Origin of the sequence: Massilia sp. BHUDP2, from assembly GCF_046236355.1 — a bacterium.
Lineage (GTDB): Bacteria > Pseudomonadota > Gammaproteobacteria > Burkholderiales > Burkholderiaceae_D > Telluria > Telluria varians.
The window spans coordinates 224,643-282,313 of the sequence record NZ_JBJUVW010000003.1; the positions used below are offsets into that span (position 1 = coordinate 224,643).

General features: G+C 58.5%; 43 protein-coding genes and 2 pseudogenes (2 of these 45 cut by a window edge). 19 read left to right on the forward strand and 26 right to left on the reverse strand.

Annotated elements, in window-relative coordinates; all coding sequences use genetic code 11:
- From ACK6C6_RS17775 to ACK6C6_RS17790, 4 genes are all read right to left on the reverse strand, one after another.
- A protein-coding gene (locus tag ACK6C6_RS17775) for a DUF3683 domain-containing protein (protein ID WP_409269192.1) crosses the window boundary here: on the reverse strand, nt 1-1,511 show its start. 2,497 nt of this gene lie to the left of the window's left edge; only the first 1,511 of its 4,008 coding nucleotides appear in the window; the start codon lies at nt 1,509-1,511; its stop codon lies beyond the left edge, outside the window.
- A gap of 211 nt (nt 1,512-1,722) precedes the next feature.
- Nucleotides 1,723-2,043, reverse strand: a complete 321-nt coding sequence (locus ACK6C6_RS17780) for a hypothetical protein (RefSeq protein WP_409268528.1) — start codon at nt 2,041-2,043, stop codon at nt 1,723-1,725.
- Nucleotides 2,044-2,068: 25 nt separating this feature from the next.
- The gene (locus ACK6C6_RS17785) at nt 2,069-2,665 is read right to left on the reverse strand and encodes a transglutaminase-like domain-containing protein (protein ID WP_409268530.1); all 597 of its coding nucleotides are present in this window, start codon (nt 2,663-2,665) and stop codon (nt 2,069-2,071) included.
- A gap of 6 nt (nt 2,666-2,671) precedes the next feature.
- On the reverse strand, nt 2,672-3,175 hold the full coding sequence (locus ACK6C6_RS17790; RefSeq protein ID WP_209589333.1) for a YqaA family protein: 504 nt from the start codon (nt 3,173-3,175) through the stop codon (nt 2,672-2,674).
- A 199-nt stretch (nt 3,176-3,374) separates the two neighbouring features.
- On the opposite strand from ACK6C6_RS17790, the gene ilvA reads away from it, so the two are divergent.
- From ilvA to rapZ, 5 genes are all read left to right on the forward strand, one after another.
- Entirely contained in the window at nt 3,375-4,913 is a 1,539-nt protein-coding gene (gene ilvA / locus ACK6C6_RS17795; RefSeq protein WP_409268532.1) for a threonine ammonia-lyase, biosynthetic, read from the forward strand.
- Between the two features lie 185 nt (nt 4,914-5,098).
- Entirely contained in the window at nt 5,099-5,932 is an 834-nt protein-coding gene (gene queF / locus ACK6C6_RS17800; protein ID WP_409268534.1) for an NADPH-dependent 7-cyano-7-deazaguanine reductase QueF, read from the forward strand.
- Between the two features lie 354 nt (nt 5,933-6,286).
- On the forward strand, nt 6,287-6,769 hold the full coding sequence (locus ACK6C6_RS17805; RefSeq protein ID WP_409268536.1) for a PTS sugar transporter subunit IIA: 483 nt from the start codon (nt 6,287-6,289) through the stop codon (nt 6,767-6,769).
- Nucleotides 6,770-6,821: 52 nt separating this feature from the next.
- Nucleotides 6,822-7,757, forward strand: a complete 936-nt coding sequence (gene hprK / locus ACK6C6_RS17810) for an HPr(Ser) kinase/phosphatase (RefSeq protein WP_409268537.1) — start codon at nt 6,822-6,824, stop codon at nt 7,755-7,757.
- Between the two features lie 38 nt (nt 7,758-7,795).
- Complete coding sequence (rapZ, locus tag ACK6C6_RS17815; RefSeq protein ID WP_409268538.1) at nt 7,796-8,674, forward strand: RNase adapter RapZ; 879 nt, start codon at nt 7,796-7,798, stop codon at nt 8,672-8,674.
- A 120-nt stretch (nt 8,675-8,794) separates the two neighbouring features.
- Here the strand turns inward: rapZ and ACK6C6_RS17820 are convergent, their stop codons facing one another.
- The 8 genes from ACK6C6_RS17820 to ACK6C6_RS17855 all read right to left on the reverse strand — a co-directional run bounded on the left by ACK6C6_RS17820 (nt 8,795) and on the right by ACK6C6_RS17855 (nt 15,490).
- A complete protein-coding gene (locus ACK6C6_RS17820; RefSeq protein ID WP_409268540.1) occupies nt 8,795-9,880 on the reverse strand; it encodes an enoyl-CoA hydratase/isomerase family protein in 1,086 nt (361 codons plus the stop codon).
- A 142-nt stretch (nt 9,881-10,022) separates the two neighbouring features.
- The gene (gene hpf, locus ACK6C6_RS17825) at nt 10,023-10,376 is read right to left on the reverse strand and encodes a ribosome hibernation-promoting factor, HPF/YfiA family (RefSeq protein WP_027865734.1); all 354 of its coding nucleotides are present in this window, start codon (nt 10,374-10,376) and stop codon (nt 10,023-10,025) included.
- 58 nt (nt 10,377-10,434) lie between these two features.
- Complete coding sequence (locus ACK6C6_RS17830) at nt 10,435-11,910, reverse strand: RNA polymerase factor sigma-54 (RefSeq protein ID WP_409268541.1); 1,476 nt, start codon at nt 11,908-11,910, stop codon at nt 10,435-10,437.
- Nucleotides 11,911-11,925: 15 nt separating this feature from the next.
- Nucleotides 11,926-12,705, reverse strand: coding sequence for an LPS export ABC transporter ATP-binding protein (gene lptB / locus ACK6C6_RS17835; protein WP_409268543.1), 780 nt, complete (start codon nt 12,703-12,705; stop codon nt 11,926-11,928).
- Between the two features lie 8 nt (nt 12,706-12,713).
- Entirely contained in the window at nt 12,714-13,271 is a 558-nt protein-coding gene (gene lptA, locus ACK6C6_RS17840; protein ID WP_036208787.1) for a lipopolysaccharide transport periplasmic protein LptA, read from the reverse strand.
- Nucleotides 13,272-13,306: 35 nt separating this feature from the next.
- Nucleotides 13,307-13,909 carry an LPS export ABC transporter periplasmic protein LptC gene (gene lptC, locus ACK6C6_RS17845; protein WP_409268545.1) on the reverse strand — a complete coding sequence of 201 codons (603 nt, stop codon included), beginning with the start codon at nt 13,907-13,909 and terminating at the stop codon, nt 13,307-13,309.
- Between the two features lie 28 nt (nt 13,910-13,937).
- Nucleotides 13,938-14,468 carry a KdsC family phosphatase gene (locus tag ACK6C6_RS17850; RefSeq protein ID WP_409268546.1) on the reverse strand — a complete coding sequence of 177 codons (531 nt, stop codon included), beginning with the start codon at nt 14,466-14,468 and terminating at the stop codon, nt 13,938-13,940.
- The gene (locus ACK6C6_RS17855) at nt 14,468-15,490 is read right to left on the reverse strand and encodes an SIS domain-containing protein (protein WP_409268548.1); all 1,023 of its coding nucleotides are present in this window, start codon (nt 15,488-15,490) and stop codon (nt 14,468-14,470) included. The genes ACK6C6_RS17850 and ACK6C6_RS17855 overlap by 1 nt, the downstream gene beginning before the upstream one ends.
- Nucleotides 15,491-15,577: 87 nt before the next feature.
- On the opposite strand from ACK6C6_RS17855, the gene ACK6C6_RS17860 reads away from it, so the two are divergent.
- A complete protein-coding gene (locus tag ACK6C6_RS17860; protein ID WP_409268549.1) occupies nt 15,578-17,557 on the forward strand; it encodes a cation:proton antiporter in 1,980 nt (659 codons plus the stop codon).
- 148 nt (nt 17,558-17,705) lie between these two features.
- Here the strand turns inward: ACK6C6_RS17860 and ACK6C6_RS17865 are convergent, their stop codons facing one another.
- The 3 genes from ACK6C6_RS17865 to bla form a co-directional block, all read right to left on the reverse strand.
- Nucleotides 17,706-18,824 (reverse strand): DUF484 family protein, encoded by a 1,119-nt coding sequence (locus ACK6C6_RS17865; RefSeq protein WP_409268551.1) that lies wholly within the window; start codon nt 18,822-18,824, stop codon nt 17,706-17,708.
- A gap of 131 nt (nt 18,825-18,955) precedes the next feature.
- Complete coding sequence (locus ACK6C6_RS17870; protein WP_409268553.1) at nt 18,956-19,801, reverse strand: MOSC domain-containing protein; 846 nt, start codon at nt 19,799-19,801, stop codon at nt 18,956-18,958.
- A 59-nt stretch (nt 19,802-19,860) separates the two neighbouring features.
- The gene (bla, locus tag ACK6C6_RS17875; RefSeq protein WP_409268554.1) at nt 19,861-20,763 is read right to left on the reverse strand and encodes a subclass B3 metallo-beta-lactamase; all 903 of its coding nucleotides are present in this window, start codon (nt 20,761-20,763) and stop codon (nt 19,861-19,863) included.
- A gap of 318 nt (nt 20,764-21,081) precedes the next feature.
- Here bla and ACK6C6_RS17880 point away from each other — a divergent pair, with 318 nt between their 5' ends.
- Nucleotides 21,082-22,509: a hypothetical protein gene (locus ACK6C6_RS17880; RefSeq protein ID WP_409268556.1), complete on the forward strand. Its 1,428-nt coding sequence runs from the start codon at nt 21,082-21,084 to the stop codon at nt 22,507-22,509.
- On the opposite strand, the gene ACK6C6_RS17885 is transcribed toward ACK6C6_RS17880, so the two are convergent.
- On the reverse strand, nt 22,506-22,667 hold the full coding sequence (locus ACK6C6_RS17885) for a type VI secretion system tube protein Hcp (protein WP_409268557.1): 162 nt from the start codon (nt 22,665-22,667) through the stop codon (nt 22,506-22,508). The two genes, ACK6C6_RS17880 and ACK6C6_RS17885, sit on opposite strands and share 4 nt — an antisense overlap.
- A 358-nt stretch (nt 22,668-23,025) precedes the next feature.
- On the reverse strand, nt 23,026-23,253 hold the full coding sequence (locus ACK6C6_RS17890; RefSeq protein WP_409268558.1) for a helix-turn-helix domain-containing protein: 228 nt from the start codon (nt 23,251-23,253) through the stop codon (nt 23,026-23,028).
- A 113-nt stretch (nt 23,254-23,366) separates the two neighbouring features.
- Between ACK6C6_RS17890 and ACK6C6_RS17895 the strand changes: the two genes are divergently transcribed.
- Nucleotides 23,367-23,684 (forward strand): hypothetical protein, encoded by a 318-nt coding sequence (locus ACK6C6_RS17895; protein WP_409268560.1) that lies wholly within the window; start codon nt 23,367-23,369, stop codon nt 23,682-23,684.
- A 145-nt stretch (nt 23,685-23,829) separates the two neighbouring features.
- A complete protein-coding gene (locus ACK6C6_RS17900) occupies nt 23,830-24,318 on the forward strand; it encodes a hypothetical protein (RefSeq protein ID WP_409268561.1) in 489 nt (162 codons plus the stop codon).
- Nucleotides 24,319-24,343: 25 nt separating this feature from the next.
- On the opposite strand, the gene ACK6C6_RS17905 is transcribed toward ACK6C6_RS17900, so the two are convergent.
- The 4 genes from ACK6C6_RS17905 to ACK6C6_RS17920 all read right to left on the reverse strand — a co-directional run bounded on the left by ACK6C6_RS17905 (nt 24,344) and on the right by ACK6C6_RS17920 (nt 32,324).
- Entirely contained in the window at nt 24,344-26,986 is a 2,643-nt protein-coding gene (locus ACK6C6_RS17905; protein WP_409268563.1) for a DNA phosphorothioation-associated putative methyltransferase, read from the reverse strand.
- Between the two features lie 287 nt (nt 26,987-27,273).
- Nucleotides 27,274-28,113, reverse strand: coding sequence for a phosphoadenosine phosphosulfate reductase family protein (locus ACK6C6_RS17910; protein ID WP_409268564.1), 840 nt, complete (start codon nt 28,111-28,113; stop codon nt 27,274-27,276).
- On the reverse strand, nt 28,106-31,411 hold the full coding sequence (locus tag ACK6C6_RS17915) for an ATP-binding protein (protein WP_409268566.1): 3,306 nt from the start codon (nt 31,409-31,411) through the stop codon (nt 28,106-28,108). Before ACK6C6_RS17915 ends, ACK6C6_RS17910 begins: the two co-directional genes overlap by 8 nt.
- Nucleotides 31,404-32,324, reverse strand: a complete 921-nt coding sequence (locus ACK6C6_RS17920; RefSeq protein ID WP_409268568.1) for a DUF4007 family protein — start codon at nt 32,322-32,324, stop codon at nt 31,404-31,406. Before ACK6C6_RS17920 ends, ACK6C6_RS17915 begins: the two co-directional genes overlap by 8 nt.
- 1,518 nt (nt 32,325-33,842) lie before the next feature.
- On the opposite strand from ACK6C6_RS17920, the gene ACK6C6_RS17925 reads away from it, so the two are divergent.
- The 6 genes from ACK6C6_RS17925 to ACK6C6_RS17950 all read left to right on the forward strand — a co-directional run bounded on the left by ACK6C6_RS17925 (nt 33,843) and on the right by ACK6C6_RS17950 (nt 52,050).
- Nucleotides 33,843-37,928: a protein kinase domain-containing protein gene (locus tag ACK6C6_RS17925; RefSeq protein WP_409268569.1), complete on the forward strand. Its 4,086-nt coding sequence runs from the start codon at nt 33,843-33,845 to the stop codon at nt 37,926-37,928.
- A 2-nt stretch (nt 37,929-37,930) separates the two neighbouring features.
- The gene (locus ACK6C6_RS17930) at nt 37,931-39,559 is read left to right on the forward strand and encodes a hypothetical protein (protein WP_409268570.1); all 1,629 of its coding nucleotides are present in this window, start codon (nt 37,931-37,933) and stop codon (nt 39,557-39,559) included.
- On the forward strand, nt 39,556-44,862 hold the full coding sequence (locus ACK6C6_RS17935) for a type IV secretion system DNA-binding domain-containing protein (RefSeq protein ID WP_409268571.1): 5,307 nt from the start codon (nt 39,556-39,558) through the stop codon (nt 44,860-44,862). The genes ACK6C6_RS17930 and ACK6C6_RS17935 overlap by 4 nt, the downstream gene beginning before the upstream one ends.
- 5 nt (nt 44,863-44,867) lie before the next feature.
- Entirely contained in the window at nt 44,868-45,707 is an 840-nt protein-coding gene (locus tag ACK6C6_RS17940) for a hypothetical protein (RefSeq protein ID WP_409268572.1), read from the forward strand.
- Between the two features lie 43 nt (nt 45,708-45,750).
- Entirely contained in the window at nt 45,751-50,256 is a 4,506-nt protein-coding gene (locus ACK6C6_RS17945) for a hypothetical protein (RefSeq protein ID WP_409268573.1), read from the forward strand.
- Between the two features lie 222 nt (nt 50,257-50,478).
- Nucleotides 50,479-52,050, forward strand: coding sequence for a hypothetical protein (locus ACK6C6_RS17950; RefSeq protein ID WP_409268575.1), 1,572 nt, complete (start codon nt 50,479-50,481; stop codon nt 52,048-52,050).
- Here the strand turns inward: ACK6C6_RS17950 and ACK6C6_RS17955 are convergent.
- A pseudogene (locus ACK6C6_RS17955) lies at nt 51,977-52,282 on the reverse strand (integrase core domain-containing protein); the annotation flags it as partial. The gene ACK6C6_RS17950 and the pseudogene ACK6C6_RS17955 sit on opposite strands and share 74 nt — an antisense overlap.
- Here ACK6C6_RS17955 and ACK6C6_RS17960 point away from each other — a divergent pair.
- Nucleotides 52,275-52,559 (forward strand): annotated as a pseudogene (locus tag ACK6C6_RS17960) (IS3 family transposase); the annotation flags it as partial. The pseudogenes ACK6C6_RS17955 and ACK6C6_RS17960 overlap by 8 nt on opposite strands.
- Nucleotides 52,560-52,589: 30 nt before the next feature.
- Here the strand turns inward: ACK6C6_RS17960 and ACK6C6_RS17965 are convergent.
- From ACK6C6_RS17965 to ACK6C6_RS17980, 4 genes are all read right to left on the reverse strand, one after another.
- Nucleotides 52,590-52,748 (reverse strand): transposase, encoded by a 159-nt coding sequence (locus ACK6C6_RS17965; protein ID WP_409268576.1) that lies wholly within the window; start codon nt 52,746-52,748, stop codon nt 52,590-52,592.
- Between the two features lie 208 nt (nt 52,749-52,956).
- The gene (locus tag ACK6C6_RS17970) at nt 52,957-53,529 is read right to left on the reverse strand and encodes a hypothetical protein (RefSeq protein WP_409268577.1); all 573 of its coding nucleotides are present in this window, start codon (nt 53,527-53,529) and stop codon (nt 52,957-52,959) included.
- A 7-nt stretch (nt 53,530-53,536) separates the two neighbouring features.
- Nucleotides 53,537-54,076 (reverse strand): hypothetical protein, encoded by a 540-nt coding sequence (locus ACK6C6_RS17975; RefSeq protein ID WP_409268578.1) that lies wholly within the window; start codon nt 54,074-54,076, stop codon nt 53,537-53,539.
- A gap of 96 nt (nt 54,077-54,172) precedes the next feature.
- Nucleotides 54,173-54,550 carry a hypothetical protein gene (locus tag ACK6C6_RS17980; RefSeq protein WP_409268579.1) on the reverse strand — a complete coding sequence of 126 codons (378 nt, stop codon included), beginning with the start codon at nt 54,548-54,550 and terminating at the stop codon, nt 54,173-54,175.
- 1,090 nt (nt 54,551-55,640) lie between these two features.
- Between ACK6C6_RS17980 and ACK6C6_RS17985 the strand changes: the two genes are divergently transcribed.
- The 3 genes in view from ACK6C6_RS17985 to ACK6C6_RS17995 are tightly spaced (at most 41 nt apart) and all read left to right on the forward strand, a layout consistent with a single transcriptional unit that may run on beyond the window.
- Nucleotides 55,641-55,850, forward strand: coding sequence for a helix-turn-helix transcriptional regulator (locus ACK6C6_RS17985; protein ID WP_409268580.1), 210 nt, complete (start codon nt 55,641-55,643; stop codon nt 55,848-55,850).
- Between the two features lie 6 nt (nt 55,851-55,856).
- On the forward strand, nt 55,857-56,894 hold the full coding sequence (locus ACK6C6_RS17990) for a hypothetical protein (protein ID WP_409268581.1): 1,038 nt from the start codon (nt 55,857-55,859) through the stop codon (nt 56,892-56,894).
- 41 nt (nt 56,895-56,935) lie between these two features.
- Nucleotides 56,936-57,671 carry the 5' portion of an integrase gene (locus ACK6C6_RS17995; RefSeq protein WP_409268582.1) on the forward strand. 263 nt of this gene lie beyond the right edge of the window, so the window shows 736 of its 999 coding nt (coding positions 1-736); it begins with the start codon at nt 56,936-56,938; its stop codon lies beyond the right edge, outside the window.

The following is a 57,671-nucleotide window of genomic DNA, read 5'->3' on the forward strand; positions in this document are numbered from 1 at the left end:
ATGTCGCCGAACAGCGCCATCTTGGGCAGCACGCCGCGCTTGGATTTGGTGGCATAGCCGACCGCGCGCAGGTAGCGCTCGTCCAGGTGCTCCAGGCCCGCCAGGCGAATGGTCGCGAAGGCCGGGTCGCCGTTCTTCGGCAGGCCGTCGAGGTAGTCCTTGATCTCGACGATCGACGGGATTGCGTCGCGCGCCTGGCCGAAGAATTCCAGCGCCACGGTGCGGGTGAACTTCGGCATCTTGTGCAGGATCCAGCGCGCCGAGGTGATCAAGCCATCGGTGCCCTCTTTCTGGATGCCCGGCAGGCCGGCCAGGAATTTGTCGGTGACGTCCTTGCCCAGGCCTTCCTTGCGGAAGCGGCGACCTTCGATGGTGAGCGTCTCCGTGCGGAACGGCGCGCCCTTGGCAGCGCCACGCGGCGTCGGATGGGTCCATTCGAGTTTGAAAGTGGCGACCGGGGCGTCGTGGATCTTGGACAGGTTGTGGTCCATGCGCGTGACTTCCAGCCAGTCGCCGTTCGGGTCGACCATGCGCCAGGAAGCCAGGTTGTCGAGCGCGGTGCCCCACAGGACGGCCTTCTTGCCGCCGGCGTTCATCGCGATGTTCCCGCCGATGCAGGACGCGTGGGCCGAGGTCGGGTCGACCGCGAACACGAAGCCCGCCTTTTCCGCCGCCTGCGACACGCGCTGGGTGACCACGCCGGCGTAGGTGTGGATGGTCGCGTATTCGCGGTCCACGCCCGGCAGGCGGCTCAATTCGACTTCACCGATACCGATCAGCTTTTCGGTGTTGATCACGGCCGACATCGGCGTGAGCGGAATGGCGCCGCCGGTGTAGCCGGTGCCGCCGCCGCGCGGGATGATGGTCAGGCCCAGTTCGATGCAGCCCTTGACCAGGCCGGCCATCTCCTCCTCGCTGTCGGGCAGCAGGACCAGGAAGGGGTATTCGACGCGCCAGTCGGTGGCGTCGGTGACGTGCGAGGTCCGGTGCATGCCGTCGAAGCGGATGTTGCGCTTGTCGGTGTAGGCGCCGAGCACCTGCTTGGCGCGCTTGCGCAGGTCGTAGGTCTCGCGGAACTCGCGCGCGAAATCGTCGACGGCCTTGCGGGCGGCGGCCAGGAGCTGTTCGACCGCGGCGCTGCGCGACGCGGAGGCTTCGGCATCGCCTTCGGCGGCGTCCACGCTCAGGCGGCGCTTGTCGACTTCGCCCAGGCGGTGGTGCAAGGCGTCGATCAGCTTCTGGCGGCGCTTCGGGTTGTCCAGCAGGTCGTCCTGCAGGTAGGGGTTGCGGCGCACCACCCAGATATCGCCCAGCACCTCGTACAGCATGCGCGCCGAGCGGCCGGTCTGGCGCGCCCCGCGCAGTTCGTCGAGCAGGCGCCACGAGGACTCGCCCAGCAGGCGGATCACGATCTCGCGATCGGAGAACGAGGTGTAGTTGTAGGGGATCTCGCGCAGTCGTGCAGGAGCATTGTCGGCGAGCAGGGTATGGATATGTGCGGGCGCGTTCATGAGATGCAGGGCGTCGGTCGGACGGGTCCGAAGGACGTTCATTCTAGCTTATTGCGCTGCACCACGCTGGACGCTGGCTAGAATCAAAAGAAAGGGCACGCAAGAAAATTTCAACAGCGGGCAAAAGATGCAAATTACGTTTGCAAAAAGCTGCCTAGATGCATCATTCGTTTGCATCCCGCCCACGAATGGCATATTGCATAAGGATGCTTCAGCGCTGCTGCGCCGGCGCCTGGCCGATCAGGCGCTCCAGCCGGGCCTTTGCTTGCTCGTTCATCTGGACCGAGCGCAGGCAGTCGACGACCTCGGCACGTACCGGCTCGCGCATGGTCAGGTTACAGGTATGGGCGAGTTCGACGAGAAAGTTGCGGTCCCCTTCCGGCATGGCGGCGATGCCCGGCCAGACCAGGCCGAGTTGCTCGTTGGTGGACTCCTTGTGCGAGCTCAGCATGTATTTGGCGCCGATGACACCGAACACTGCCAGGGCGACCAGGACGAGGAGCAGGGAAAGAAGGCTTGGGGGCTTGTTCATGGCCCGCATGATACCCGACTCGGCGTCAGGGCGGATCGTCGGCCAGGTCGGGCAGGCCGGCCAGCACCTGCTCGACCGTGTCGCAGCGCTCCAGCACCTCGACCACGACCGGCAGCGGTTCGGCCAGCACGCCGGGCAGGTCGCGTTCCTGCGGGTCGCTCAGGCTGAAGGCGAGCAGCTCGCGCGGCGGGTCGAAGCGGGCGTCGATGCCGGGCTTGTTGCCGCGCGGGTCGAGCCGGTACCAGCCAAGGTCCGCCAGCCAGACCGCGTTCAGCCCATGCAGGCAATACGGCGCGGCCCTATCGCCGGTCGCCAGGCGCTGGTAGCACAGGCCCGCCGGGATGCCGTTGGCCCTGAGCAGGGCCGCCAGCAGGTGGCTCTTGGCGTAGCAGAAGCCGGTACCGTGTTGCAGCACGCTTGAGGCGCGGCAGGTGACCGGATTGCGCCGGAAATCGGCGCTATGCGCGATCTCGTCGCGGACGAATTCGAAGCAGGCGCGCACGATGTCGGCTTCCGAGCTTGTCCCTGCCGCCAGGCGGCGGGCAGTGGCCGCTACGTCCGGATGATCGGCATCGATCCAGGTACTGGCGCCGAGGTAGGCTTGTAGTGCGCTGCGGTCCATGTCCTGTCAGCCGATCAGGCGCTCGAAGAAGTCGCCCACGGTCTTCCAGAACCCGTCCGGGATGTACAGCAGGATCGCGGTCATGGTGACGTAGCGTGCGAACTTGCCGATCGCCATGTACATCACGCTCGGCCAGAACGGCAGGTGCAGCCAGCCGGCCAGGGTGCACAGCGGGTCGCCCACGCCCGGCACCCAGGACAGCAGCATGGTCTTGGCGCCGTACTTCTTGAGCCAGCCGAACCAGCGGCTCTGGCGCTCCTTGGCGAAGGCGATCTTGGCGCGGTAGCCGATGAAGTAATCCACTGCCCCGCCCAGCGTGTTGCCCACCGTGCCCACCAGGATGGCCGGCCAGAACATGGCCGGATTGGCCTTCACCACGGCGAAGACGGCCGGCTCGGAGCCGAGCGGTAGCAGCGTGGCCGAGACGAAGCTGATGATGAAGATGGAAGTAAGCCCGACGGTCGGAGCGGCAAGGAGGTCCAGCAGCCAGAGGACGGCGTTTTCGATCATCGGGACGGGGGGCAGTGAGCAATTGCGATAGGTGTCCATTATAATGAGGATCACCTATCGTAACGACACGATACGCCGAGCCTGCTATCCAGCGCGCCGTATCGCCACTCCGCCCCGGTCACCCTCCGCGAGGAAAAGTGTGTGTCGTCCGGACCGCCGGCCCCTATCCACCGCCGGCATTGCAGCCAGATTGCCGACCATGACTACCGACTACCTCAAGAGAATCCTGACCGCCCGCGTCTACGACGTCGCCGAAGAAACCCCGCTCGAATACGCACCCACCCTGTCGAACCGCTTCGGCAACCGCATCTACTTCAAGCGCGAAGACATGCAGAGCGTGTTCAGCTTCAAGCTGCGCGGCGCCTACAACAAGATGGCCAACCTCACGCCCGAGCAACTGAAGCGCGGCGTGATTTGCGCCTCGGCCGGCAACCACGCCCAGGGTGTGGCCCTGGCAGCAAGCCGCCTCGGCTGCCGCGCCCTGGTCGTGATGCCGACCACCACCCCGCAGGTGAAGGTCGACGCGGTGAAGGCGCGTGGTGGCGCCAGCGTGGAAGTGGTGCTGCATGGCGAGTCGTACACCGACGCCTACAACCACGCGCTGCTGCTGGAAAAGGAACAGCGCCTGACCTTCGTCCATCCTTTCGACGACCCCGACGTCATCGCCGGCCAGGGCACCATCGGCATGGAGATCCTGCGCCAGCATTCCGGCCCGATCCACGCGATCTTCGTCGCCATCGGCGGCGGCGGGCTGGTGGCGGGCGTGGGCGCCTACGTGAAGGCGGTGCGCCCGGACATCAAGGTGATCGGCGTGCAGACCATCGATTCGGATGCGATGGCAAGGAGCCTGAAGGCCGGCCAGCGCGTGACCCTGAACGACGTCGGCCTGTTCTCGGACGGCACCGCGGTGCGCCTGGTGGGCGAGGAAACCTTCCGCGTGGCGCAACAGGTGGTGGACGAGATCATCATCGTCGACACCGACGCGATCTGCGCCGCGATCCAGGACGTGTTCCAGGACACCCGCAGCATCCTCGAGCCGGCCGGCGCCCTCGCCGTGGCCGGCGCCAAGGCCTATGTGGAACGCTCGCAGATGGCGAAGAATCCGGTCAAGGGCGAGACCCTGGTGGCGGTGGCCTGCGGCGCCAACATGAACTTCGACCGCCTGCGCTTCGTGGCCGAGCGCGCGGAACTGGGCGAATCGCGCGAGGCCGTGTTCGCGGTGACCATCCCCGAGCAGCGCGGCAGCTTTCGCCGCTTCTGCGCCCTGGTCGGCCCGCGCAACGTCACCGAATTCAACTACCGCATGGCCGATTCGCGCGAGGCGCACATTTTCGTCGGCGTGCAGGTGGGCAGCCGCAGCGAGTCGGGCCTCCTGGCGCGCACCTTCGAGGAACACGACTTCCGCACCCTCGACCTGACCCACGACGAACTGGCCAAGCTGCACATCCGCCACCTGGTGGGCGGGAAAAGCGCGCAGGCCCAGGACGAATTGCTGTATCGTTTCGAGTTCCCCGAACGGCCGGGGGCCTTGATGCGCTTCCTCGACAGCATGGCGCCGAACTGGAACATCTCGCTGTTCCACTACCGGAACCAGGGCGGCGACGTGGGACGCATCCTGGTCGGCCTGCAGGTGCCGGCGGCGGAGATGGAGGAGTTCCGGCAGTTCCTGGCGACGCTGGGGTACCGGTATTGGGACGAGAGCAGCAATCCCGTTTATAAGCTGTTCCTCGGCGCCTAGAATTCGGCTGATTTCACCCCAAGCTTATGCACGTCGCACCGGCGAAGGCCGGTGCCCAATTTCGTACCGCAGTGTTATCCACGCCGCGAGTACGCAAACTTTAATGACCGCGTGGGGTGAATTGGTCCAGTGGACCAATTCACGAGCCGCCCACCCTACGAACGTCAAAAGCGTTCATGTTTCCTATGAATACTCCTGATCAATCGCCACTTGGCAAAACCTCCGCGTACCAGAGCCAGTACGCCCCCGAACTCCTGTTCCCGATCCCGCGCCTGCAGAAGCGCGAAGAGATCGGCCTGGGAGCGGGCAAGACCCTGCCCTTCTTCGGCGTCGACATCTGGAATGCCTACGAACTGTCGTGGCTGAACATGCGCGGCAAGCCGCAGGTGGCGATCGCCACCATCACGGCGCCCGCCGATTCGCCCAACATCGTCGAATCGAAGTCGTTCAAGCTCTACCTGAATTCCTTCAACCAGACCCGCCTGGCTGGTACCGATGCGCTGGCCGAACTGCTGCGCCAGGACCTGTCCGCAGCTTTCGGCGCGCCGGTGCACGTGACGATCACCACGCCCGACGCCTTCGGCAGCCTGGCAATGGGCGAACTGGAAGGCAGCCTGCTCGACCGCCTCGACGTGGAGATCGACCAGTACGTCCCCTCGCCCGAACTCCTGAGCGCCAACCAGACGGAAGCGCCGGTCGAGGAAACCCTGGTGTCGCACCTGCTGAAATCGAATTGCCTCGTCACCGGCCAGCCGGACTGGGGCACCGTGCAGATCCGCTATGTCGGTCCGCAGATCGACCAGGAAGGCTTGCTCAAGTACCTGATCGGCTTCCGCGAGCACAACGAATTCCACGAGCAATGCGTCGAGCGCATCTTCATGGACGTGCTGCGCCAGTGCAAGCCGACCAAGCTGGCGGTGTATGCACGCTATACCCGCCGCGGCGGACTCGACATCAATCCCTGGCGCGCCAATTTCAGCACCGGCAAGCCGTCCAACCTGCGCACCGCGCGTCAATAACCTGAAACCGTGTACGCTTGCAAGCCGGCTGTGCGTTTTCAGCCACACCCGGCGCAAGTTTTTGATACAAAAACGGCATCCGAACGTCGTGCTCAAAAAACGGGCACAATGCATGGAAAAGATGGTGCGAAGGCTATCGCACCTCCATTTGCGCCACTTTCCCTGCGATTTCGCTTAGGAAATTGCGTTTAATTGCTAAGCCGATTTCATGGCAAAACACTACGCTTTCGCCATACCGTCCCCATGTAGGTGACTGTATGCCTGTACAGATGCGAAATCGAATGTCACCGTCCTGAAACAGGCCTATAATTCCGCCTCGCAAGCACACCCCACCCTGTGCATGGCATACAAGTTATGACGAACCTTTGCAAAATCCTCTCGCTCGAGAACGTGCAGTTGGATCTGGAAGTTTCCAGCAAAAAGCGTGCATTCGAGCAGGCTGGCCTGATTTTCGAGAACAACTGCGGCATCGCCCGTTCTACCGTGTCGGACAACCTGTTCGCACGCGAGCGCCTCGGCTCCACCGGTCTCGGCCATGGCGTCGCCGTGCCGCACGGGCGGATCAAGGGCTCGAAGAGCCTGAAGTCGCCGCTGGCGGCCTTCGTGCGCCTGAAGGAACCGATTCCCTTCGAATCGCCTGACGGCCAGCCGGTCAGCCTGCTGTTCTTCCTCCTGATCCCGGACCACGTGACCCAGCAGCACCTCGAAATCCTGTCGGAAATCGCCGAGCTGTTCTCGGACGAAGCCGTGCGCAACGCGCTGGCCACCGATCCGGATCCGAAGTCGGTCCACGAACGCATCATCAACTGGCAACCGAGCTTGCAGGCCTTGGGCTGATTTGTATTAGACTGTCCGTGCGGCAATTGGCCGCGCATCCGACGATATGCCCATGCTGCAGACTCCGCTGACCATCCAGCGTTTGTACGATGACAACCGCGACAGCCTCCAGTTGGGCTGGTTCGCGGGTTTCCCCGGCGGCGAGCGGCAGATCGCGGGCGACGCGGCCTCGGCCGCCGACCAGGTCGGCCACCTGAATTTGATTCACCCGGGCCGGATCCAGGTGTTCGGACACCAGGAACTGAACTATTACCACCGCCTGAAATCCAGCTCGCGCACCCACGTGATCGGTGAGCTGATCGGTGGTGGCCCGCCGGCCCTGATCATCGCCCAGGGTCTGGAAACCCCGCCCGACATCCTGGCCATTTGCGACGAGCAGAACATTCCCCTGTTCTCGACCCCGCTACCGGCGGCGCAGGTGATCGACTTCCTGCGCGTGTATTTATCCAAGAAGCTGGCGCAGCGCGTCATCATGCACGGCGTGTTCATGGACGTGCTGGGCGTGGGCGTCTTGATCACCGGCGACTCGGGCCTGGGCAAGAGCGAGCTGGGCCTGGAACTGATCTCGCGTTCGCACGGCCTGGTAGCCGACGACGCGGTGGAATTCTCGCGCATCGCGCCGAACATGATCGAAGGCCGCTGCCCACCGCTGCTGCAGAACCTGCTGGAAGTGCGCGGCCTGGGCCTGCTGGACATCAAGGCGATTTTTGGTGAGACCGCGGTGCGCCGCAAGATGCGCCTCAAGCTCATCGTCCACCTGGTCAAGCGCGGCGCGCTCGACGAAGAGGTCGAGCGCCTGCCTTTCCACCACCCGACCGAGGACGTGCTGGGCCTGCCGATCCGCAAGGTGGTCATTCCGGTGGCGGCCGGCCGCAACATCGCGGTGCTGCTCGAGGCCGCCGTGCGCAACACCATCCTGCAGCTGCGCGGCATCGATACGCTGCAGGAGTTCATGGAGCGCCAGCGCCAGGCCATGAGCGCCGACTGAGGTACGATCACTTCGCCATTTGGGGTATCATCCCAAGCATGCACATCGTCCTCATTACCGGTATTTCCGGCTCGGGCAAGTCGGTTGCCCTGAATGTCATGGAAGACGCAGGCTACTACTGCGTCGACAACCTGCCGCCGGCCCTGCTGCCGGCCCTGGTGTATGCGGTCAGTGAAAAAGGCACGGAGAAAATCGCCGTCGCTGTCGATGCGCGCAGTGCCGAATCGCTGGTCGAACTGCCGGTGAGCGTGCGCCACCTGAAAGAGGAAGGCCACAACGTCAAGGTGATGTTCCTGACCTCGAGCACGCACTCGCTGGTGGCGCGTTTCTCCGAGACGCGGCGCAGCCACCCGCTGTCGCACGAGCTGCGCCCGGGCGAGAATCCGGCCTCGCGCCGCACCCTGATCGAATGCATCGCCGAGGAGCGCGAGCGCCTGTCGGCGATCGAGAACCTGGGCCACGTGATCGACACCTCGGAACTGTCCGCCAACAAGCTGCGCGCCTGGGTCAAGGAACTGGCCGACCTCGAGCATGCCCCGCTGACCCTGTTCTTCGAATCCTTCGCTTTCAAAGTGGGGGTGCCGCTGGATGCCGACTTCGTGTTCGACGTGCGCGCGGTTCCCAATCCCTACTACGACCTGGCGCTGCGCCCGCTCACGGGCAAGGACGCGCCGGTGATCGCCTTCCTCGACGCCCAGCCGAGCGCGGTGGAGATGCTGGAAGATATCCGCGCTTTTGTTGCAAAGTGGCTGCCCTCGTTCAAAACGGACAACCGGTCCTACCTCACCGTGGCGGTGGGCTGTACCGGCGGGCAGCACCGTTCGGTCTACATGGCGGAAAGGCTGGGGGCCTACTTTGGGCAGACGGAGCGGGTGATCATTCGTCACCGCGAGCAGCCGAAGCACGCGTCCCATTAAACCGTAGGGTGGTCGGCTCTGCCGACCGCGCGTTCAACTCCGGGATAAATTGATGCGACGTCGCAGCGCAAGGGCTGTTTGAACGCGCGGACGGCGAAGCCGTCCACCCTACGAGAAACGTCAGGACAGGTGGCGCAGCGGGTGTGCGTAATCAGGCCACACCGGCTCGAAGAAGCGCGCCACCATCTCGGGCTTCACCTCCTCCAGCGTCGGCGGATTCCACTTCGGCTGGTTGTCCTTGTCGATCACCAGCGCCCGCACGCCTTCCAGCACTTCGCCGTGCTCGAAATTGCGGCGCACCAGGTTGCGCTCCATGCGCAGGCAGTCCGCCACGTCCAGCGAGGCGCCGCGCAGCAGCAGTTCGTGGGTCACGCACATCATCAGGGGCGAGCGCTGGCGCATCGCCTTCAGCGCCTTCTGCGCGAACGGGTTCTCGTCACGACCCAGCGAAGCCATGATCATCGCCACATTGGCGGCGCCGAAGTGCGCATCGATCACGCCGCGCTGCGCCTGCAGTTCGCTCGGCCCCAGTTGGCCCGCGAATTGCGCCGCATAGCTGCGGATCGCCGCCGGCAGCTGCGCGCCCGGGGTCGTCTCGACCAGCGCCATCAGGCCGGCCAGTTCCGCGCCCGGCACGTACACGTCCGCCAACCCCACATACAGCGCATCGGCCGCGCCGATGGTCAGGCCGGTCAGGCCCAGGTACTGGCCCAGCTGGCCCGGCGCATGCGACAGGAAGTGGCTGCCGCCCACGTCCGGGAACAGGCCGATGTTCACCTCGGGCATCGCCATCTTGGTGCGGTCGGTCACGATGCGCAGGCCGCAGCTAGGTCCGCCCTGGGCGATGCCCATGCCGCCGCCCATCACCACGCCATCCATCACGGCGATGTAGGGCTTCGGGTAGAAATGAATGAGGTGGTTCAGCGCGTATTCTTCGGTGAAGAAGTCTTCCAGCAGCGCGCTGCCGCCCATGGGGCCGACGTGGCCCATCTCGTGGAAGAAGCGGATGTCGCCGCCGGCGCACAAGGCCTTCTCGCTGCTGCTGGTGATGACCACCGCGTCGATGCCTGCGTCATCCTTCCATTGCAGCAGGATGGCGCTCAGGGCGCGCACCATGTCGAGCGAGAGGGAGTTCAGCGCCTTCGGCCGGTCGAGCGTGATGACGCCGGTGCGGTTGGCAACGCGGGTCAGGACGGTATCGGTCATGATGGTATTCTGTGATCGAAAAGACATGCATTCTACAGAACATTTGTACAAACGGAAGCGTGGAAAAGTAACAGGTATTGTACAAAAGCAAAAAGGGCGTCCCCTCAGACGCCCTTGCTGTGTTTGCGGCTACCCGTATCAGTTACGCGGCAGCGGCTTCTCCGTTGTCCGGAAGGCGCTTGTGCGCCACGTGGTTATGATTTTGCAGCATGGATTTGTGTTTCAGAACCTGCCTGTCCAACCTGTCCATCAAGGTGTCGATGGCCGCATACAGATCTTGCGCAGCACTCGCCACATGCAGAATTTTGCCCGATACCTGTAGGTTGATCTCGGCCTTTTGCCGTTTTTCTTTTTCAGTGAGGTTATCGATGGCGAGGAACACGTGGGTGTCGATCACGTGGTCGAAATGGCGGGTGATGCGCTCGAGCTTATTCTGAACGTATTCACGGATGGCGGGGGTGACTTCGAGATGGTGGCCGCTGATTGTGAGGTTCATACACACTCCTTTGGGAAGGTGCCCTGCCCGCGCCACAAGGTGAGAGTGGGCAGGTGCTTTACAGGGATTTGCGGAGGCTGACGGGCGGAATCTTGAGCGCTTCGCGGTATTTGGCAACCGTCCTGCGCGCAATGACCATACCTTGTTCCCCGAGCATCTCCGCGATCTTGCTGTCGGATAGAGGATTCCTAGGGTCTTCTGCTCCTGTCAATTGCGCAATAAGCGCGCGGATCGCCGTCGAGGAGGCTTCTCCCCCCGCTTCGGTGGCGACGTGGCTTCCGAAGAAGTACTTCAGCTCGAACATGCCGTGCGGGGTCAGCATGTATTTCTGCGTGGTTACACGCGAGATCGTGCTCTCGTGTAGGCCTAGTGTATCAGCTATCTCACGCAAAACAAGAGGGCGCATGGCAACCGCGCCGTGGCTGAAAAAGTTGCGCTGGCGCTCGACGATTGCCTCGGCAACACGCAGGATCGTGTCGAAGCGCTGGCGCATGTTCTTGATGAGCCACTTGGCTTCCTGCAATTGCGCGCCCATCTGGCTTTCGCTTCTACCCTGCTTGAGCAGGTTCGCGTACAGGCTGTTCACGCGCAGCTTCGGCATCACTTCCGGGTTCAGCGAGACGGCCCAGCCGTCCTTGGCGCGGCGCACGATCACGTCCGGCACCACGTAGTCGGACGTGCCCGAGCCGAAGGCGGCGCCCGGGTGCGGATTGCATTGGCGGACCACGGCCTGCACCTCGCGCAGGTCTTCGTCGTCGCAGTCGAGCGCCTTTTTCAGCTTGGTGTATTCGCGCTGCGCGAACCAGGTCAGGTAGCCTTCGACGATCTTCAAGGCAAGGCGCCGCGTCACCAGGGGCACGCCCGGCATGCGGCGGATCTGCAGGGCCAGGCATTCGGCCGCGCTGCGCGCGCCCACGCCCACCGGGTCCAGGCTCTGCACCAGCGCCAGCGCGCAGCGCAGCTCGTCCATCTCGATCTCGAGTTCTGCCGGCAGGCGCGCATGGATGTCGTCGAGCGGCTCTTCCAGGTAGCCGTTGTCGTCGAGCGCATCGATCACCAGCTCGGCCAGCGCGCGATCGCGCAGGCTGCAGCCGGTCAGGCGGATCTGTTCCGTCAGGTGTTCGCGCAGCGTGATGCCGTCGGCTTCCAGCTGCGGACGGCCGTCCTCGTCGTCGCTGCTGCGCGCGCCGCCGCCTTCACCGCCCCAATCCGCATCCGCCTCGCCACGCTCCCCATGGTCTTCGCCATCCGTGCCCTCGGGCTCGGCCTTCGCGCCCTCCTGCCCTTCCTGCCCCGGCTGGGGCGCCGGCGCTTCGCCATTCGCCGGCGCGGTATTGATCGCGCCGTCCGCCAGAAGCCGCACCGAGCGGTCGAGCGGATCGTCGAGCCGTTCGAGCAGCGGGTTGTCGTGCAGGATCTGCTCGATCTCCTGGTGCAGTTCGAGCGTGGAGAGCTGCAGCAGGCGGATCGACTGCTGCAGCTGCGGCGTGAGCGCCAGGTGCTGCGAAGTGCGTAGCTGGAGAGACTGTTTCATGCCTGGTGCTCTTGATTACATCCTGAAGTGCTCGCCGAGGTACACGCGCCGTACGGATTCGTTGGCGATGATGTCGTCAGGGCGGCCCGAGGCCAGCACCGCCCCCTGGTTGATGATGTAGGCGCGGTCGCAAATGCCGAGCGTCTCGCGCACGTTGTGATCGGTGATCAGGACGCCGATGTTGCGCTCCTTCAGGAAGCGCACGATGCGCTGGATCTCGATCACCGCGATCGGATCGACGCCGGCGAAGGGTTCGTCGAGCAGCACGAAGCGCGGGTTGGTCGCGAGCGCGCGCGCGATCTCGACGCGGCGCCGTTCGCCGCCCGACAGCGACAGCGCCGGGTTCTCGCGCAGCTTCTCGATCTGCAGTTCGGCCAGCAGGGTGTCGAGGCGCTCGTTGATCTGGTCGCGGGTGAGCGGCTTGCCGTCCACGCGCTGCAGTTCCAGCACGGCGCGGATGTTCTCCTCCACCGTCAGCTTGCGGAACACCGAGGCTTCCTGCGGCAGGTAGGACAGGCCCAGCACCGCACGGCGGTGGATCGGCAGGCTCGAGATGTCGGTGCCGTTGATGTCGATGGTGCCGGCGTCCGAGGGCACCAGGCCGACGATCATGTAGAAGGAGGTGGTCTTGCCGGCGCCGTTGGGGCCGAGCAGGCCCACCACTTCGCCGCACTCGACCTGCAGCGACACGTCGCGCACCACCAAGCGCTTGCCGTAGCTCTTCTGCAGGCCCTTGACGATCAGGGTGCTGCAGCCTTCGACCGCGGTGGCCGCTGCGTCCGTACTTGCGCTCATGGCTGCCGTCATTGCTTTGCACCTTCGGCTGGCGCCGTGGTACGGCGCGGCGCGATGATCAGGGTACCGCGGCCGCCGCCCACCTTGCTCTGGCCGGTGGGATCGTTGCGCACCTGCGCGACCTCGCGGCGGTTGTCGTAGGAGATGAAGGGGCCCTTGATCTCGTTGGTCATGCGGCCGCCCTCCAGCTCGCGCACCTCGGCGCTGGTGAACAGCTTGACCAGTTCGGCGCGCTCGTCGTATTCGATGCGCTGGGCCTGGCCCTCGACCCACAGGTCGGGACCGCCGTCGCGCTTCTGGCGGAAGGTCGCCAGCTTGCCGTTGTTGGCGGTCAGGGTCACGCTCATGTAGCCCTCCGGCGTTTCCTTCACCAGGGCGCGGTCGGACTTCAGCACCAGGGTGCCGCGCGTGAGCACGACGTTGCCGGTCAGGATGCGGGTCTGCGTGACCTCGTCGACGTCGAGGGAATCGAAGTTGATCACGGCCTGCTTGAGCGAATCGGCACGCTCCGCCGAGGCGCCGAAGGCGGCCAGGCTGAGGAATACGGCAGCGATGATTTTTTTCATGTTCTTGCTTTGTCCTGGGTTGACGCGGCGCGGCCCTACTGCCGCTGCGCGCGTGGCGGATAGACGATCTGGCCGCGGCTGGCCAGGTGCAGCTTCTGGGTCGCGTTGTTGGCCACCATGCCGGTGCCGGTCACGGTGGCGGCCCCCAGCTGCATCTCGATCGCTTGGTCTGTCTTGAGGATTTCTTCGTCGGGCAGCACGGTCAGCGCCTGCGTCTGCACGCGCAGCGCTTCGCTGGTCGGCGTGGCCGGGCGCTGGATGTCGACGTTGCCGAGCAGTTCGACGCGGTGCTCTTCATGGTAGAGCTGGGCGCGGTTGGCGACGATGGTCATGCGCGGCCGGCCGGGCGTCATGCCCTGCATCACCGGCGCCTCGACCTGGGACACGTCGTTCAGCGGCGTATGCGCCAGGCGCTTGCCCGACACCACGTAGCTCGGCTTGCCCTCTTCCGTCATGCGCACGAAGGAGAAGTTCTCGACGATGTAGTCCGGCTCGTCCCCCGGTCCGCCGAGGCGGGCGCCGGCGTCCTCCTGCTCCATCACCTGCACCAGCCAGAAGCTGCCGAAGGCGCAGAAGGTCGCGATCATCATGATCGTCAGGAGCTTCCAGCGGTGGGCGGTGCGCTTGTAGGTGACCATGTCGTGTCCCGTGTCCGATATCGCCGTGTTACGCGAAATACGGCGCCAGCGCCTGTTCGTAGGTGCCCTGCGCGCGCATGACGAGATCGCAGACCTCGCGCACCGCGCCGCGCCCGCCAGCATTCTTCGTGACGTAGTGGGCGCGGTGCTGCACTTCCGGGTGGCCCGAGGGCACGGTGACGGCGAAGCCGACGCGGGTGAACAGCGGCAGGTCGATCACGTCATCGCCGATGTAGCCGCATTCTTCCGGCGTGACGCCGGTGGCGGCGAGCAGCTCGGCGAAGCCGACGCGCTTGTCGTGGATGCCCTGGTAGACGTGCGCGATGCCCAGATCACTGGCGCGCTTGACCACGATCGGCGACTTGCGTGCGCTGATGATGGCGGTTTTCACGCCGGTCTTGTTCAGCAGCTGGATGCCGAGGCCGTCGAGCACGTTGAAGGTCTTGGTGACTTCGCCGTCCGGGCCGTAGGTGAGGCTGCCGTCGGTGAGCACGCCGTCGACGTCGAAGATCATCACCTTGACGCGCGCCGCGCGCTGCATGAATTCGGTTGGCGTCATCAGATCACCTTGGCGCGGGTCAGGTCGTGGATGTGCAGTGCGCCGACCAGGCGGCCTTCACCATCGACGACCAGCATCTGGTTGATGCGGAATTCTTCCATGACGGCGACGGCATCCACCGCCAGCTGTTCCGGATGGACGCGGCGCGGGTTGGCGTGCATCACGTCGCGGATGCTGATGTTCGAAAAATCGGTCACGCGCTCGATCAGGCGGCGCAGGTCGCCGTCGGTGAACACGCCGACCGGGCGGCGCTCTTCGTCGACGACGGCGGTCATGCCCATGCCCTTCTGGCTGATTTCCAGCAGCGCGCGCGTCAGCGGGGTGTCCGGGGACACCGCCGGGATGGCGTCGCCGCTGCGCATCACGTCGCGCACGTGGGTCAGCAGGCGGCGACCCAGGGCGCCGCCCGGGTGCGACATGGCGAAGTCTTCCTCGCGAAAACCCCGCGCGTCGAGCAGCGCCACGGCCAGCGCGTCGCCCATGGCCAGGGTGACGGTGGTGCTGGTGGTCGGCGCCAGGTTGAGGGTGCAGGCTTCCTTGGCCACCGAGATGTCCAGGTGGATCTCGGACAGCTTGGCCAGGCGCGAGTGCGGCTTGCCGGTCATCGAGATGACGGGGGTGCCCATGCGCTTGATGGCCGGCAGGATCTCGAGCAGCTCGGACGATTCGCCGGAATTCGAAATGGCGATGAACACGTCGTGCGTGGTGACCATGCCCAGGTCGCCGTGGGCGGCTTCGCCCGGGTGCACGAACATGGCCGGGGTGCCGGTCGAGGCCAGGGTGGCGGCAATCTTGCGGCCGATGTGGCCGGACTTGCCCATGCCGGAGACGACCACGCGCCCGGTGCAGCCGTACAGCAGCTGCACGGCGCGCACGAAACTGTCGTCGTCGCCGAGGCGCGCATGCAGGGCGCGGATCGCGTCGGCTTCGATGGCGAGGGTCTCGCGGCCCAGCTCCAGTACACGGCGGGCCTGGTCCGCGTCAAAACTTTTCAGCATTATTTTTTCATCGGTTAAACTCATAGTGGCAGTATATCCGAATTGGATAAGCAAAAAACTTGCCAGTCGTAACAAACCACTACAACGATAACGAAAAAACAACCGTGGCAGATGCATTCCGGACTTGAACTGACCCTGCTCCTGCTGGGCTGCGCCGTGCTGGGCGTGGTCGCCTTCCGGATGCTGCACCTGCCGCCGATGCTCGGCTATCTGGCCGTCGGCGTATTGATCGGCCCCCATGCGCTGGCCCTTGCCGAAGACAGTCCCGCCACCCATGCGCTGGCCGAATTCGGCGTCGTCTTCCTGATGTTTTCCATCGGGCTCGAATTTTCGCTTGCCCAGCTCAAGTCGATGCGCCGTATCGTGTTCGGCTTGGGTCTGGCTCAAGTCGTATTGACAATCGTGGCCGCCATGGCTTTCGGTTTGTTCATTTCCTGGTGGGTACCCGCTCTGCAGGTCAGCTGGCAGGCCGCGTTCGCGCTGGGCGGAGCGCTCGCCATGTCTTCGACCGCGATCGTGGTCAAGATGCTCACCGAACGGCTCGAACTGGAAAGCGAGCACGGGCGCCGCATCATCGGCATCCTGCTGTTCCAGGACCTGGCGGTGGTGCCGCTCCTGATCATGATTCCCTCGCTGGCACGCCCGGCCGAGGAACTGGCCATCACGCTCGGCTGGGCGGCGCTCAAGGCGGCTTTCGTGCTGGCCCTGCTGTTGATCTTCGGCCAGAAGCTGATGCGCAACTGGTTCACCATCGTCGCCAAGCGCCGTTCGCAGGAGCTGTTCATGCTGAACCTGCTCCTGGTGACGCTGGGCCTGGCCTGGGTCACCGAGCAGGCCGGCCTGTCGCTGGCGCTGGGCGCTTTTGTGGCCGGCATGCTGATCTCCGAGACCCAGTACAAGCACCAGGTGGAAGAAGACATCAAGCCCTTCCGCGACGTGCTGCTCGGGCTGTTCTTCATCACGGTGGGCATGCTGCTCAACCTGCAGCTGGTGCTGCAGCACTGGTGGGTAGTGCTGGCGCTGGTGATCTTTCCGGTGCTGCTCAAGTTCGCCATCATCGCGGCGCTGGCCAAGGCCTTCGGTTCGAGCGACGGCGTGGCGATGCGCACCGGCCTGGCGCTGGCCCAGGCGGGCGAGTTCGGCTTCGTGCTGCTCAACCTGGCGATGGGCTCGAAGCTGGTCGACCCCTTCCTGATCCAGCTGGTGCTGGCCTCGATGGTGCTGTCGATGCTGCTCGCGCCCTTCATCATCGACAACATGGACCGCATCGTCATGAAGCTGGCGGCCAACGAATGGATGATGCAGTCGCTGCAGCTGACCCAGATCGCCAGCCGCACCATGAAGACCCAGAAGCACGTGATCATCGCCGGCTTCGGGCGCAGCGGCCAGAGCCTGGCGACCTTGCTGAGCGAAGAAAAGCTGCCCTGGTACGCCCTCGACCTGGACCCGGAGCGGGTGCAGGAAGCCCAACGCGCCGGCGCGAATGTCTCCTACGGCGACGCGGCGCGCCGCGAAAGCCTGATCGCGGCCGGCATCAACCGCGCCAGCGCGCTGGTGATCACCTTTGCCGACACCAGACTGGCGCTGAAGGTGCTGCACCTGGTGCACGAGCTGGCCCCGAACCTGGCGGTGATCGTGCGCAGCCACGACGACAGCGACCTCGACGTGCTCAAGCGCGCCGGCGCCACCGAGGTGGTGCCGGAAGCGCTCGAGAGCTCACTGATGCTGGCCTCGCACGCGCTGGTGACCATGGGCGTGCCGCTGCGCCGGGTGGTGCACCGGGTGCAGGTGGCGCGCGACGAACGCTACGCCTCGCTGCGCGGCTACTTCCACGGCGCGAGCGACGTCTCGGACGACCTGGAGCACAGCTACGTGCGCCTGCATTCGGTGACCCTGCACAGCGGCGCCGCGGCGATCGGGCTGCATCTGCGCGAGCTGGCGCTGGAGGAAGTGGGGGCGGAGGTGACGACACTCCGGCGCAATGGCCAGAGTCTGCACTTCGATCCGGAGACGACGCTGCTGGCGGGGGATGTGCTGGTGCTGCGGGGTGAAGGAGAAGCCGTCAGCCGTGCCGAAAGCCGCTTACTGTAGGGTGGGCGGGTCTCCCGCCCACGCGGTGATTGTTACCGACTCCGTTGTCGTGCTCGATGATCTCGCATTTAACTATCGCCGCGTGGGCGTTTGTAATTCCGGGCATTGCCCGAAATTACCCCGCCCACCCTACGAAAAACGTAATCGGTTACGACAACGACACCACGCGATTGCGCCCGTTGGCCTTCGCCTGATACAAGGCCGTATCCGCCTGCGCCACCAGATCCTGCGCCACGCCCTCGATCGCATGATCGCGCTCGAAATCATCCAGCGAAGCCACGCCGATCGACACCGTCACCGGCACCTCCTCGCCCGTGCTCAGGTGCACCGGGTTCAGGGCCACGCTGGCGCGAATGCGCTGCGCCACCATGCTGGCGCTTTCCAGGTCGGCGTCGATCAGCAGCACCACGAATTCCTCGCCGCCGAAGCGCGCCAGCGCGTCCGAGATGCGCAGTTCGGCCTTGATGCGGTTGGCCACTTCGCGCAGCACCTCGTCGCCGGCCTGGTGTCCCACACTGTCATTGACCTGCTTGAAGTAATCGATGTCGATGTACATGCAGGAGATGCGGTAGCCCTGGCGGCGCGCCCGCGCGATCTCTTCCACCAGGCGGCGGTCGATGTAGCGGCGGTTGTAGACGCCGGTGAGCGAATCGGTCAGCCCGATGAACTTCAGCATCTCGTTGCTGATGACGTTCTCGAGGCAGATCGCGACGATCGAGCCCATGTGCTCGATGAAATCGGTGCCGAGGGAGGCCGTGAAGCGGTTCGGGTCCGCGCTGCCCAGGTTCAGGCTGCCGATCAGGCGGGTATTGCGCAGCAGCGGCACCAGAGCCACGCTCTGCAGGTTCTTGGGTGGCTGCGGGAACATGGCGCCGTGGCGCGAAGGCGCATACGGCCCCAGCACGGGACGCGGGCGGCGCCCTTCCGCCACCCTGAATCCGAGTTCATCGGCATGCTCGCAGAACAGAAGGTTGGGCAGCTGTTCGTAGTCCACGCCCAGCTTGTGCATGACGGTGTAGATGTCGGCGTCCGGATCGACCAGCGACAGGGTCACGGTATCGAGTTCGGAGATGATCGGCAGCGTGCCGAAGATGGTCGACACCAGTTCCTGGAACGAGCTCGCCCCCACGATCTGCAGGTCGAAGGCCTGGTGACGGGTCATGATCGAGTGGTTGCGCTCGGCCTGCTCGAGCAGGTACGCCATGCGGGAACGCAGGGTCTCGTTCTCCAGCATCAGTTCTCGCGTCTGCGCATCCGGCTCGTGCATTGAAAATTCCTTTCAGCAATAACCGTAACATTACGCCATCTTTCTTGCCTTGGAAACGAAAAATCGCCCGGGTGGGCGATTTAACGACACTGCAACACCTATGCGGCCCGCATGCGGGCGGCCGCGCGGGTTCAGAACGCGATGGCGGTGTCGAGCTGCTGGCCGACGCGTAAGGACGCGCCCTCGCCTCTCGTGACGATGCAGTTCATGCCCATGCAGACCGCGCCTTCCATGCGCGGGTTGGCGCGGTAGCTTTGCAGGATGTCGAGTGGGTCGGGGCCGGGAATGCCGGTGGCCTGGTCGATCGCCGGGATCGGGCAGCGCGCGCAGGGTTTCACCGGGCGGATCGCGAGAGCGTCGGCCGTGAAGGATTCCACGTAGTCTTCCTCGAAGGCCTCGATGCCGTCGACCACCAGGTTCGGGCGGAAGCGGTTCATCAAGAGCGGCGCGCGGCCGTCGGCTTGCAACCTGGCGTTGAGGTCGTCGAGCGAGGCCTGGCCGATGACCAGGATCGGGTAGCCGTCGGCGAAGCGGGTTTCGGCGGGCACGCCGCCGGTCCACTTGGTGCTGGTGGGACGCTGCACGTCAGGGCGGAAGCGCACCAGGCGGCAAGGCCCCTGGATGGCATCGGCGAACCAGCCGGCAGCGGCATCGCCGCAGTCGGCGGCTTCCACGCTGTGGTCCCAGATCTGGACGGTCATCTTCGCTGCCGCGGGGTCATGCGCGAGCGGCAGGCGCAACGGCGGCATGCCGGGGGCAGTCACCTCGACGGCATCGCCATCGATACGCGGGGTGAGGAGCGCCATGCGCGGGTATTCGCGCTGGGTCAGGAACTGGCCCTCGCGGGTGACGAGCATCCACTCGCGGTCGTGCACGCCTTGCGCCACCAGGCCCGAGACGAGGAACTGCGCCTCCTCTACCGGGATGCCGGCGCAGGACTTGATCGGGTAGATGAGGAGTTCGGTAACGGTGGCCATGCTGTTCAAGAGCGTGCGGATGAAGGCCGACAGTATGGCAGCAATCCACGTCTCTGTCCTCAGCCCCCGGCAGCCTTGGCCTTTTCAGTGCGCTCCCGCTGCAGGCGCGCCTCCAAGCTCTTGGCGGCGCCGGCGGCCAGTTTGCGGCAGCCTTCTGGATCGATGAAGGGGTTCGTGTCCGCGGTCTTGCGCTTGGCCTTGTCGAACGCATCGCTGAAACCTGGATGGGCGGCGATCACGATGTCGCACTTCAGCTTGGCGACCTTGTCAATCGTCTGGCGAAAAGCTGCCGAGCGGTCTGGGTAGCCGGCGCCGCCGGTGTAGTAGAAGCCGTCGGTGGACACTGCGGTCAAACTGTCGGCATAAACCATGTCCAGGCACTTGCCCTGCTCGCAGGACTGCCAGCTCCAGGTAGTGCCGCCGGGCGTGTGGCCGGGGGTGTAGTGGACGGTGAAGCGCAGCGGGCCGACCGACAGGGTTTCGCCGTCCGCGACTTCCTTTACCTGCGCGACCTTGGGGATATGGAAGCGTTCCTTCGGATCGTACTGCGGGTCGTCGGTGCCGGGTGTGCCGTCGCGCAGCACCTGGGCGCCGTGCGGGCTGTGGGCGACCGTGGCGCCGCTGGCCTTCTGCAGCGCCGCGATGCCGCCGGCGTGGTCGAAGTGGGCGTGCGAGTTCAGGATCAGTTTGACGTCCTTCATCTTGAAGCCGAGGGACTCGATGTTCTGCTGGATTAGCGGGGCTGACTGGGGCAGTGCGCCGTCGAGCAGGACGTGGCCTTGCGGGCTGGTGACCAGGAGGGCGGACAGGCCGGCAGTGCCGACGTAGTACGTGTTGCCGTGGATGTTGAAGGGGGCAACCGCCTGGTTCCACTCGGCGCAGGAACTGCAGTTGATGGCGTCTTGCGCCAGTGCGGCGTTTGCGGCAAACAGAAGGGCGGTCGTGACCAGGCTGGTTTTCATGATTCTCTCGCTTATCGATGATGTTCGGGAGTGCCTTACTGATCCCCAGTTGAACATGAAAGTGGCAATCAGCGAACAATTTTGGGACGAAGCGCCGTCGATGTGGGATGAATCGGACCACGAAATAAAGAGTCGCGCTTGATGGAGAGGCACTTGAGTCGAATACTCGGTGACTCAAACCTTATCAGAACATCTGAATCGCCAAGATAAATCCCACGGCAAATCAGCTTGTGGTCCTCTTTGTTATTTGAGACCATGTTGCCGCTACGCATTCGAGTAATGCGAGAAAATCGCTTAACCAAGCCTGCCAGAGCAAATATGTCAACTGAAACCGAAGAGGAAGTCAACGCGCAAGCGCTGGCTCTGGAAAATGCAAAACTTCGCACAGAATTGGCGAGCTTGAGGCAACAGCTTGAGCAAACTAACAATTCGAACCGTCGATACAAAACATCCGCTGGAATGTTGTTCAAAGTTGTTCGCTTGTTCGGTTTTGGCATGTCGGTCAACTCCGCGCTCGAAGACATCGAAAAAAGCTACCGGGAGTCCGACGCACCGCGACTGCGGCGGGTTCCGTTTGAACAATGGACGAGGTTAATCGGTTCATTCATGAACCGGCAATTCTGGACCACTATCATCATTGGAATTAGCGCCGGGGTGCCGGCGGTGCTGACATATGGCCTGATGCATGCACAAAATGCGAAGATCGATAAGCAAATTTATTTGAGCCAGCAGAGTATGGCGTCACAATTTAGCGGCCAAGTGTCCAGCCTCCTCACAGCGATTTCGCAGCAAAGCGAAGAGACGTGTATCGACATGAAGGCGTTGGCAGCGAAAGCGAAAACGGTTGGCGACTTCGCGTTCGCTCATTGCTGGAGCCAGCTTACTATTTTTCCGAGTTCTGAAGAGACACGTTTTCAGTGGTTGGCGAAGAAAGCGGAACTGGCCGGTGATGAAGCATTACGGAAAACATACGCTGAGCGGGAGGAGTACGCGCGCAAGGCAGAGGAAAACAGGGGCCACAAGTTTCCCGAAACATTTTTCAGTTCTGGAGCAAACATTACCCCGTCTGCCGATGTGACAGGCCAGGCACACGCGATTACCAATGCCCTGACACCCTATCGACTGATTGTCGAACCTCTAATGGAAGACGACAACGACAGCTCGCCAATGCTCACCGCGCGGGCATACAGCCCTGAACGCGGCCTGATCTTGAAACAGTTCCTTCAAAATGCGATTGACGTTCGCGGCAATTTCCGCCATTCGCTGATTGATGGACTCGACATTGCGGAGGCGTATGCTGGTGGCCTGGACATAAGCGATTCACTGATCAGCTGCAGTTCTGTCCGGAAGACCAACCTGCAAATAGCCAAATTTAACCGGGCTGACGTGCGCGCTTCTCTATTTGCCGACTCCGATCTGCGCTTTACAGACTGGACCATGGCAACGCTGGAAGCGGTTGTATTCAAGAATACGGCAATGCCCTCTTCCGAACAATTCGCCGTACGACGCTTGAGTAATGTTACTTTCAGCAACGTCACAGTCGAGTCTGGGGAATGGGCAGTAGAAGTTGCGCGACTGACACCAACTTTCCGGGCTGATTCAGTCCAGATAAAGTGGAACGACGAGAGGAAAGTGTTTTTGATGAATAGCCGGGCAAAGATACTTCCTGATGCAAATCAGGCCACCCTGGCGCAGCGTTGTGCAAATTCGCAAATATGGAAAGCGCTCACCGAGAAGAAAAACTAAGAGCGGCCAACAGAACTTTCATAGCAGGGCGCGCCGTCGAGTACAGCCGGCTGGGTAACGCCCCAATCGGCCGCTACGACCTCGATCCATCCGTTGTGCTTGTCATCATTCGATTCACCGTTGACACCATCAATCCGCAAATAGATATCAGCTGCCATGTTGTTCTCCTCAGTTGTCCATTTGCGATTTTCAACCGCTGTGCAGTAACGATCTGTGTGCAGAATCAACTTACTCAAGCGTTGAGGAGAATGCCCTGCCCAACGAGCATGGATGAGAAAAGGCCCCGGCTCTGAAGAGACCCGGGGCTTTCGTTGTCATCGGAATCCGCTGAGTTCCGACGTCGTGCTTAGACGTTAAAGTGAAAGTTCAACGGAAAGGCCGCATCTCCACTGGGCCGAGCGCTTCCCCCTCTCAGTCTATAGTCACTTCCGTATACACAATTTAAGCTGATACCCCGGACGAAAGCCAGGCCGGACCTAGTGAGCGCCGGCGTAAGTACACCGTCTCAGCACTGGCTTACCTCGGCCTCTCGAGCAAATTGAGCACATCAGTTCCTAAAATTGAAGTCAACTTGCAAAGCACGAGCAACGACGGGTTGCCCACCGCTCGCTCGATCTGACTGACGTAAGTGCGATCTACATCGGCACTCAAAGCAAGCGCTTCCTGCGACAAGCTGCGCTCGTGCCGAAGGCTTTTCATATTGTGTGCCAAGTCCTGGCGCACTTGTTCGTAGTCTCGTCCCATCAACGCCGAGGATGAGCAACCCGAGACCTTTAATCCACGGAATATATTCTACAACAATGATTGCATTCACCGGCTGTTGAATATAATCTACAAGAGTTAACCGGAGGAACATCATGGGCTGGTATAAAGTTGGCAATAGGATCCTATCGGACGCGGAAATGCAGGGTAAGAGCGGCGAGTTGCTCGATGTGGCGGTGCCCTCCGTAGTAACCGGCATAAGCATTTGGATGCTAAGTCACTTGCTCTCAACGGTCCATTTTTTTGTCGTACACACTACGACCACAAAGCTGATCTACGTAGTGTCGGGCTTTGCCGTCTTCTTGCTGAGCTACGCATACCGCAAGGTCATCGTGGCGATGGGAGTCATTGCATTCTTCGGTTTCATAGTGATTCTTGTAGGAGCGGCGTTCTTAGAATGGGTGCTCAAGTAAAGGGCGAGCGCTATCAATCCTCATCCGCGTAATTTTCCCAAGGGCTCCTCTGTTGGCGAGTTCGCTCTAGGCATAGTTCGATTTGTAGACCAGTAAAAGTACTATTCGGAACAGCCCTCACCGCACATCCTTGGGGAGAAATTTTGTGCTCATCTTTCTCGATACGGAATACACGGATTTACTGAACTGCGACCTCATCAGCATTGGGATGGTGAGCGAAGACGGGCAGTATGAGCTGTACTTGGAACGGTCGGATTATGAACGGCAATGGTGCAACTCGTTCGTCCATGCGGCCGTACTTCCACAACTAGGAAACGCAGGCCCGGCCCTCGACCGAGATCAGCTGGCAGTCCAGCTAACGATGTGGTTTTTAACGCTACCACGCAGCATCGCCATTGCCTGTGACAGCTTTACGGATTGGGAATTACTTCTAGATGCGCTGGGTGACGTGCGTCCGCCTAACTTGATTGGTCGATATGATTTGCGCGGGCATGTCGACTCGTCCGTTTTCCATCGTGCTGTGGTTCGATATCACGAGCGCAATGGGCCATGGCACCATGCGTTGCACGACGCACGAGCACATCGGCACGGTTGGTTGGCATGGCACGACAGCAGAAGAGGCACATCTAAATGATCCCGCGAAGGGATGCACTTCGTCTCTACCGTCGCACATCATCAGCTAATAGTGCTTTTCGCAACACTCGTGGTACTCGACGGCCAGAGTGTGTCGGTAGCATAGCCACCAGTTGTCGCGCCGGTGTTCCCGAGTAGCTCACGTGAATTGGACGATCCTTCCCGTAAAAATACACCCGGTCGACCTCCGTGTTTTCAAATACCCAGTTCGCGACCTCCTCCATGTCTTCATCCTCGACGAGGAAATCGCAGGCTGCACCAAGCCGCTCACAAACCGGTTTGCCCGTTTTTTTTTGTTCGTGTCCAGCGTGCTGATCGAGCTCCGGCGCGATGTGCCCTTTGATTTGTTTCGCGAGCTCCTGCGAACAAAACCCGTAGGTGAGCTTGACCATCCCGTAATAGTCGATGACCGGGTCAAGCACATGCTTGGCGAGCTCGTACAACGCGGTATAGGTGTCGGGCTCCTTTGGACGGTTCGCAAGGCCAGTGCGGGCCTGGGTTTCACCGCACTCGATCAGGTCGCGATAGGTAAGATTCGCGCCGCACGGGTCATCGATATTGGGCTCCCCCGTGGCACGCCGCAGTGCAAAGCCGTCGATCTCCCACCGGGCGTCGGCCAGCGCATGATTAAACGCCGTTTCGGACGGACCGTATCCAGACAGATCGTGTAGACCAAGCTTGTCGAGCCCTTCCTCGAACGCGAGCTGCTCGGCAAAATGCAGGAACTCCTCGTTAATAAAGCGCGACTTGTGATACAGCAGTGTGGGTGGATAGTCCGCACCATAAGCGAACACGTCGAGGTCTTGATCACGCAGGTTCACTTTGACGCGTTGAAGCAAGCGCGGCAACGGATGTCCTTCAAAATCTTCAAATTTGAGTAGCGTGGACTTACCCGAACGGATGTGTATTTTGACTAGGTCGAATTCCGATATATCACCGCACAACATGGTTGCGCACGCGACGTAAACCCGCAAGACGGTCGGCAAGCGTTCGAGCAAACTGATGTGTAGCTGCAGGGAGTGCCCTTCTTCCAAATATCCGTAACCCTTCGCGGCAGCCTCGCGACATGCGGCGTCGATGCATGCAACATTGCCAATGTCGAACAGCACCGTCCGGGTGCTGGCTTGCCAGGTCGCGTGATCGCCAAAAAAGTAACGAACGTCAGCGCGTAAGCCTGGCTCGAGCTCTCGATAAACGGCACGCTTCTCGAACTGGCGCTGCGCGCCGAACACCACCAGGTCGGAAACACGTGCGGCACGTGCTGCACTGAGCTCGCCCACCGGGAACCGATCGACCGCGATACGTGTGGTCTTTGCCCAAGAGCCGACCGCCTGTTCGAGTCGCGCCCGCAAGACCTCATCGACCTCATGCTTCTCAGCAGGTCGGCCGAGCTCGAGGAAGCGAAGCCACAATTGCTCAAAATCGTCTTGGTTGACCATGAACAGCTGGCTTGTTCGGTCAAGCGCCGGACGCGAGTCACGAGACTCCCTTGACTCGCGCACTGTGCGGGGCGGCTTGGGAAGCCTCGTCTGAGACACATACGACCAGCCCTGTATGCTCGAGCGGCTTTGCTGTCCATAACGTGCCGCCAAAAACCGCTGTTCCAGCTCCTTATCGCGAAACACGAAGAACACCCCGGGCACTACCGCGATGGCGTTCTCGTCCAGAGTATGCTCAATGAAATCGCGCAGTTGCGCCTGCGAATAGTACTTTTGAAAGGTATTGCGCAAGGACAGGTAGCCGTCGCGGTACGGACGTCCATCTGCGGGACATTGGCTGGTTAGCATCGCAGCGACTGCAAGCACCCCTTTGGTAAGATCGTAGGCGCCGCGTAAGGCCGCCACGCGCTCATCGAGGTCCTCGATCACATTGATGACGAAGCCGAGGTTGACGGTATGGGCCGATCGCTTAGGCGCATCCTTCGCGTAATAAGGGTCCCAACCACTAGCCGTTACCCCATTGGCACATAGGTTGCGCACGTCATCGCCTTTGCCACAGCCGTAATCGAAAAAGCGCGTGTCCTTTCCAACGAGTCCATGACGCAGTAAGGCCTGGATGGGGGAAGAGAAATTCGAACGCGTCAGCGCAGTCAGGTGCCGGCGAACCCCGATGCCCTCCTCCCCATCCGACGCACAAGCTTCACCGTCGTCCGTCACCGAATTGGCAAGCGGACGAAATTGTCCCGCGACTAGCTCGTACCCCCGCTCGCGTATCAACGCATGCCATTGGGCTCGAAAACCGATGCGATTGGTTTCGGAAAATAGCCCCAGCGCTTCCGCTGCCTCGGTCATCGCGCGGTATTCGTGGAGGCGATGGTGCGAGGTGGGCAGCAGCAGCTCCTTACGGTGCAAGATAGGTGGATTGCGCGATTCCTCATAGGTGCGGTACACCACTGAGCCGCGACTAAGCGAAACACGCCAACTCCTTCCCAGTGAAGGAAATGGGTCGTCGAAAAAGTTGCGATAGTCGAGCAGAGAGAGCTCTTCACCGTGTTGGTGAAGCTTGATGACATTAAATTCGTGATCCGGTCGCACGCGTGCCAACTCGATTGCTTTCGCGGTCGCTTGGCGCCACGCTTCCGACAAATCAGGTAAGGCAGTCGTGTGCAGGTACAGATAGCCGCCAACGAATTTGCCGACTTCAGATGCGCTTAAGGCCTCTTTACTCATAAGGATGGCTCACTTGGGTTGCGCCACGCAGGCGGCTTCGCGGTCAACGGGCCCAGCTAACGCCACAGGCTCGCAATCGCACTCGGTATGCCCCGTTGAGTATATGACAGTGCTAACGCGACGCATATGCCGCGGCGCGTGGCCCAAAGGATTTTGCGGATAGGAGAGTGGCGGGCAAGTTGAAGCCGCCGAGCATGATGGGAGAGTGGCGGGCAAGTTGAAGCCGCCGAGCATAAGAAAAGGGGGACGAGTCCCCCTTTGTGGTTGGCGAAACGTCTACTGCCCTGCTACTTGTGGCAGATGTTGCACGATCCACCGCCCTCGTCCTCGCCATACAAATCATCGATGTCGATCGGTTCGTCCCACTGGCGTAAAGGATTGACGGGACGACGCGCCTTTTCACGTTCCAGGCGAACCTCATAGTCCGTTTTGATCTGGATGACGCGTTCGGGCTTTTCGAGCTCGGTCAATGCCTCGCCTTGCGTCCACGTAAATGGTGAACCGCTGTCCAGAGCGGTCTTCTCGTAGCTCTTCGCCTCCTCATACGCCTCGGGGTGAAGTTCACGCAGGCGCACCCACTCAATCTTTTGCTGGAAGAAGCAGAAAGTGCAACCAGAGCGGCTCCGCCAATCATAGTACTTGGGCATGCCCACGCCGGACGACTCGAGGATCTCGATGACGCCCGCTTTGTCGATTCCCGCTTCACGGAACGGCAACAGCACTTTCAAATTGGCTTGCTTTGCCGAGTACCCTTCCCGATAGTCCTCATCCGAGCGGATGGCGACATATGAAAAGACCTTGTCGCCGGCAGCAAGCATGGGCTTGATGTACTGCTCGAAAGGTGCGAGCTTTAATTGGCGGGTACACCATCGAGTCTGCGGCGACGGCAAAAAGTTGCCATATTCGCGCAGCCAAAAATCGAAGTCGCGCCGCGGATTCAGTCGCAGGATCGGCTGACCGAGATACCCTTCCAGACGGCCTAAAAACTCATAGACTTCCGGCAGTTCTTTGCCAGTGTCTGTAAAAAAATACTCGAAATCGATTTCGGGCATGGTCTGCCGAACGTACACAGCCAGCGCCGCACTGTCTCGACCACCTGACAACCCTAGAACGTGTCGTTCAGCCATTCTTTGCTTCCTTCTCATACAACGCAGCGCTTGCCTTCGCCAACGCCGCGAACAACAAGTCGCCCTTCAGGCCGAGACGTTCAAGCTGCTCTAACACATTGTTTGCCGCGTCTTGCACGACTTGCTTATCGCGACGTGCAAGCTCGAAGCTCTTCGTGATCACTTGCGACGTGCCACCAGTGCCTACCACAACCGAAATCGCTTCACGCCCGAGGCCAGCGCCCTGCACATTGATGAGCGCCTCGGCTTTGCGGAACGCCAATGCCAGGTCGGACACGGCAAGCAGTGCGCTGTCGACATCGAGGTCCGTCCAATCACGTGGAGGTTTGTTCGCTGCTAAGCTCAGAATCCCTTCGATCGCCTCCAGCGAGCCGTCCCGCTTCATCAAGCGCGATGCAAAACTTTGGAGACGAAGATCTGCGCCGAGCTTGGAAATTGGCTCCGCACGTTCACGCAATTCCAAGTCCGCACCTTCGCTTGTATCAAGCGACTCGGCCATTGCCTTATCCACCCGCTGGAGCATCTGAGGATAGGCATCGAGCAACTCCTTTAACAAGGGCTCGATCACCGGACCGACCTCGGTCATTGGAACACCAAGCGTCGTCGGCAGATCAATCATCAAGAGACGATTCGGATCACTTGCGCGCAGCAGAATATCGCGCACCGACTTCGCTTGCTTCGACACATTTTGGGTGCGTTTGGCCCAAACCGGCAGAGTAAACACCAGTTTTACGAGGCCACGTGAAATGTCGAGCGGCGAGTGTCCAGCCGGTGGGAAACCACAAGCCTGCAGCGCAGCCGCGATCGACTCAAGAGCGATGATGTGGTTACTATCCTTGTCTACCCAGCGCAGATTGAAGCGGCGCGCATCTTGCAGAAGTTCGTCCGCATCGACATCGGTCAATTTCGGCTCAAACATGCCATCACGGTAGACGGCGATGTGTTCCGAATGCGTCAGCGCAAACGCAAGCAGTAAGACAGGCATCAAGCCCGGTTTTACACCATACGGTGCTCGGCCCCAATTAGCATAGATCTCAGTAGCAGTGGCCCCCTTGGCACCGCCATCAACGATGGCCTGTTTAGTCGCTTCCCAAAGCGTCGACATGCGCGCTTTATCGTTTGGCAGGGGCGCTTTGAAACCCCACGCGTTCTCACCAATTTCGCCATGCAGTCCCGGTTCAGACAAGACGGTCTCGTATAAACCACGTTCAGCTGGGAAGCCTTCGATGTCTAGGTGTTGTTGATCGCCATTGTTGACCATCCGGTGCATCAAGTCGCGACGTGCTTTAACACTATTCGTGGACAACACGTCGCGGTTGATCAGTTCACTCCAAACATTCGGACACTCTTCAAAACGTGTGTCAGCCATGTCCGAAGCCAAAGCAGCAAGACTCTTCACCTTTTCGGCATTGTCACCAACCACCCAGTGGGCTTTGGCAACCGCTTCGCGTAACGACTCTTCCAGCGCGCCTTTGACCGCCAACAGCCGCGCCGCTACTTCGCGTCTTGCCACCGAGTCGCCATCGAGCTCCGGACTTGTTTCTTCGACGATGCGCAGCGATACCAGTTCTGCGCCCAGGTCAGCAACAAGCTGGTAGTTGGGTGGAACACCAAACACGACCGTTTTGTCTTTGTCTCGCTCCAATGCGGAGAGCTTCGCGATCACGTCTTGCTGGACCGATTGACGGTCGGGTAGCACCAACGCGAAACGCCCAAACTCACCGCCCTCGGCGGTATAACTATCGGCCAGGCGCTCGGCCTCTTGTAGGGTATGCAGGGATACACGCATCCACCGGAACGTACCCGTCTCGTGGTAGTGGCGTTTAGCGACGACTGGATGCAGATTTGCCATCCCAGTGAGAGTCGCAGTGTCGACGCCAGCGAAGGTCGCGCGCGCCTTCGCCACGGCTTGATCGATATCGAAGTCGCTGCCTTCGAACACCGTCCACGACGAGATGTGCTTTCTAAATACCGCAACCCGCCAATGGCTCAGCTTTTCAAGTGCTGCGAGTACTTTTTTCTCGGGCGTGCCTGGGATAGCGGTGCGCAGTACATCATCGGTTGCTAACAAACCGGACGTGCCACGGAAGATATCGACCAAAGCGAGCACCTTAGCCAGCGCCAGCTCAACAGCGTCGGCCCCCTTCGCCTCAGCGCGCTCAACCGACTCCACGGCCTGCGCCCAGCGATGGCCATCCGGCGACGCTAAAATTGCTTGCTCGAGATTGGCTCGCAGATAATCCCAATATCGATCCGGCCCGTAGGCAGCCTGCCCATCCCAGGCCTGCAGGAAATCTTGGAAACCATGTGGTTCAAGCGAGGACAGGAAGCCGAATACACTGCGCTCATTTTGGCCAAATTGGCGACGAGATGCGGGGCCGAGCAGAGCAGCCGTAATCGGATGCAGCGGCCAACATTGGTCGAGCAGCTCCGCCATGCTCTCACCAACACTGGGGCGGCGATTCGCAATCGCTGCCCCGATGGTGCGAGCGGTATCAACGCTCTGTGGATGCTTGATGTCGCACTCGATTGCGTTACCGATCAGCTGGACCACCTCGTCACCGGTGGCAACGAACGAAATGTCCCCGTACCGCCCCTGGATTTTCGCCCACTCCTCGCGCGCTTCAATGCCCAAACGCGAAGCGTACTGACGGAACGACTGGTGCAATAAGCCGACAATGACGAGCTTGCCTTTGCAGTGCCCCGCCTTCTCTGCGAGGTCCTGGAAGAAATGGATGTCCTCGCCACCGACTGCGGCCGCTTCCAAGAATTTGCCCATCTCATCCACGAGCAGGAGCACGCCATCAAAACGCGCTCCTTCAGCGATAGCCACGAGGTCCGTCGTCACTTGGCTCGCATCGTGGGCCTTGGAACGAGGAAGTGCCTTGTCCAAGCCTTTCGCGACCTCAACGGCAATGCTGCCGCGTTTACCGACGACGGGAAGAACGAGCCATCCTTTAGACGAGACTGGAAAAGCCTTTGCAAATCCCTGTACTTTATTGGCGAGAATGTCGGTAGCGCGTGCACATACCTCACTATCGGTCGATAACGCAGATGCTAGGACCACGGCTAAGGACGACTTACCGCTGCCGTACGGTCCAGTCCAGGTGAACGCGCGATCTTTAGAACCATTGACCTGCCGGCACATAATCGACAGCGCGTTACAAGCGGTGTCGGTCAACACATAACCGTCGAGGGCCTCCGCACGTCCAATATCCGCATCGATGCGGACAGAGCGGCGATAATGACGGGCGATCTGCACCGCTTGGCCCATTTGTATTTCCGCCGCCTTATTCATACGACTTCTCCATCATGGCCCGCTTGAAATTGCCGACATCGAGTTCGCCGCGGTAGATCTGACGCAGTCCCGAAGTATCAGACCACTTCAACTTACCCTCAGTCAGACTCGACAGTGCAAAAAGGCGTTCTGCGGTCGACTCTTCATCTAATTTAAACACCCTTCCAGGTGACCCCAGTCCATAAGCAATGGACTCAAAGGTCAACGAGGTTTCGCCGGGGTGATAGCGATCCCAAAAATCCACGAGAGCCCAGGCGAAGAATGCATCGGTGAGCGACGATTTCGGACCGCGGCGGAACGAATACACGCCTTTACGCTCTTCTTGGATGAGACCGAGTTCTGCCAGCATTGGCTCGGCTGCCTCTTCGACGGAACTCGATGCAGAACGCGGCGCATAACCGCGTACGCAGGTTTCAAGGTCGCGAGCGAGCGTTGCTTGGGAAAGCTTTTTTCCAGCCGAGATCGACTGCGCGAACTTTGCCAACGACGGCATCACCTCGTCGCGCGTAAACGTCTGTGCATTTAAGACGTTAAACAGCCAAAACCAAGTGGTAGAACGCGTGCCGCGCCCTGCCAAACACCAATGGGCAAACCACGCCGTGGTCGGATATTGCGAATAAGGGTCATAGCCGCCATCAACGTAGATTTTCCGAGCCACATCGTTGATGATGAAGTTTTTCTTCGAAGCATCTTCGCGCATAATTTCGCATGCGAGTGCCCAATGTTTGATTGACGACACCATGTTTCGACCGACGCCAAACGTCGCAATGGCGTTGTCATCGGAAAAAGTTTCCTTGGAGACAACCCAACGGGTGTCAGCACGGTCAAAAGCCTTTTTCAGCCACATCTGCCGAAGAGGAAAGGTCTCGTGCCCGGAAAAATGGGCTTCAATTTGCGGTTCGTTATATGCCATGGTTCGGATCATTCAACTGGAGACGCTCTCCAGTTGCTCACTGTGCGGACTGGTGACAACCACCAGTCGCGTTGTCTAGATTGTAGCTCGTCCGTAGCTACCTGTGTTTATTTACAGTCAATTTGGGTGACCGCGGGGTTGTAGAGTCGACGGACAGTAGGAATCCATAGCTGAGGTGGCCTAGCTTGGAATGCCTACAACGTTGCTTTGCCTCATCATATTGTACGATAGTCATCCCGCCGTGTGGGAGCAGCTTATCGCCTACTTGCCTCTCAATACTTGTGTTTCAGAGATTTCTTCCACCAGCGACGTTGCAAAGTCACAACCAATGCCCACGAATGTCACCATACCAATATTGGTAAATTTTAATCTTTGTGAAATAGCTATCGTATGCGAGGCATACTACGCTGATAAACCCGCAAATTTGACGCTCAATAAAATAGCTCCGGCAATTGGAAACGTCTAGACGTCCTTTTGTCCAGAATTTGAATTGGCCCAAGTGGCCCTAGTTCAAATGGCAAAATACTTTTCTCAAGTAAGTAGACACATTCACGTTTTTGTAGACCAGCCCGTGCCAGTCTAGCGAGCCAACGTTCGGCATCACAGATTGCGTGAAATGAGCGACTAAAAGCCGTTGCGTCATTGGGCGCCGTAACAGCCACTACGACTTTCCCCCCACTACTTGATATCTCTGCCTTAAACATCCTTCCACTCATCGCATCTCCATTCGGATTCCCTATTTTTTTATCGCATCCCAACAGCGTACGTACGATTGTCAAATAAAAATATGTGAGGCCGCATACGCCGCAAATCTATCCAAAAATCACCGACTTAAATTTGATTACGTACTCGATCACTAACCGTCTAAACGCCATATACCCCATCTCAAAGTATTTGTTGCATTTTGTTCAATCGGTAAAAAAATTGGGCAATCGGGCTTTCAGTCTGTTAATGATTTATCGTAATATTGCTAATTGTAAAGGATTGAGTCACACGGGAACGACATCCGCACCTCGGTAAGCAGCGGTGCCGTCTTGACATCTCCCACGCCTCAAAAAAATTGCTGTTTTAACAATCAAGGTTCTTATCAGATGAAGAGGGCGTTTGGGAATGGGGTCGATCGCGACAGCCTCCCCTCCATTGATCAGCTTACAAGCGGGCGGATCAATAGCTTGCACCGTAATCGCCTCTTTCGCGCTGATGGGCAGTGTGCCCTCGCCTCATCGCCGACGAGCAAATCAACATTGCTTGCACGCTGCCCTACCCCGCCGCGTCGGCTTCCTGCACAACAATGCGCGACTAAATGCACTCACTCATCAGCAACAACAGCTCAGCGATTTGTTCAGCGCGTCATGCCAGTAACGAATCATTCCGACGAAGCACGTGAGACATATGCGTTTGCGAACGTCGCGGCGGTCCGACGCAGCAACAGTTCTCTTCTTAAACCTTTAAAAACGTTGTTCCTAAACTCATCCATGCCCAGCCCAATGCAAGCGGTTTCGCTAGCACGCGGCGCCAATGAGCGGTAACGGAGCCATCCTCGTGATCCAAGATTTCAGCCACTGTCAGCACGACACCGAGCGGAAAGTGTTCGAGTTCCTCGAGCACGCTTTGCCGAAGACGACTGACATTGTTATTTACCCCAATATCGAGCTGTACGATACGTCAAAAGCTTCGTATGTCGAGTGCGACGCAATCGTCGTCACCAGGTCGTTTATCGCGGTTGTCGAGCTTAAGGACTGGTTTGGCGCGATCACCGTGCAAGAACCAAAGTGGCGCCGCGGCAGCGCCGTCATCGATAGCCCGCATATCGTCAACAACCGCAAGTGCAAGGTCTTCAAGAGCTACGTGCAGCACGCGCTGAGTGGCGTCGCCGAGCACAAGCTGCCCTTCGTCCAGTCCGTCGTTGCCCTGACGAATACGAACGCTCGCGTCGACGGCACGTCATCGGCGCGCCACGCGAATGTGAACGATGGGCTGATTACACTGGACGGAGTCGAGGAGCTGGCGCAGTACCTCAAGCGACGCTTGAATCCTCAAGAGCAGCCTGAGCGAGTGCTCAACGACTATCAATTCCGTCGTCTGGTGGAGCAGCTCAACAAAGATAAACAATCGGTCGGTGTCAGCTACGAGGACCAAATCCCTGGCTACCGCATCAAAGAAGACCGTGGGTCGGCGCCGAACTACATTACCTACATTGCCGAGCGTAACCCCAACATTGACAATCGTCTCTACCGCTTGCGCGTTTTTGGCAAATTGAGTACGGACGCTGCCATTGCGGAGACCCAGATTCGCAGTTTGAAGGCGGCGGCGGCACTGCCCCACCATCCTTGCATTCGCCCAGTCGCCGCCCACCCGAACGAACGCAAGCTCATCGTCGAGGTGTCAGACTGGACGGATACCCGTTCGCTCGATGATGTACTAGCTGAAAATGCCCGTCTCGACTGGCGACGCGCCGCCGCAATCGTCAGCGATATTGCGCGGGCCTTGGACTGTGTGCATGAGTCGACAGCGAGCCTCATCCACCGCAATGTTCAACCTCGCAGCATTCTCATCGGAGCCGACGGCCACGCCCAGCTGACCGATTTTGATTTGACCTTCGATCCCGGCGCCAACTTGACCGTGCTGGGAGCCAACTATGAAGATCATCTCTCCGCGGCCTTCACGGCCCCCGAGCTCTTGTTGGGCCAAGCGGACTTCAAATCGGATGTTTATTCACTCGGCGCGGTGTTTTTCCGTGCCCTGGTCGGCAAGGACATATCCAGTAAAATCGACCTTGAACATGAGTTAACGCAGGTCCTCCAAAATTCACCGGGCGGAGCAGAAAAGCACGGGCGCTTGTGCGAACTGGTCCAGAACATGTTGGCCGCGGCGGCGCCGGCAAGGCCCAACGCAGGCGATGTCGTTGCGACCATTGCTGGCCTACTCGATACCTCGCCCGACAGGACCGGGCATGTGGTCGAAGAGATATCGGATGCGCCGGCCTATACCAGTATCAAACCACTTGCCGAAGGTGCGACGGCACAGGTGCTTCTGGTTGATAACCATGGCGAACTCTTCATCCATAAGGTATTCAAGGCCCACGTCGCACGCGACCAAGCCTTGCAAGAGCGCGACATGTTGCGCCTTGTCGACCGCCTGGATTTGCCTGTGTTCTTTCCGCGGGTACGACACTTCTCGGAGGTGGCGGGACATCGTTGGTGCCTTGCTACCGACTTGGTATCAGGCCAGTCCGTTCAACAGCTGATCAAAGCCGGAACGCGGCCATCCATGCCCCAGTTCCTGAGCGTCGCGCGCGTGTTGCTGTCCGCATTGGCGGTGCTGCACGGCACGCGCGATATAGACACGCAAGCAGTCATTCATAATGACCTCACGCCCAATAACATCTTTGTCGATATGCGAAGTAACGCAGTCGGCATCATCGACTTCGGTTGCGCATCGTCTCCGGGCGTGATCAGTCTGCGCGGCACGCCGGGCTATGTTCACCCTGCGTTGGTTTCCCGAGGCGATATGAACGCCTGCCCACAAGGTGATCTCTATGCGGTTGCGAGGACCTTGGAGCAGTGGCTGCGGGGCAATACCGAACCTGACGATGACCGCCTTGCACTTCACAGCAGCGACGAGCCGCAAGGCGCACGAGTGCTTGCCTGGCTGGCCGGTGCAACGGCGGCGGAAGGCGGGCAATACAAGGATGCGGACGCAATGCTTGAGGCCCTCGACGATGCCTTAGGCGCCCCCGCAACCGCAAGCGCGATAACGCCGGATGCACAAGATGACGAGGATCCACAGTCGGCATCAGAAGCGATTTCGCAGAGGGACGAACCACCACAGGCAGAAGCGGAAGAGAACGCCGCCTACCTCGCCAACCCGTTCGTGGATTATCTGAACACGCTGCACAACGTCAGCGCGGGCAATGCGAATGCACTCGCCGAGTACCAGGCCACGAACAAGTACTTCGCGAGCATTTATGAACCGACGCGAATGGCGGCGGACATCCACCAGCGTCTGACGAGTGGCCAAGAGGTCGTCGTCGTCCTGTCGGGCCACGCTGGCGACGGTAAGTCGACCGTGGCATTGGAAGTGCTTAAGCAACTGCGTCAGATGACGCCGGAAGATACGCTCCTAACCCCACCGGATCCTCATGAGGTCGAGACCGTCAACGGTGTGCGCATCTCGATCCTGAAGGACATGAGCGAGCATACCGCCGACAGCCGTCTATCCAAGTTTAAGGAGGCCCTGGCGGTTGGCAGTGGAAGCTGGCTGATCGTGAGCAATACTGGACCACTGCTCAATACTTTGAGCAGGATGGGCCAGGATGTGGGTCGCATCGAGCAGGAGGTGTTGAATCTGCTCGACCGGCCCATCGTCGGAACGCTCAACGATACGGCCCATCGCATTGACGATTTCGACAAGCCGATTTATATCGCGAACTTGAGCAAGCTTGATAACGTCGAGACGGCGGTCAATGTGTTGACGAAGATTTCTAGTCATCCGTCTTGGCAGGCATGTGGCGGCTGCGGCTTGCAAGCAATGTGTCCCATCCGCCAAAACGTCAGCGCGATCCAGCAAGCCCCTCAGCTGAAAGAGCGCGTGTCATCGATGTATCGCTTACTCACCGCCTACGAGCGACGGTTAACCATGCGGCAGATGACCGCTCACCTCGCCTACAGCATTACGGGCGGCACCGGATGTGCAGCGGTGGCCGCCAAGATTGATCAACACGGCGCTGATCTCGCCTTACGTCAGCACCTGTTCAGCGAACTCTTTTTTGGCTTCTCGGACCGCAAACCCAGCCTGCAGACCACCAGCCTGTATTGCGTCGAACAGTTGCAAGCCCATGTCACATCGGAACGCACGCGTCCGGCCGTCGAGCTCAAGCTTCAACAGGATCCGCTAAACAGTTTTGCCCCGGTACCGGATGTAGTGCAGCCGACGCTGCGGTATTGGCAAAGTAAATCGGCGGACGGCGCCCATGGCGGCATGGCCCGTAGTGCGATTCGTCGCCTCACCTTCATGTTCGGTAGCCGGCTCGACAACCAGTGGTGGAATAGTTTTACCGAGGACTTCAGCGGCTCGGCTGCTTTGGAAGCGTGGGAAAAATGGCGTATTCACGGCCTACAAAAAATGTCCGCGACCGAACGGCGCGCACTGGTACGCCAGCTATTGTCAGTGCTGAGTGAGCATTGCATTGGCGCCGTACGAACGGCGAGCATCAAGGACAAGTTGTATATCACCCTACGTCGCGACGACATGGAGACAACCCAGCCTGTACAGGTCGTCATCGGTGAATACGATGAAAACGACTTCCGTCTTGAATTCGACGACTCCGAAAAAATGCCGCGCCTGGTGTACGCGCCGGCCAACGGCGAGGTGTTCATGCGACTGCCCTTGCCCTTACTCGACTTTGTTAGCCATCGCAGCAAGGGCGATTTCGGGCAGGAACTCGACCCGATTCACATTAATCAACTTGATCTGTTTTGTTCCCAGCTCGTTGCCCGAAAGCGGCTCCCTGAGGATGACCTTCGCCTGCTAAGTATCGGCATTACCGGCGAACAGAACGTGTTTCGTATCGCGATTGATCGATCCAATATGGAGATTTATTGACCATGGCGCGCTTCCCCGACTCCGGACTAAAGGCAACGTCGGCACTCCAGACGGTCGCGAGAGAAGACGTCAACCCGGCCATTCAAGTCTTTGGCCGCCGGTTCTTCAAAGACCAGACACCGGTTGAGTACCTCGCCGAATTCCTGTTAGTGTTCGCGTCCACGAAGGACGACGACAAGGCGAACGCATACATGTTCCCTGTGTATGGGTCGACGCCAAGCAAACTGTCCTATCACCCGCGCTATCGCCTGGCGCTGAAATTGTTCTCTTTTTTGGGTGCATCAAAGCTCGAAACCCGCCATCGAAGCCATATCGATTCCTTCAAGGCAGGTGTCGGCGCATTAGAACAGCGCATCAATCCGGGGTCAAAAATTAGCCGCAACGACGCTGTTCGGTTAATTCAAGGGGTCTTCTCAGGCTTTGTTGGGGTCGCGGGCGACCGTACATGGACCGCCCATACCTTCTTGCCGGCTTCCGAGACCTTGTTGGCACGTGAAATCCTGTGGGAGCACGGTGGTGCGCAGGGGGCGGCCAGAGAACCCAATATGACTTGGGATGAAGCCCTCAGAGGGCCTTACTTCAACACCAGCGCGCATAGCTACATGGCGCGCGGTGGAGAGCTACTCTACCTACAACTCACCAGCCTGTTTAACGGTTACAAGGGCCAGGGATTCCATGCCTTGTTCCCGCCGGAGGAGTGCAATACCTACGGCCATCTCCACAGCGTCACCGATCTCAGCACACTGCGCTCCCGCTTGCAGGCAGGCTTAAAGCAGGTACTGCACGAAAGCGATCAGGCGATTGGTCCTTTGGGTGAGTTCATCCGCGAAACGTTCGAAGAAGCCGGGGTTGAAAGTGAAGGCAGGAGCGACACAGCAGATCTAGGATGGGTTCCGACGAACACCGCGACAGAAGCATCGTTGTTCGCCTGGGAGATCGACAATATTTGCCGCGCCGAGCGTAGCGGCTTACAAAAGATTTCCTTACTAAGAGATCTGTGCGTTCTGCACGTCATGCGGACCTTGTGCTTCCAAAGCGCACGCGTCGCTCATTCGGCCGCCACCGAGCGATTCGTTGGGAACTATGCCTGGATCGTCAGCCCCTCAGGGGAACAAGCCAGCGACAACACAAAGAAAATCGCGGTCAACGCCTATGTCGAGATCGAGAATTTGCTTTACGAGTCGCTGCGCGTCTACGAAGACTATGACGATGGCGTTGAGCCAGCAGCCACTGAGGCCCGCGAAAAATGGCTCAATGGCGGAGATGACAACGTCCTACGCTTGTTCCGCAAAATTGGCAAGCAAGTCGGCGTCGTCGTGCCTCGGAATGGGCCAGGGATGCGCATGACGCTCCCGCCGCCCATCGTGCGCTTGTTGGTCGCGGCCCTCATACCGCCAGGGACCAGAATCCAACTCGACAAATTCTATGATCGGATCTACGCCCACTACGGTTTGGCGATTAACCAGGACATGATCCAGCTCGCGCTAGCGAGCTCCCGGACGCAGCACGCATCCGACGCTTTTGGCATCGATTCGTCCTGGTTCGAGGAAGAGCTGCGTCGCGGCGGCTACCTGATCCCGTTGTCGGATGCTGTGGCGCTGGTACTGAATCCTTACGAGGGCAAAAAGTGAACCTGTTTGTTGAAGAATTATCACAATATTTGATCGGCGAGTGTGCCGACGTGTTGGCAGCCCCAGCCGCACACGGGAACAAGATTACCCTTGTTGTACAAAGCCTGCCGCTCGCCGAGACGATCGCGGTGTTGGAGCGTCTCGATAATTTTTTCCTAACGCAGTTCCCAGGAACCGAGCGCGCCTTGAAGATCTCCAAAGGCCTGTGGCACAGCTGGAGTGCCGAAGAAAAAGCAGGCCTGAAGGAGGCCGACGTAATTCAGCGTAACTGGGTCGATATGGACGATCAGCTGACCACGTTCCGCAACAAAGGGCATTGCGTCTTCTTCGGCTTTGATCATGCCTCAGATAAAGGCAGCTTAAAAGACTTTCACTTGGTTAGCGAAGACTTGTTGTGGCGCCGCGTCCTTCGTCAACGCTACCGTATGTGGGTGGACCGGCTAGCTGAACAGCTTGGCGATCAGAACGAGTCCGCGATCGATGCCCTTGAAGGTTTCCTGGTTACGGTCGAAAAATTCAACGCTGGCCGCCTATTGCGCGTGGCGAGCTTTTTGGACGGTATCTTGGGTCGCAATCCGGACACACTACGCGACGTCCTATCCGAATGTTACGCGAGCCTTGCTAGCTGGGGGGCGCTGCCGCTACTGAATGTACCGATGGGACGCAATGCGGCGAAAACCCATGAGTTGATCGAACTCGGTCATCGATTCGCGACGCACACGTTATTCGGGTCAAAAGTCGAGCGCGACAAAACATTAAAAAAGCTTGCAAGCGCCGAAACGGGCGACGAAAACACCGCGCCATTTGCGCTGCCTGAGCCCGTAACGGAAGGACAACAGCCGTACGACACTGCAGCGGAATATCTGGAAGATGTACGTGTTTTTGTACGTGAGAACAATGCAGACGCACTCGCTCGCCTGCAACAATTCGACACGCGTCCGCTGCTCACGCTGTTGAAAAAACGTGTAAAAAAAGAGGACAAGGCTGCCCCTAAAGCAACCACCTTGCATGGCTATAGTGATGTCGTTTTCCTCCAAGCTGTCAAGCTCACGATCCAGCGTTTGCTCGACGAGCACGGGAATAAGGTGGAAGCCAACGATCTTGATGACATCACGATCAAACTGACCTCGTACTATGCGGACGTGTATGATCCTGAGCGCGACATCTACCGGCTACTCAATGGCATCGTTGGCGCCGTTCTTCCTGAGAAGCTAAGCTTACCGGACACACAACAAGACATTCCACTGGCGCTCGAAGGATTCGATGACCTTATCGTCGGCCCGACCCGCGCGACAGCCAAGATCGCGTTCACGGTCGTGATCAACTCGAGCGTCGACGTCGATCCATTCGAACAGCAATACGTCTGGCCAATTCCGACCTCGCACCCGGAGCGTTTGCGTTTGGTACTGGCTGAGCTGGCATTGCGTTCGCTGTCGACGTTGCCGGCGCCGCGTTTGCCTGCGTTTCAGATTGGCGGCTTTGACGAGTTGTTCTCGGCAATTGATGAGCAAGACGCGCATCGCCTCTTGATGCTTGGCACGAATGACTTTCGTGTCACCAACGTCTTCGACGAGGTCGCGACGCAGTCCCATTTTGCGGGATTAATTTCAAGCTGTACGGCACTGACCAGCCGCTATAAGGAGCATCTCGACGCCATCCTCGACGATGGATTTTACGCAGCCAACGCGAACATTCATCGCGTCATCACGGCGTATTCCGATGTCGTTCGCCAAGTCTTGGAAGGTAAAGCCGGCGCAGACTATGTGTTGCCCTGCCTATACCGCGCCTTCTTGGCCGTTCGGAGCACGGATACACCCTCCCAGCGCTATTTGAATGCAGCAGTCGCACTGCCAATGTCGCCCTTTGTACTCGAACTCTCGAGCGCCCGCGCTGTCTTCCTTAGAGACGGTTTTAGCGAGGTCGTGGCGGAACTTTTCGGCAATGGCGGCCCTGCTGCTGAGCAGCGTTGGCAGCGCCTGGTCGAGCTTGCCGAACTGCGCCGCCCAATCGCGGCCCTCGTCGCGGACCCTAATCTGTCGCTAACGACCGCGTCACAAGCGTTTGGTCTGACGCACTTGATTGGTGTTGCCGATCGCAGTGCGTTGCCTGTGGCCTCGCAGAGTCTGATGCGACAAGAGTCGTTCGATGAAGATGACCTTAGCCAGAAGCTTCAACCATCCGGCAGAGCGCGCATCTATGAGGACTTGATACGCGCCTATCAAACCTTGCACAGCCATTCGCACGACCAGCTCAGTCTGCTGTTCACGAATATTGCGGAAATCGACATCGTCCTCTCCGGTGTCGATCGATGGTTGAAGCGGTATTTGACGGAAACCGTCGAGCAATCGACGCCATTTCACCTCACAGTGAAAGTCATCACGACGGGCGTGGCGACGACCACTGCCGTCAACATGCTAGTCGCTTGGAAGAACACTTGGACAGAGGGTGGTTTTGCCAAGCAACGCAAGTGTTCGATCCACATCGGTCATCGCCACGCGACAAAGCCAATCGAACTCGAAGAGATGCTTCGTGCGGAGCAAGACCTCCGCTTTGACTTGGGCGTGATCGCGCATTTCCTCGACGATAAGCACGATGGCGACCAACTCGAGCCGGTCGAACCGTTCGACGCGGTACGCGGCTCGATACTGCGCCAGTTCCCGCTTGCCGAATATCCGCGCCCGGTTCGCCAACTCTCGGCACAGAGCCAACGCCAAATGTCGATCAGTAATCGGCGGGTGCAGATGGCCAGCCAACATACCGAGATCGCGGCACGTCTTAAATCTCCGTTTACACCGCCCTCGAGTGAGCATGCGGTCGTCACCCAAATCGACTTTACACCGTGGAAGAAGACGATCGAATTGCTGCATCGAAAAGCGGTGTGGGTCTCGTGCGTGGATCGACACGTCGACAACAACCTGCTCGCTGCCGCCGCAAGCGGCAGTGTCAGCCAAGATCGACGGATCGTGGGTTTCTCGTGCGGCCTGGGCAACTATGGTGAGTTGAACCGGACGATCTCAACGGAAGTGAGCGACTTCGCGACGCTGACCAAAGCGATCGCCAAACGGCTGCGGCAACATTTACAAGCCCTCACGACCGCACAGGCGGAACTAGCGGCACACAACGTCATCAAGGCCGCCTGTGAGATTCCGGGTTTGTCGTTGGTGCGCGCCATCGGCCGCGACGAATACATCCGTGACGTTGTCGGTTACTCGCTGATCAGCCGACTGCTTGGCCGAGATTCGACCACGATCCTGCAAGCACTTATTCCGCTAGATAGTTTCCGACACTGGTTCCGCGACCGCGAGGATCCGAATATTCCCGATCTGCTGTTCATGTCGGCCAAGGTGGTGGACGGTAGGCTCAACATCGAAGCGACAGTCATCGAATCCAAGTTCGCTGACGAAAGTATGGGACATGCGGAGACCGCGTTTGCCCAAGCGAGCTCAGGAATCCGCCAGCTCGTGCGGATTTTCGCGCCACAAGGCGCACCGATCAAATCGACTGTCTTTGAGCGCAAATATTGGTGGGCCCAACTGCATCGCGCCCTGTCAAGCCGTGCGGTCGTCATGCTCGACCAGAATGGCTATCGCGCCCTGTGCGGCGCGCTTGACCGCATGGCTGAAGGCGATTTCACGATCGCCTGGCGCGCCGTCGCCTCGACCTTTTGGACAAGCAAGGTAACTGTCCCAGCGCATGAGGCAAATTCTTTCATGGGGGCGGTCGACGTCTCCATGGATCACCCGCTTCCGAATGGCTTTGGTGTCCATCAATTAGAGTTTGGCACGACAGAGGTCATTCAACTATTGACCCAACAGTCCGCGGCGCCGTTCGCTATTCCCGGGACGCCATTGGTGTTGTCCTCCTCATCTGAGCATCCGCCGGTGTCAGTGACCAATGTCCCGCTGTCGACGACACCGAACGAACCGGCGCCGTCGATTAGCACGCAGCCGACCATTGCGCGGGAAGGTAGTGCTGCCGTTACCGACGCGTCTGCGTCATCGCACATGGGCATACCAGGCCTGACTCCGAACCAAGGGCAATCAACCGAGCCTGCTGAGGTGCTGACCGAAGCGGTAACCGTCGAGAAGGCGCTAGTTCAAGTACCAACCCAAGCGCCAGCGGCGCAACAGCCCGCTGTCGAGCCGTCCCTGACCACAGCCCCTACCTCGGTGCATGTCTCAGGCGTCACCGAAGGCTCATCCATTGGTCGTCTGCTGCTCGGCACGGACAACCGCGGACAAAAGGTTCACTGGGAATACGGCGACGCCGAACTCGAGAATCGCCATCTTTTGATCTTCGGTGGTTCCGGTTCCGGTAAAACCTACGCTATCCAGTGCTTGCTGCTTGAGATGATCAAACAGAACCAGCACGCGGCCATTATTGACTATACCGATGGCTTCCTGCCGAGCAAGCTCGACCAGACGTTTGTCCAGCGTGCACAGCCACAGACGCATGTACTCGTACAACAGCCCTTCCCGATCAACCCATTCCAACGCCTCGAGCGAGAAGAGCCGGGAATCGGTCTCTTGCAAGAACAGTCGCACAACGTTGCTAGCCGGGTCGCCGACGTGTTTTCGTCGGTGTACACCATCGGTGAAGTGCAGCGTGCCGCACTCGCACGTCACGTCGAACAGGGTTTGTCGACGAACAGCCAGTTTGGGCTGGAAGAGCTGTTACAGGCTTTGGAGACTGACAGCAGTGCGCCTCCAACACTCGCGATCAAGATTGCTGAGTTCGTCAAACAAAGGCCGTTCTCGCTCGACGCAGGCTCTGGGTGGAAGCAGATTTTCCAAGGGGCCCTACCGGCGCACATCCTGCAACTCGTGAATATCTCGAAGGATATGCAGCGCTTGATCACGGAATTCGCGTTATGGGACTTCTTTGCCTATGCCACGAGAAACGGCAACAAGGACACGCCCCTTCCCGTGGTTCTCGACGAGGTCCAAAACCTCGACCACCGTAGCGACCGTGCGATCGACAAGCTCCTCCGCGAAGGCCGCAAGTTCGGTGTTGGCATGATTCTGGCCACGCAAACGATCTCACAGTTCGATAAGGAGCAGCGCAGCCGCTTGTTCCAGTGTACTGAAAAATTGTTCTTCAAACCTGTCGACACCGAGCTAAAAGAGTTCGCACAGATCTTGGCGGAACTATCCACAAGCCGTTCTCGCGATGAGTGGGTAATGGAGCTTAGTAAGCTCAATAAGGGAGAGTGCTGGGCAATCGGCCCTCATCGCATCATCGAAGGTAAACCGATGCGTAGAGAGCCCGTGAAACTCAAAATTACTTCTCTCGACGCACGATAACGGATATGACGCAACAACCAATCCAGGGTCTCCCGCCAAGCTTTCACGAGACATTCTTTCCGGATAGGCGACACCTGTCGGCGCTACTGAAACTGGCGAAAAGCGGCTACGAGGGCACGATCGACGCAATTTCCGCCGATACAGGCATCCCCACGGGAAAAAGTTCGGGAAAGGTCCTGCCGCATCTGAAATATGCGCACGCTATGGGCATTACGACAACGGCCGCCGTTCGCGATGGCGTGTGCACGCTTCAACTCGCCCCGTTGGGGCGTCTGTTTGCTGTCGAAGATCCGTTGCTGCATGAGCCCCTTACTCAACTCATTCTGCACCTGATGCTGTCACGGCCTCTTGGAGGCGCAAGCGCCTGGCACGTTTTCTTTGGACGCTCTCGATTGGCGCTCGGACGCGCTAGTACCGTCGAGGCAGCGACGAGCTTTCTCATACAAGAGCTCGGCAACAGCTCATCCCTGCCCGGCCCCCTATTTTCGACTTACCGCGAGGAAGCGAGCTTGGCGCGAACGGGCATGCTAACAGTCGACAAGGACGTGATCTCGCGCGGCGCCCTGCCGACGCCTCAGGAATTCTATTGGGCATATGCCTATTGCTGGCTGACGTACTGGGAACAGACCGCGCCCGGCGTTCAACAGTTGCCGCTTTCTGAGCTGGAGACCGTTTCTAGATTCTTTGAAGGCAGTGGCTGGGCTGATCAAACAGCCGATGATTTCTTGGCGTGGACAACGGCACAAGGTATCACACGAGTCGATCGACAAACGGGAACGCCGTTAGTTATGAAAATTAAGCGTAGCGACGAACTGGCTGCGCAGATCTACAGCGAACTACTGTAGAGATAACAATTATAGAGACAACAATTAGTCACTAGGGCTCATCATGAAAGTTGGCGATTTAATTCGGTTTCGCTCGGACTTGTTCTTCGATGGAGCCGTCCAGTTGCTGTGGGCGGATGATCAAATCAAGCGTGCGGACGAGGCGGCACGCAGCTTCGTGTTTCACGGTCCACGCTACCATGGGGTCAACAAAGATGCGCACGGCGATGAGATCTATCGCTTAACCGACACGGCAACGCTTGCGGCAGATCTTCTTTCTCGTATTGCCGACGAGACCGCAGCACATAGCAATCCATTCTCGCTCGCGATTGCGGGCTACGGCTCGGGTAAATCGCACTTTGCCTTGGCGCTCACGCGTCTGTTACGCGAGCCTCACTCGGCGCTAAGTGAGCAAATTCTGTCCAACTTAACGCTTGCCGAGCCTCGGGCGGCCGACAGCGCACGACAAGCATTGGGGAAGATTGAGAAGCCCGCCCTTGTGATTCCACTTGACGGCACTGGGAATTTTAATCTTGGCAATGCATTAAGTGCGTCGCTCTTCCGCTCGCTCAAAGAATATCAGATTGACGACCGCGTTCTTCGTGAATTGTCGCCGCGCTTTGACGACGCCGCGAACTTCGTACGCCGGAACTACGAACTGCGAACCAATGAGTTCATGGCCAGGTTCCCGAATCGGACACAGCAGGATATTGTTGAGTTACTCGAAGCGCGCGACGAAGACGCTTACGCGCTCGTTGATACGTTGTATTGGGAGGCGAACGGTGCCCATATCCCGGTATCCGGACGCGAATCAATCCAAGATCTAATCACTGTGTTCTGCGAGACGTATTGCGCACAAGATGGACCTTTTTCGCGCTTAGTTGTTGTGTTCGACGAATTCGGTCGCTTTTTGGAATACGTGGCTGAACGCCCTGCACTCGCAGGCGACTCAGCGCTGCAACAGATCTTCCAGGGGATTCAGGACAATGCCTCTCGAGCACACTTCCTAGGCTTCATCCAATATGAACTGAAGGCATATCTCGCGCGCTTGGGTAACCGGGACGCCATGCATATCCAGAAGTACATCACGCGCTTCGACGTCGCCAAAAAGTACTACGTCTCGTCGAACTTGGAAACCATCATTGCGCATTTGCTCGAGAAGAAGGACGAATCGCTTCTCGAGACAAGACTCGGTCAACAACAGTCGGCCCATCAAGCGCTGCATAAAATGATGGCGGCCCTGCTGCCAGGGCTTAAACAACTGCCGGTATGGAATGACCCAGATGAGTTCGAACGTGTCATCGTTCGTGGCTGCTGGCCGCTCCACCCTTTGGCAACGTGGTTCCTGACACGCCAACAAGACATTGTTCAATCACGCTCAGCAATTACTTTTGTCAAGAACGCTGTCGATACCAGCCTCGACCGTGGCGTCATGGATGGGCAGCACCTGACCACGATTTCTGCGAGCCGAATTCTTGCCGGTGAAATGCTGACAGAGATGCTCGCGGCGGAGCGTGCTCACGGCGGCGTTACCGTGGACAACCTTATAGCTGCGCTTGCGAAATATGAAGCTCAGCTTAACGAACTCGATCGTGGCTTACTCATCGCTATCGCCTCCACCAAGAAGATGCGGGTGGTGTCGAACGAACAAGATACTTACAACCGCCTACTCGCGGAGTTTGTTGGACGGCCCATTGATGCCTGTCTTCCGCATCTAGCGCGTCTCGAACAAGAGCTCGGTGTGATCGCGTGGAGCAAAGAACTCAAGCAATATGAGATCGTCACGGACGCAGCGACCCGCGGGCAGTATCAAAAGGACCTGCGCGCCAAGCTTGCGCATGTCAAACCAGCGGACGTCAAAGAAATCTTTCTCACGCGCGCTAAAGCCTGGAGTGACGATCTGTTTAATGATATCTCGACCACGTTTGGACATGAGGTTGAGATTCCCACCCTTGAGTGGAGTTTTACGGCGCAGCTCACAAATGAGCAACGCGTTGGTGTCGGTGTCCAAAATGCGTTCAACGATTGGCGTCAAGCAGTCAAACCAAGCCAAGCGAAAGGCCAAATCCTATACTGCTTGACCAGCCCAGATGCCGACCTAGCGGCATTACGACTGCAAATTCAAGGCGTCTATGATCTAGAGCTGAAGAAGTCGGGGGTGGCGACTGCACCGGTGTGGACGGTTCTACTTTCCGATCGATCAGCGCGGGTTCAGCAATATCTAGCGACCTTGTACGTCCTGGATGAACGTTTTGATCGCAACGAACAAGAGCGTTACGCGCGCTTTATTCCTGAAGAACGTGAGCTGGCCAAGCAAGGTCTTCGGGCAGCGCTTCGCGACGCCATCAAAGACCGGGTATCGCTTGTCGCGGGGACCGAAGTGGCCGCAGGACGGCTCAGTGCCGAAGCGAATGCAATCTTCAAACAGGTGTACGCGCAAGCCCTTCCCTTCCCCTTCGATGGACTCAACACGCTCAATGGGAACGGCAACGCAGACGTCGCCGCACTTTCGCGCGCTTTGTTTGGCGGAGAAGTGTCGTCGTCGTGGTTGAACGTACAACCAGTCAAACTGCAGAACCGTGTGCGGACAGTCCTCGGAGCCTCTTGGGGAGTACTCTCGCGCGATACACAGGCACAAGTGAAGCCGATTCCCGACAACCGGCAGATTCGCGCTGTGTTACAGCAGCTGGAGGACGCGCATAAGTCAGACCCGCAGCGTAGCTTAGGCGATGACCTTGCGATGCTAACCAAGCCACCATTTGGCTGCAGCCTCGCGTCAGCATCCCTGTTGCTGGCACTGTTCGTCGGCAAGCCGGTACCGCCACGTGCGATTCGATACCAGCAAAGTGGAATTTCCCTGAAAGACTGGCTGGAAACTGCATATGGGACAAACGGCCGATTCTTGTTGGACGGTGCGCTGCACAAGACGACGATCCTATTTCTGACGGAAGATGCGTTGACCCGCTGGCAGGTCTTCATGAACGACTGGGAAGCTGAAACGACCTTCGAAGGCAACGTGAAGCGTTGGAATGAAGCTGAACGAATGCGTTCACACGATCCACTGCCTGAACAGCTGGAAGTCAATTTTAAGTTTTTGCGTCAAAACGCAGAGAAAGATCATGAGCAGCTGCGCAATCACGTTAGCGTACTCGACGAGCTTGAGCGTCGTCTTGAAGCCTCGCTCAGGAATAAAAACGTTCGTGAATACCTTGCCGTCGCCGACAAATACCTAGCACGGCGCAAAGATATGACTGGTCAGTCGGGTAAGTGGACTAATGAGCAGCTTGAAGAAGTCAACGGCTTCTGCGCAGAGATGGCTAACTTGGTTCGCGGCGCCATGCAGAACTGGATTCCTTTGCAAGCGTGTAATGCCGCAGAGCAGATTCAGGATTTCCGAACGGGAATGAGTCGCGCACAGCGGACCCTAGAGGGTTTGGGTATCAAGGACCAAGCACGCGCCATCGAACAACACACGCAAGAGATGATTGCACGTGTTCAGGAACGATACAAATACAAGTCCGCCTTAGACAGTGCCGCCGATCTGATCAGGACACCGGACCCATTGGCGTCAACGCCGCTACGTGAGGTGAGCGATCAGATCGAAAAAGCGCAGGCATTGGTTCGCCTTCTGACTGAGGCCCTTAGCACGCTGACAAAAGCTGATGATGTAAAAGCCTTGATCGCACAAGTTCAAGTAAAGCAGGAGAAATTACGAGCTTTCCGCAACGAGCGGCAACAAATTTATGTTGAGCTCTTTGGAATCGTTCCTGCTACAACCCAGGACGCACGTGATGTGCTATACCGGCTCAATCTCGTTGGTCAGCAATTCTTAGGCACTCGTGACGCCGAGGATATCCAACACCGAATTGAAACGTGTACCGCCTTAGTCAGCTTGCTTACCGAGTTCGACAACATCTCGGGCTCTGCCGACGACGTCGCACATCTCTTGCAAACAGCGTATGCATCGTCAGCCCCTAGCGTCATGACGCCGGCAGGTACCGACGACGATGACGAGCTCGATGAAGAGCAGGAATGGGTAAAAACGTGTGTGACGCGCTATATCGAAGCGCGTGAAAGACTTGCGAAACAGCGTTCAAGCGTCTGGACTGTGGCAGCGTTGGAGGAGCTAGCAGTCCTGCATGACAAGCCAGAACAGCTTGCCCAAGAGGGGCTTCCGGCAAAATTTGCTTCGCTGCCTGCACAACTATCGATTGCAGACCGCGCTCGTGTCGCCGCAAAGCTCGAAGCTCTGGCCACGTTACGTATTCAAACGCTCGAGCATGCAAGGGCGGCCAATTCAGCAACATGGGTCGCTCAGTTGCAAGAGCAGCTCGCCTCACTGGCAACCTTATCGGAGCGAGACTGCAGCGACCTTTTGTCGACCTTACAAGCGTGCCCTCCCTACGTTTCGGCGCTCGAGTATGAACAACTTGCAGACGCTAAAAAGCAAGTTGAAAGACGACTTGATGAGCTGGACATCTCTGCTCTTGTGGCTCGCATCAACGCAATGTCAGCTGAGAAGCGGGCTCTAGTTTTACAAAAGCTGCTTGCATTACAAGTAGCGGCTTGAATCGTTCTTCGGACAGCAATACCGACGTCGACCTCGTCATAAAACGATGTCGGTATCGCGCACGGCATTTGCGCCAACTCGTCAAGGGTCTCTTGTTGCTGGGCCTCTGATGCTCTCTGAGCTCAACCAACGTAGCGGGCAACGATACCTAGTGCATCACCTTACCCCAGCAGAGTCTAAGTGATAATATTGGGCAAAACACGATAACCGCCAACGCATCCAATGACATCTAGCGCTTCGACAGCAGGTTTCGCGAACTTTGGCCCGCAAGGCACCGCACCGCACAGTGAACTGCAGGACTATGTGTTGAGTGACGCCACATTTCCTACCGCGTATCTCAAGGCAGTGGCTGCGATTGCAAGTTGCGACGGCGTGCTTAATGTCGCTGACTTCAATGCCTTGGACGATGTCGTGGCACTGCTGAACGATTCGGCCCTAGCGCAGGTCGTGTTGCTGGAATACGTTGAGCATCCACTGCCGTGGAAGGCCGCGTTCCTCGAGCTCGAGAATGCATCCAAAGGCATCGGGCAAGCGACTGCCGCAGTTGCTTTCGAAGCCGTCCGCGCGCTCCTTTCGCTACAAGGAACACGCAGCAGGGAGCTGGCAAAGAGTTTCGCTAACGCCTTACGTTATCAACTCCCTCCGAACGAATTAGACAGGTTCCCCGCAGACGATCAAACAATCTGGAACAAAGTCAGCATTGGTTCGGTACGCCTACTCAAGGGGCGCAAATACGCGGACTTGGCGGATTTATGCGTTTGTGCCACCGGCGATGTCGCGCTTGCAGGCTCCGTACTCGAGTTCGAGCAAGGTATCCTCGACAAAACCGAACTAGCCCAGCGCATGACGGCGGCCTGCGCGCGTGTAACCCAGGAGATCAACACGTTCAACCAACGCATCACGGACTTCGAAGCGACCCGCGAAATGTCCTCGGCCTTCCTCGAATCGGCGAACGCATTGCAAAAGCAGGTGCGCCAGCGTCTGGCGATTTCCGATGCCCGGATTGCGTTCGAACGCGAGGCATTTGAGGAGGACATCGAGGAATATATTCACGATGCCGGTAACGCATTTGAGCGCGAAGTCGCCGATCGCCTTAGCACGGACCAGTGGAGACGCAATGTGGTATGGGAAAGCATTGCTAAGTCCACGTTCGGTAAAGAGCTGGAGAGGAGGATTCACCGGATCATCTCTAGACGCGAAGAGTCGCTCCGGCTAATTCACGAAGACCTGCGCCTCTTCCAGGAAGAAGTGGCCCTGTCCCGCACCACACTCTTGAAACGGATACATCACACCCAGCTTACCAGTTCGGCACCCAGGCTACGTTGGAGCACGCGCCTGAAGAATAGCGTCGAGAGCGCCGCCGGTGCAACCTTGAACCTAGGCGGTATGACCGCCCTCGGGACCGGAGCGGCGGTGTATTTTCTGGGTGCCTCCGCCGTCATCCCCTTAGTAGCACCCGTCGCGCCTTTTGTTGGCGGCGCGCTGCTGGTTGCCGGTGTCATCAAGTGGATGATGAATCCCGAGGAGAGGAAGAACGGTGAGATTGGCCACCAACGCGAAAAGTTCGAGACCGTGTTCCGCGCGCAGCTCGACACTGTACGCCAAGAGCTGGTCAGGCAGCTAGATACAACCTCGCTGCAATTTCACGAGGCAGCGGAGCGGTTGGTGCGACCACTTATTCTCGAAGCCCAGGCTGCGGACCGGCTGGCCGCACTTCAACTCAAGGTCGCGCGTAAGCTGAACGAACACTCGCAGAAGGCGCTTGCGGAGATGTTGGCCAGTCTACCCAGCTGATATAACGGGAATGACGTCGGCGTGGATTGTAGAACCTTTCGATATAGTCGAACACGTCTGCCCGTAAATCATCCCTGGTCCGGTAGTACTTCTTGCTCAGGCGCTCGGTCTTGAGCGTCGAGAAGAAGCTTTCCATTGCAGCGTTGTCCCAGCAGTTGCCGCGACGGCTCATGCTGCAAACGATTCCGTGAGATTCAACTAGGCGCTGGAAGTCTCCGCTGGTGTATTGTGCTGACGACTACCGCAAACTGGTGGCGCAGTTCGGCATGAAGGCGTCCATGTCGCGCAAGGGTAACTGCTACGATAACGCGCCCATGGAAAGCTTCTGGGGTAGCTTGAAGAATGAACTGATCCACCATCAGAAGTATGCGACGCGGGCTGACGCGGAATCGGCAATCACGGAATACATCGAGATCTTCTATAACCGCCAGCGCCGCCATTCGCGTCTCGGGTATCTATCGCCAGCATCGTTCGCTGAAAAATTCAGCACGCAGCCACTGGCTGCTTGAAACGGACGTGTCCACGATTGACAGTACACCTCAAACATCCAGGTTGGCGTCTCTGCAACACCGTCCCAGCAAATTGGCGCCAATGCCCAAGTCTCGCGCAATCGCCGCCTTACTCGCACCAGGCTGGCCTACTAGCTTGACTGCCTCACGCTTAAGCTCTTCTGAAAAAAACCGTCTTTCACGTGCCATGTAATACCTCCGATAGGGACATCATATCTATCGAAAGTGTCCGAGCTGGTGGGGAATGCCACTGCGATATGCTCAAGTTTTAATGCAGATGGCCTGCCGCCAGGATTTGCTTGCGGCAGAGGCTCAGATCGCTGCTTCGACACCATGGCATGCCCTCCATATCTGGAATAGCATGCCATAGGTACGTCTTCGATTTTGTCTACGCCCTCTAAGCCTGATGAATGCGTTCTCCAAGATAGTAGAGTCCCCACAGGGTTGCTATGAGCAATTGGAAGAGGATTAGGAAATAGAAAAACACCGTGACGGCGTAAGCAATCTTATGACCCAGCTCATCCAGCAGGTGCAGGATTCCCGGCGCGGCCACAATCATCGCTATCGACAGGAGGGTCAGAAAAATGCACTCTATCGTCAAAAAGGCGAACAAAAGTGAAAGAAACCGACGACGCGTCAATTGGATAAGATTCACAACGCCACGGTTATCCTCACTCAAAATCCTTGGCGGGGGATCACCTGGCATAAGAAAATCTATATCCGGCCTTGCAAACGTCGCAATTGCCGCCAGTGCCGCTATGTAAAAGCCAGGCAGATTCTGAATATAGCCCAAGACCAGACTGATTACCCCGCCACTGCCGAAAAAGTTGAGATTTGTTCTCGACAGATATATTACCAAGGTAGCTATTAGGCTTAGCCCGGCCGGCAACACCCAGTCTACAAATCTTTTCTTTGGGTGCTGAATAGCCAAGTACCCAAAGACTGGACGAAGAAGTTGATTGATAACCATAGATCTCCTAGAGGAGTCGTGCCATTTTCCCGACAATCTCTTGGTTCAAGCGCTGGCTCGATGATTCAAGCAGGGACGAGAACCCAGAAATTTTTTCCTTTTTAACGTATAGCGAATCTTGGGCCAGCTGCATTGTGTCCGTTTCAAGCGTCACCGTACCAGGTACGCCATTCGGCCCCTTGAACTTAACACGTGCCTCCCCATAGTGACGCGCTACTGCTAAAGTCGCCGCTTCGCGAATCCTGCTCATGTTTTTCGCATTTGCTTTTGGCCCCACGCGCAGCATCACCGTACGTCGTATTTCCTTCGTATTGCCATTCGTGTCCCAGTTGAGATTTCTTTTTCTTTTATCGATTAATTCGATAGACTCAAGCACGCCGCCGTTTATGCTTTGAATCAAGTCAAGTGACGGATGTCCCCGCATTTCCACTTTATGATAAGCGGTCACCTTTCTTGGCACGCCAGCAGCATCGGTCGAGCCGTCTGGATGCAGCACTCTAAAAGCTGCCTTATTTTCCTGAACGCAATGCCTGATAAGGTAATTCATGAACCGCGCGATTTTGGTACTAGAGAGGCCAGGTGAAACTTCAAGCGCAGTTACGTAGGTGCTGCCTTGCGGCTGCTGGCGAGCGGGATTCTTCGCTTAGAGAAAGAGCTCCTTTTCATTGCCGATCAGTTGCCGGTTCTTTTCAGCGACACGGGCGTTGTTCGCGAGATAAGTCATAGTCATTTCTTTAATATATTTGTCTTGTTGCGGGCTCCATCGCGGCCGAATCCGGACTCGAGCGGTGTCGTCGATGGGGATAGGCGCGTGACACAAGGCGTGCGCCATCTCCATCCACAAAAACGGGTCGCCTCGAAGCCCCCATTGCCATGGCATGGGATCGAACAAGTCTGCCATAACTGAGTAGGCGGGCTTCAAAGGAATCGAGCTCGCTCGGGACGCTATGTCGGCCACCACCGGGACGATGGTGGCCAGCCACACCGGGCTAGAGGCCGTCATGTCATGGGTGACTTGCAAATGCCAACGCTCCGAAAAAGGCAGCACCGGCCACAGAGCGGATGGCGGCAAGAAGCGCATCTGCCGCGTTTGGCTCGACCCTTTCCCTGTCGCCGCTGTTGAGGCACTCCACCACCCGATCGAACATTATGCGATTGCCATCGTATGCATCGAACAATCCATGTCTGTCAGCCAAGAGTTTTCGCAGCAACTGGGCTGGCGAACGGCCCTTATGGCGCAGGAGGAAACGCAAATCCTCTCTGTCAGAGTACTTTTCCAAAGCGATGTCGGCTGGGTCTGGTCGCGATCGAGCGTGCGCGCAGAGACATCGGCTTCGTGCGCGCGAAGAGCGCCGATGACCTGTCGGCTCGCTCCGTGCCACGACGCTAATGTAGCGGCGTGTAGCCCTTCGATCTTATGGCGTTAATCTGGCCGGGCTGGGACTTCAAAAACTCCAGCAGCTGCGGCCACTCGCCGCGATAGGCCGCCTCAACCGTTTTGAACGCCATCTTTCGCCCTCTTTCATCGTTAATTTAGATTCGCAAAATACCTTGGCCATCTTGCTCGGCAATAGACGCGATGACGAAGCAGATTCCTCGCCGATATCCCGCGTCGTTAACAGAATCAGCCAGACGAAAATTCACGCCGTCGTTGCAAAGATACAACGCTCAGAAAAATTTTTACGCCGCTCTTCCACTTGTGTGTCGCGACTAAAGCTTAATTTAAGTCCTTGATAGTTAAAACTATTTTCATTTCGAAATTTGACGTTGCAAATTTTTGATAATCGAACGATTTTCTCAATTTTCCCATTACTTTACAGCGATTCTTTATCTCAAAATCAGGTACCAGCAGACTGCAGCGTTGCGCCAGCGGCCAACCGATCGGAAGGCGCCGGCGCGGCTCAACTGAAAAGGTCCGTTGCTGTTACAACCATTTTCACATTGCGTGGCTCGTCGTTGTCAGAAATGTGAAATTGTTTGTTTCTAACAAAACGGTCTGTTCAAGCAAAACCACATCAAATTGCAGAATTGGTAGCCTAAGCTTTAGTATCGACGGGAAATAATTCTTCCTCCAAAATTGGCTCACCACTTGAAACAACATGAATGAGCCCATGACTACCCGCATCCTTCGATACTCTGACTTAGAAACCCAACTGGGCATGAACCGCGTCACTATTTGGCGTAGGACTAAGACGGATCCCACCTTTCCTTGCCCGATTCGCTTGGAGAATTCGCGGAATTCAGCCCTCGGCTTTTTGGCTGAGGAAGTAGAAGCTTGGATTGCCCAGCAAGCCGCTCAGCGATGCAAGACTCAGGAGTGATGTGAAATGAGCCGACAACGCACCATCAACGATCAGCGCTTCTGGCGTAACCCCGCGCTGCAACACAGCACCACTGAAGACAAGATCGCCCTTCTCCACCTACTGACCTGCCCAGATTCTAATATTATTGGTGCCTATCCCGTTGTCCCGCGCATTGTTGGTGCCGAATTAGGTTGGACTCAGGATCAATGGTTGCATGTAATCGACCGATTGAAGGTTGATGACTTGGTATGGTTCGATTCGACGAAAATGTTCGTTTGGGTTCGAATTTGGTGGGATCACCACCTCGCAAGCCAAGCCTTGGGTTCCAAGCTACGAGGCCGCACGCTGGAGAACCTTCGTCGCTTACCAGAGTCGTGGCAACAGCCTTACCTAAGCGATTTCAAGACACGCCTCTCTGACGACCTTATGGCCATTTTAGACGCAGCATGGCCAGGAACACCGATAAAGGAAGCGGTATCGGTACCGTATAGATATGGTATGGATATGCGATCCGACCTTTCTCCCAGTAACAATAACGCCAACGATAACTTCAACTTTAATCTAACGCCAACGCTAGGTTCGCCGTCTTTTCCACCTGTGGATAATTACGGCGTCCCAGCTAAGGATCGCGAAGTCGTCGAGGCCGCCATCGCCAAGGCCCAAAGGGCAGGTATTGCAAGGGCTGACGCTCATGCGGTGTGGGAAGCTGTAGGGAAGCGGTTTCAGTCCAAAAGACCGCCCCAAGACGCAGGCGCTTACGCCTACGTCTTGGCACAGACCTTAAATTCGATTGCTCAAAGCACTGCACCGCATGAAGCCTCCGAGCAAGAGCTTGTCGCCTGGAAAGGTCGCTGTTTTTGCTGGCCCAGCGATAACCCGACTAACTTCATCCGCATTGAAGAAAACGGATTCTTTGAGCAGTACAGCCAAGAGGGCGGCAGACTCAGTCACGGACATGCCCCACTTGGCCGAGGCAAGTTGCTAGCTGATTTGCGCGAAGGACGCCTTCGCGAAGTATCCCCTACCGTATTCAGCGGCATCGCCAAGGACTCGCCACCATGAGGGAAACAGGCCTACACCTCATAGCGACTGCACAAGCGTGCATGGAGTTGTTGCCGAGTATTAAATTAAGTAACCTAGCAACTGGCCGAACAGAACGTACTGAAGCTGAATATCTGCGACTCGCGGAGGCACTGATTCAGCGCTCCAGTACCTACCCAAAAGGTTTGGTGCAGGCCGTTCAGGATACTCATCGGTCAAGCACCTTTTTCGAGCGGATGTCGGCGCTGAAGTTTTACTTCCGTCGCAAGGTAGAGCTTTACTTTGCTCAGCTGTCGGAAGCGCCTGAGGCAGAGTGGCCGCGGCTGGTTGAAGTCATATCCACCTTGCATCTGCAGCTACTGGACTTAACCAATCTTCAGCAGCAGGGGATGACGCAGCCCAGGCGTAAGCGCAAGAGCAAGCGTCAATCACTCAAAGGACTACCACCAGACTGGCGAATTCAGCTCTGCCAGCGCGGTGCCAACGGCAAATATTTCTTGGCTTTGGTAGTTAGCTCACTCCTAGGGGCCCGTCCGAGTGAGCTCGCCAAAGGTATTAGGGTCTACGTCGCCCATGACAAGGACCTAAACCAAACAGTGCTTCGCCTTCATGCCGAAGGTGTGAAGGTGAAGCAGCAGCAAGGGCAACCCAACCGCTACGTTAGCTACGCGATAGACGATCTAGACCCGCTCGTGCGCACTCTTCTTCATGAAGTAAATCGAAGCGGTAGAAAGGAACTAATGGTCGCGATCGAAAACCCCGGCAACTACAGCAAGGAGATCGAACGGCTTTCCCGGA

Coding starts and splice junctions, on each gene's coding strand:
- ACK6C6_RS17860 (WP_409268549.1), top strand. CDS start 15,578: ATGCATTCCGGACTTGAACTGACCCTGCTCCTGCTGGGCTGCGCCGTG.
- ACK6C6_RS17895 (WP_409268560.1), top strand. CDS start 23,367: ATGGGCTGGTATAAAGTTGGCAATAGGATCCTATCGGACGCGGAAATG.
- ACK6C6_RS17855 (WP_409268548.1), bottom strand. CDS start 15,490: ATGAGTTTAACCGATGAAAAAATAATGCTGAAAAGTTTTGACGCGGAC.
- lptB (WP_409268543.1), bottom strand. CDS start 12,705: ATGAGCGCAAGTACGGACGCAGCGGCCACCGCGGTCGAAGGCTGCAGC.
- ACK6C6_RS17790 (WP_209589333.1), bottom strand. CDS start 3,175: ATGATCGAAAACGCCGTCCTCTGGCTGCTGGACCTCCTTGCCGCTCCG.
- ACK6C6_RS17970 (WP_409268577.1), bottom strand. CDS start 53,529: ATGGTTATCAATCAACTTCTTCGTCCAGTCTTTGGGTACTTGGCTATT.
- hpf (WP_027865734.1), bottom strand. CDS start 10,376: ATGAACCTCACAATCAGCGGCCACCATCTCGAAGTCACCCCCGCCATC.
- ACK6C6_RS17820 (WP_409268540.1), bottom strand. CDS start 9,880: ATGACCGATACCGTCCTGACCCGCGTTGCCAACCGCACCGGCGTCATC.
- ACK6C6_RS17950 (WP_409268575.1), top strand. CDS start 50,479: ATGACATCTAGCGCTTCGACAGCAGGTTTCGCGAACTTTGGCCCGCAA.
- ACK6C6_RS17945 (WP_409268573.1), top strand. CDS start 45,751: ATGAAAGTTGGCGATTTAATTCGGTTTCGCTCGGACTTGTTCTTCGAT.
- ACK6C6_RS17805 (WP_409268536.1), top strand. CDS start 6,287: ATGACGAACCTTTGCAAAATCCTCTCGCTCGAGAACGTGCAGTTGGAT.
- lptA (WP_036208787.1), bottom strand. CDS start 13,271: ATGAAAAAAATCATCGCTGCCGTATTCCTCAGCCTGGCCGCCTTCGGC.
- ACK6C6_RS17830 (WP_409268541.1), bottom strand. CDS start 11,910: ATGAAACAGTCTCTCCAGCTACGCACTTCGCAGCACCTGGCGCTCACG.
- ACK6C6_RS17985 (WP_409268580.1), top strand. CDS start 55,641: ATGACTACCCGCATCCTTCGATACTCTGACTTAGAAACCCAACTGGGC.
- hprK (WP_409268537.1), top strand. CDS start 6,822: ATGCTGCAGACTCCGCTGACCATCCAGCGTTTGTACGATGACAACCGC.
- ACK6C6_RS17785 (WP_409268530.1), bottom strand. CDS start 2,665: ATGGACCGCAGCGCACTACAAGCCTACCTCGGCGCCAGTACCTGGATC.
- ACK6C6_RS17990 (WP_409268581.1), top strand. CDS start 55,857: ATGAGCCGACAACGCACCATCAACGATCAGCGCTTCTGGCGTAACCCC.
- ACK6C6_RS17885 (WP_409268557.1), bottom strand. CDS start 22,667: ATGGCAGCTGATATCTATTTGCGGATTGATGGTGTCAACGGTGAATCG.
- ACK6C6_RS17975 (WP_409268578.1), bottom strand. CDS start 54,076: ATGAATTACCTTATCAGGCATTGCGTTCAGGAAAATAAGGCAGCTTTT.
- rapZ (WP_409268538.1), top strand. CDS start 7,796: ATGCACATCGTCCTCATTACCGGTATTTCCGGCTCGGGCAAGTCGGTT.
- ACK6C6_RS17780 (WP_409268528.1), bottom strand. CDS start 2,043: ATGAACAAGCCCCCAAGCCTTCTTTCCCTGCTCCTCGTCCTGGTCGCC.
- ACK6C6_RS17925 (WP_409268569.1), top strand. CDS start 33,843: ATGAGCGGTAACGGAGCCATCCTCGTGATCCAAGATTTCAGCCACTGT.
- ACK6C6_RS17880 (WP_409268556.1), top strand. CDS start 21,082: ATGTCAACTGAAACCGAAGAGGAAGTCAACGCGCAAGCGCTGGCTCTG.
- ACK6C6_RS17870 (WP_409268553.1), bottom strand. CDS start 19,801: ATGGCCACCGTTACCGAACTCCTCATCTACCCGATCAAGTCCTGCGCC.
- ACK6C6_RS17940 (WP_409268572.1), top strand. CDS start 44,868: ATGACGCAACAACCAATCCAGGGTCTCCCGCCAAGCTTTCACGAGACA.
- ACK6C6_RS17850 (WP_409268546.1), bottom strand. CDS start 14,468: ATGACGCCAACCGAATTCATGCAGCGCGCGGCGCGCGTCAAGGTGATG.
- ACK6C6_RS17905 (WP_409268563.1), bottom strand. CDS start 26,986: ATGAGTAAAGAGGCCTTAAGCGCATCTGAAGTCGGCAAATTCGTTGGC.
- queF (WP_409268534.1), top strand. CDS start 5,099: ATGAATACTCCTGATCAATCGCCACTTGGCAAAACCTCCGCGTACCAG.
- ACK6C6_RS17865 (WP_409268551.1), bottom strand. CDS start 18,824: ATGCACGAGCCGGATGCGCAGACGCGAGAACTGATGCTGGAGAACGAG.
- bla (WP_409268554.1), bottom strand. CDS start 20,763: ATGAAAACCAGCCTGGTCACGACCGCCCTTCTGTTTGCCGCAAACGCC.
- ACK6C6_RS17930 (WP_409268570.1), top strand. CDS start 37,931: ATGGCGCGCTTCCCCGACTCCGGACTAAAGGCAACGTCGGCACTCCAG.
- ACK6C6_RS17965 (WP_409268576.1), bottom strand. CDS start 52,748: ATGGCACGTGAAAGACGGTTTTTTTCAGAAGAGCTTAAGCGTGAGGCA.
- ACK6C6_RS17920 (WP_409268568.1), bottom strand. CDS start 32,324: ATGGCATATAACGAACCGCAAATTGAAGCCCATTTTTCCGGGCACGAG.
- ilvA (WP_409268532.1), top strand. CDS start 3,375: ATGACTACCGACTACCTCAAGAGAATCCTGACCGCCCGCGTCTACGAC.
- ACK6C6_RS17890 (WP_409268558.1), bottom strand. CDS start 23,253: ATGGGACGAGACTACGAACAAGTGCGCCAGGACTTGGCACACAATATG.
- ACK6C6_RS17915 (WP_409268566.1), bottom strand. CDS start 31,411: ATGAATAAGGCGGCGGAAATACAAATGGGCCAAGCGGTGCAGATCGCC.
- lptC (WP_409268545.1), bottom strand. CDS start 13,909: ATGGTCACCTACAAGCGCACCGCCCACCGCTGGAAGCTCCTGACGATC.
- ACK6C6_RS17910 (WP_409268564.1), bottom strand. CDS start 28,113: ATGGCTGAACGACACGTTCTAGGGTTGTCAGGTGGTCGAGACAGTGCG.